Consider the following 43,883-nt stretch of genomic DNA (forward strand, 5'->3'; position numbering starts at 1 on the left):
TTAGCGATTGGTGTTTCTCCTTCGGCTACGTAAACTCGTCGCAAAATAGGTTTGATATCATGTCCGGCTAAAGACTTATCATTTAGACCGCAGTTCTTGCTGGGAGCAGGGGGAAAGAGGCTTTTGGGATTTTTGCACAGATGCGGTAATCATAAGTGATTAACCGGACTTGATATCATTCATCTTCAAAGTTGCCTGAGCAATAAAAACAACATCAGCTAAATACATTTAATAATTTAGGGGATGAAAATGAGAAATTTCTTAACGAGTCAAAATAATTTGATTGCTGGTTACAGGCAAGCTGATATATCTACAAAAATAACTAATAAATAATCTTTCAGCCTGTACTTAAGTATTACAAATCCGTGTTTTAATTCAGTTATTGTCAAAAGCTTGAAATGTATAAAATGAATGTATAAGTTTGAGTTTGTTACAAAATTAGCTTAATTCTTTTGGTTAATTCCTCAAAGAGGTTTGAATTGCAAAAATGATTTTGACTACATTTTGTATCGAAGTTAATCAACTCATTCACAAAATCAAACAATACCAAGTTTATATGTCAAAAAGCTGGATTTTCGCTATCAGGATTTTTATATGGATCACTACAATCAGGTAGACAAAAACAAATTCCTCTACCACCGCCATCGATACCTGGGTGAATTGACACCCCAGAACCTTGTATTCAATGCTAATCTTCAGGAATTTTCTCAAAGCGTTTGTTACATCTTCAATCTACACAGTGCAGAAGAACTTTCTTCACAGGAGTGCTACGAGGAGATTGAGTTGCTCTGGCAGCAGTTAGCACAGAGCTATAAGGCACTAGGAATTGAGAAAAATGCAACTTCATAATTCGCTATTGAGAACTGTTGTATATCTGTTGGAAGTAGTAGGAAGTAGTAGCGTGTCAAGGCTAAAATACTACATTAGCTTTCCTCTTGTGGGATGGGCGTCTCGCCCGTCCAGTGCGGGCTTTCCGGCCCACACCACAAGAAAATTTATTGCAACAATTTAGTCTTGACAGGCTACTACGAAAATTGTTAGCAAGAATGCAGTTAAAGCTTTGCTGTCAACTTAGTGCTGGAAAATGAAACTTGTATGATCGTTGTTAAAGTTCCTCTTTCGCAATATTATGAGCGAATTACAGACCCAATTAGCAACCGATATCTGGATAGCAGCAACTTGGGATGAATATATCCAAATAATTGAAAATCCTGCCTACGAAGAAGCCAAGGGCTACTACCACAATGGACAAATGAGGATTGAAATGCCACCACTAGGCCATGACCACGCCTGCGACAATACAATTATTGCCTTTGCTGTTAACCTTTTTTGCACAATTAAAGGCATCCCTGCCAAAGGCTTAACTAATTGTACATATCGGAAAACAGGCTTTAAGGAAGCTCAACCTGATGTGTCTTACTATATTGGTGAAAATGCTGATGTCATTCCCTACGGCACTTCTATTATCAACCTAGATATATATCCACCACCAGATTTAGTTATTGAAGTGGCTAATACCTCACTTGCTGACGATCAAGGTGAAAAACGACTTTTATACGAAGATTTAGAAGTGAAAGAATATTGGATTTTAAATGTCCAGAATGTCCAAGTTATGGCTTTTGCTATTGAAAACCAAGGTAGTAGGCGGATTACAGAATCTCAGGTATTACCAGGATTAGCAATTTCTTTATTAAACGATGCATTACGGCGAACTCGTCAAATAAATCAAAGTCAAGTTGGTGCTTGGTTATTAACCCAATTTCAGCAATAATTACAAACTGATTTGTGAGAATTGCCAGCCGTAGATTCCCAGCTTCTCAAAAAAGTCGGGGATCTTGTTTCTCACAAATAGTTCAGGATTGCACTAATATGCTGTGGCTAAAGTCACCCTTTTAGGTGAAGACATACAGAAATACGAATGCCTAGTATGAAGGAAGATTAAGCAACTATGAAGCGAATTATGCGTCTGGTTGTTATTTGACTCATAAAAATTTAATCCCAAAGCTTTACCAATTCCGTATTACCCACTTTTTATCTAACTAAAGGCTACTCTTATATAGTAAAATTTACAGGCTTCTATAATATGGCTACGCACATAGAAATTCCAGTTATTGGCAAAGTTAAGTATCCATTGCGCTGGCTGATTGGGCTGATGGCGGGGAGTGCTTTGATTGTGGGTACTGTGACAACTTACACTTTGGTAAATCAAGGGACAAATAAAGAAGATATTGCTCAATTAACTGTGCCAGTAGCAGCACAAAACGTTACGTTGCGGATTACAGCTAGTGGCAAAGTTGTGCCAGTTCAGAGCGTAAATATTAGTCCGAAGAATCCTGGAGTGCTGTCGCAATTATACGTGGAACAAGGCGATCGCATTCAACAAGGGCAAATTCTCGCCCGCATGGATAGTGCCAGTATTGAAGCTCAAAGGAGCCAGTACCGTGCTAACTTAGCCCAAAGTCAAGCACAGCTAGCCGAAGCCCTTGCTGGTAGTCGTCCTCAAGAAATCGCTCAAGCTAGGGCGCGATTAGCACAATCTCAAGCTCAATTAGCTGCAGCTAAGGCTGGTAATCGTCCCCAAGAGATTGCTCAATCTCAATCCCAAGTAGATGCAGCTCAAGCAAGGGTGAATTACACCAGCGAACAGGTAAAGCGTTACCAATATCTATATAAAGAAGGAGCAGAGAAAAAACAATTACTCGATCAAGCCATCAGCGACGACAAAAGTGCTAGAGCCAATTTAGAAGAAGCTAAAAAACGATTTTCCTTAGTTCAAAGTGGTACTCGGAATGAGGAAATCGACCAACGCCAAGCCGCTGTTAACGAAGCACGGGCAGCATTGGTACTGTTAGAAGATGGCACCCGTTCTGAAGAAATTGTCCAGCGTCAAGCCGCTGTTGCATCTGCTGAGGCTCAGTTAAAGGGTGTACAAGTGCAGTTGGAAGATACTATTATTCGCGCTCCTTTGTCGGGAATTGTTACCCAAAAGTATGCCGAACCGGGCGCGTTTGTCACACCCACAACTTCTGCTTCTACTAGTGCATCGGCAACTTCTAGTTCAATTGTCGCCGTAGCACGCGGTTTAGAAATATTAGCTCAAGTTCCCGAAGCCGATCTTGGCAGAATAAAACAGGGACAGCAGGTGGAAATTGTCGCCGATGCCTATCCCGATCGAGTTTTTAAAGGTCATGTGCGTCTGATTGCTCCTGAAGCAGTGGTGGAACAAGGTGTGACATCCTTCCAAGTGCGGATTGCTCTCGATACTGGCATAGATAAACTGCGTTCTGGCTTAAATGTGGATCTGACTTTTTTAGGCGATCGCGTTAATAATGCCTTGGTATTACCAACGGTGTCAATTGTTACCGAAAAGGGTAAAACTGGCGTACTCGTACCAGATGCAAAGAATAAACCCCAGTTCCGCGAAGTTACAGTTGGGGCACAAATTCAAGACCAAACTCAGATTTTAGGGGGAGTTAAAGAAGGCGATCGCATTTTTGTTAATCCACCCAAAGACTACAAAATCGAAAAGGTCAAAGAACAAAATAATTCGTAATTCGTAATGCGTAAGTCCTATAAGATATGAATTTTCTCGAAAGCATGAATATGGCGGGGAAAACCCTGCTGTCAAATAAACTGCGTAGCGCCCTCACGATGTTGGGTATAGTTATTGGCAACGCTTCGGTGATTGCCATGATTGGTATTGGCGAAGGTGGACAAAAGTATGTGAATAAACAGTTGGAGTCATTAGGGCCAAATGTGCTATTTGTGATTCCAGGTAATCGAGAAACTCAGCGCATCTCCTTTGAAGTGCCAAAAACTCTGGTGTTGCAAGATGCGGATGCGATCGCTTCTCAAGTCCCAACAGTAATAGGAGTTGCACCAGAGTTAAACAGAAGACAGGTAGTTACATACCGCAACAGAAACACCGATGTCAATATCATTGGCACAACTCCCAGTTTCCTATCTGTGCGAGATTTTGAAACTGCTAAAGGCAGATTTTTCTCTGAAGTAGACATTAAGCGCAGTAACCAAGTGGTAGTACTGGGTGGAGATTTGGCAGAAAAACTATTCGGTAATAGTAACCCTGTAGGACAGCAATTGCGAATTGGAAATACCAGCTTTCAAGTGATTGGGACGTTAACAGCCAAAGGTTCCAGTGTGGGAGCAGATTATGATGATGCTGCCTTAATACCAATCACCACATCAGCAAACCGACTTGTGGGCAAGAATTCTCCTTATGGTATTGCTTTAGATTATCTCGTTGCTGCTGCTCGTGATTCAGATAGCGTGGATGCAGCAGAGTTTCAAATTACTAATTTGCTGCGTCTACGACACAAAATTAATGGCGAAGATGACTTTACTCTTCGCACCCAGAAAGATGCTTTGCAAACTGTCGGTCAAATTACAGGTGCATTGACAATTATGCTAGCTGCGATCGCAGGTATATCCTTGTTTGTCGGCGGCATTGGCATTATGAATATTATGCTAGTCTCCGTCACCGAACGTACCCAAGAAATCGGATTGCGAAAAGCGATCGGCGCAACTGAACAAGATATTTTGCTACAGTTCATCATTGAAGCAGTAATAGTTTCCGCAGCTGGCGGCTTAGTCGGGACTGCGATTGGCATCAGTGGCATCCTATTAGTTGGAGCCTTGACTCCTTTAGAAGCGAGTCTTTCTCCTGTAGCGATTACTATGGCAGTTGGTGTCTCTGGAGGAATTGGTTTATTCTTTGGCGTTGTTCCTGCACGTCGCGCTGCTAAACTCGACCCCATTGTAGCTTTGAGAAGTGCCTAGTGCCGCAAGGCGGAAGTCAAAAGTCAAAAGTCAAAAGTCAAAATAAATACAGCGTAAGCGTTTTATCGATTTGGAATGGGTGGTTTATTTACTCGTTGAAATTCAACAGCGCCTCAGCTAAATCTTCTAATTGAGCGATCAATAAAGGCTTCGATACGCGATCGCTGCAATCCATTGAAGTAATTTTGCTGAAAAACGGGAAGACTATGGTTACTCCCTAATGGGAAATTTCTATAAAAATCCTGAACAGCAAAATGCTCAAAAAATCTCTACTTAACTGTTTAATTTTACCTTTTTCTCTAGTGCCCTGGCTCTGTGTCGGAACGCTTTTTGATTCCCAAGCCAATGCTTTACCAGGGCAAAGTACAGAAGAGGTAGGCACTTGGATTAAAGCACATCCGACACTCCGCCCCAGGAGAGGGGAGCAATTATTTGTGCAAAAGACTGATACTGCTGCCCAACGATTTACTTTTCAAGCGTCGGTATTGCCTCCTGGTAGGGTAGAATTTTCCAAAGACCGTGGCACAATTCGGACTGAGCGCATTACTATGTATGATGCTATTAACGGCATGACATTTGCGCGTCTCCAAGAATCCTTGCGGGTGATTTATGGCTTAGAGATTTATCAAGATTACGATCGCGCCCAAGTCGTGTATCAATATCCCAACCAGGAGGTAGTTAACTCAGCGCGTCTGGCTAAAACTCCAATTCGGGAAGCCTTAAAGGGAGAATTACGAGTAGGCGATCGCTATGTATATTGGGTGGAAGTTGCCCAACCCAAGACTGGCAAAGCTTTTACCGGTCAAATGACTGTTTTGCTCAAAACTGACCTGGACAAGCTAGAAAATGAACTGCAAATTCGTTAATGGGTGACAAGAGGAGGCAGCAGGCAGGAGGCAGAAGGCAGAAGTTCTTTAATTTTGAATTATTGAATGCGTGAATTTTGAATTGATTTCTCCCTCATCTCTTCCCCAACTCCATAGTCGCTAAGGTTTGCCATATACCCGAAAAGATACTTTCAGCTGCTAAGGAAATTCGTAGTAAATCTTCTTTGAGTAGTGGTGGCCAATCAACTCCGGCTTTACGCCCTGCGCCAAATAGCTGTTGCGCCTTAATGCTTAACTGATAAAGGGCCAAAGCCAGTTCTCGATCTAGGCTCTTTGCATCTTTGAGGGCTTCAAACACCACTTTCAATGCTAACAAAATCGAAGTGATCTGACCGGGTATTGGCGGTTTGCCCTGTTTCATACGCATTAACAGCGCATCTGCGTTTTCCTCGGTTGTGATTGTCTGATCTATGAGGAGTTTCCTAGCTGTTTCGTAATTCATGTAGTCAGTTTAGCGCACATTTTGCTTCAGCAGTAATACTTAATTAAAAAGTCATAAAACGGCTTTATAGTTATTTATAGCAATCTCTTATGATTTGTGAAATTATAGGTGTGGGGAAAACGATCGGGAATTGGCGATGCTCTAGGTTAAGCAGATAGACTGAATATAATATCTTTGAAAGAATACACCTTACTAGGAATTAAAAGTACAATGATCTCACCAAATTTACTAGAACTTGAGCGCTCTATCCTTGCCTTGTCTGTGGAAGAACAACTTTGGTTGTTAGAAAGTATTGCTCGACAAATCCGAGAAAATGAGTATACAAAAGATAAATCATCTGATGCTAACAATCCAGAAGAACAACTGCAAGTACCTGCTATTGAGCCAAAAATTCAAATAGGAATTGCTGCTATAAATGATGAGTTTGCATTTTCGGAAATACTCTAATATATAGGAATAAAAATTATGAAATTGCCAGACTTAAAAAGTTAAATATACAAGTTATCAGTGAGCGATCGCAGTCTCTAAATTAATCATTTACATCGCAAAAGCAGTTGTATTCAGTAATAAAGACAACTTTTTGCGTAATCTAAATTACTAAAATATTTTTGTTTGCACGGAGATGTGGTGATCGCAAAATCAGATTATTAACCAAAATTCCCATAGTTAAAATTATGGAGATGTCCCTATTTTCTTTTAATTTTGTTTCATTTATCTTTACGATTCAACCCCGTTATGGTATATCACTGTGGTAAATACGCTCTGATGATGTTGCTGATTATCAGTCAATAGGGACAATCTCGCAAAAGAAATTTTAACGGTGCTTATTACATTGTTTGAAGTTATGTAGCCTTTTGATTACGGCCTATCAACCACTGCGGTAGACTATGCGTTGATTATGATTCTTTCGCAGAGAAGAACACTCGAAAGGAGCCGTTTTTTCAATGTCTCATACCGTAAAAATCTACGATACCTGCATTGGCTGCACCCAATGCGTCCGCGCTTGCCCTACTGATGTACTTGAGATGGTTCCTTGGGATGGCTGTAAAGCTGCTCAAATTGCCTCTTCACCCCGTACAGAAGACTGCGTGGGCTGTAAGCGTTGCGAAACCGCTTGTCCCACCGACTTTTTGAGCATCCGGGTTTACCTGGGCGCTGAAACAACTCGCAGTATGGGTCTAGCTTACTAAAAGGCTGAGTGCTGATCGGAGTGCTGAGTACTGAGTGCTGAGATAAAAAGAAGTAAATTAGAAATACAATTTTTTGATTCTTCACTCGGAACTCGGAACTCGGCATTCAAGACTTTTAAATGTCTCAATAGCAAGCACCTTTAGCAAGTATTTTTTGAGCGGATACAATATCTAAGTATCTAAATCTTAGAAGCCGTATTTGTACTGTCAGGTCAAAAGCCTAAAATCCATAACAATACCTAGTAGTCTGTCAAGAAATAATTGACGAATAAATTTTCTGTAGAGACGGCGATTTATCGCGTCTCTCCAACCGTCAAAATGGGTTTGATAGACCACTAGTGGTAGAGGGAGTAAAATACTCCCTTTTTTCTTTGCAAAATGTCCACTTTATGGTATCCACTATACTGGATTTAATCATCCTGAAAAAAAGTGGTGTGAAGAATGTGCGGAATTGTTGGATATATAGGCACTCAAGCGGCGACAGACATTTTACTGGCTGGGCTGGAGAAACTAGAATACAGGGGTTACGATTCGGCTGGAATCGCCACTGTTTGGGAAGGTGAGGTAAATTGTGTGCGGGCAAAGGGTAAACTCCATAACCTGCGTTCTAAACTCGAACAAATAGAAACTCCTGCCCCAATTGGTATTGGTCATACACGCTGGGCAACTCATGGTAAACCAGAAGAGTACAACGCCCATCCCCATTTGGATACAGCAAAGCGAGTGGCTGTGGTGCAAAATGGCATTATCGAAAACTACCGCGAGTTACGCGAGGAACTCAAAGCCAAAGGACACGAATTTCGTTCTGAAACCGATACCGAAGTTATTTCTCATTTAATAGCCGAATTTTTAAAGAATTTTCCTCCTTCATCTTCCTTATCTCCCTTACTAGATGCAATTCGCCAAGCCGTTAATCACCTAAAAGGGGCGTTTGCGATCGCAGTTATTTCTGCTGATTTCCCCGATGAATTGATTGTTGTCCGCCAACAAGCACCTTTAGTAATTGGTTTTGGTCAAGGAGAGTTATTTTGCGCCTCTGACACACCTGCGATCGTTGCTTACACCCGTGCGGTGCTACCTCTGGAAAATGGCGAAATTGCCCGCCTCACACCTTTGGGCGTTGAGATTTACAATTTCGCTGGCGACAGGCTGAAAAAACAACCCCGCCTGCTCAACTTCAATCCTGCAATGGTAGAAAAGCAGGGATTCAAACACTTCATGCTCAAAGAAATCCATGAGCAACCAGGAGTAGTAAGAGCTAGTTTAGACGCTTACTTTAATCCAGCCAAATCTACCGAATCGCCAATCAATCTTGGTTTACCTGCGGATTTATACACTGATTTAGAACAAATTCAGATCCTCGCCTGTGGTACAAGTTGGCACGCAGCATTAATCGGAAAATATTTACTCGAACAACTAGCAGGAATTTCAACTCAGGTACATTATGCTTCTGAGTATCGCTATGCACCATCACCCGTGACAGCTAACACTTTGATCGTTGGTGTTACTCAATCAGGTGAAACAGCCGATACCCTAGCGGCTTTGACAATGGAAAAAGAACGTCGCCAAGGGAAAGAACCCAAATACCAAGCGCGACTACTGGGTATTACCAATCGCCCTGAAAGCAGCCTCGGTCATTTAGTACCGCATATTATCAGTACCCTAGCGGGAATTGAAATTGGGGTAGCAGCGACGAAAACTTTTACCGCCCAACTGATGGCATTTTATGCTTTGGCATTAGATTTAGCAGCTCGTCGTCAGACAGTTTCAAAAGATACATTAGATCAAATTATTAATGGGTTGCGGCAGATTCCCAAAGAAATTGAAGCAACTTTAGAAAGTCAGGAACGTTTAACCGAACAGCTAGCCCACGAATTCGCTGAAACTCAAGATTTCATTTTTGTGGGAAGAGGAATTAACTTTCCCATTGCTTTAGAAGGGGCGTTGAAATTAAAAGAAATCAGCTATATTCACGCCGAAGGGTATCCGGCTGGAGAGATGAAACATGGCCCGATCGCACTTTTAGATGCAAAAGTACCAGTAGTTGCGATCGCAATACCTGGTAGTGTTTACGAAAAAGTTATTTCTAATGCTCAAGAAGCCAAAGCCAGAGATTCTCGGTTAATTGGCGTTACTCCCGTCAACGATGGCGAAGCTGCGGAAATCTTTAACGATCTTCTTCCCGTCTCTCATGTAGAAGAATTACTTTCTCCGATTCTGACAGTAGTTCCTTTGCAATTATTGGCTTATCATATTGCCGCCCGTCGCGGTTTGGATGTCGATCAGCCAAGAAATTTGGCCAAGTCTGTAACGGTGGAATAGTCTATTAATAGAGGTAGTAGTGTGTATAACAAATAAAAAAGTTATACAATACATAAAAAAGTTGTACAATTTATCCTGTAGGTGCGTATGTGAGTATCTACAGGAGTTTTTATGGCTAGTGCTGATTCATAATAATTTTGCCTTTAAAGGCTTGGCTTGGCTTCGCGCTCAGTACCAGCATTACTTAGTGAGTAAAGGGCTATTGCAAATTTTTCCTGCTGGTAAGTTTAAATTTGACGAATATGGTTTTTCAAAGCTTATATTTGATTTTTATGGTCAAGAGTCTTTAGAAGCCCTCAATCCAAAGTTAACCCAACATCAAGGTAAATATTTCTCCCATTGTTTACTTGGATGTGACTTAAATCCAGCAATTGACCGGATCACCCATATCTTGATGATAAAATATTTAGCAAATTCTATAGAAGTATTTTTTCTGTAGAAAAGTTTACATATACTTTTAAATATATTAATATAAAGCAATAAAAAGTTAATAAAAATTATCATACTTGCTTGTCGTTTTAAAGTAATCTCACACTAATCACTAAGGTAGTCTAAGTAATAATTTAGTTGCCTCAAATATCGTGTATTTGCTTAAAGATAGGGTGGGAAAGATGATTATTGATTGCAGCTTACCTACGCAGATTTATCCAGAGTCACCTTTAAACCTAACAAAGCAAAGAAAGCTTTTAACATCTCAATTACCATACATAGATTTAATTTTTAACCTGATTGGTGAGACAGTACCTCTCGACCACGGCTATGAGCTATTTTCTGCGATCGCTCATTTTGAACCCGAACTTCATAAATTAGATACAGTTGGAATTCATACCATTGCAGGTATTCCCAAGAAAGGCGTAATTGAGCTAACTAAAAATTCTAGGCTTCGGATTCGGCTACCGATGGATCAAGTGCGTTTGGTTTATCCGTTAGCAGGTAAGCCCCTGAGAATTGGCAAGCATACAATTCGTTTGGGGATTCCTGAAATTCATTTGCTTGAGCCTGCTGAGAAACTGCGATCGCGTATAGTAATTATCCAGAGCTATCAAGAACCGGAGTCGTTTTTAACAGCAGCACAGCGTCAGTTAAAACAACTGGGTATCCAGGGGAAAGCCTTTATTACCAAAAATACTGATGGTAGCCCAAAACGTAGAACTATCAAAATCAAGCGCTTTACGGTTGTGGGTTTTGGGTTAGAAATCATTAATCTCAGCAATGAAGATTCGCTAACATTGCTGAGATATGGCATTGGGGGAAAGCGCAAGATGGGCTGTAGCGTTTTTGTGCCAGTGAAAAGAAAGGGAAACGCAAGTTAAAGCTGGTTTTGACTATTACCCAATATAAGTTTGAGAGTATTTACCAGAAATAAATAAGATGTCCATAGTAGCTAGTGTTGTCAACCCCAAAATCCAGTTAAATTTGGGCGATCCAAGCATAACTTGGATACATCGTGCTGGCATAGCAGGACTCTGGATGACGCTCAAGCAACTAGAAAAACTATACCCAATACCTGCGGAACGACCTGGTAATTTAACTTGGTTCCTGACTCCTCGCAGTATCAGCCTGGAATGGCAAGGGCAGGATTTCGTAGTTTTAGACTGGCTGCTAAAGCAATCTTTTCAGATTAATGAAGAAGGTCTAATTTCGCTGACAGGCTTAAATACGCATTCAATCAATATTGAAACCCAAATTAATATTCACCTGGGAATAACAGGAACGTTTCTCCAACATAACCAGGTTTTTAAATTTGACGGCGGTAAATCCTGGTCATTAATAATTGATGGTATAGAAATCGATGTCGAGTATAAGAAAGCAGTTTCCTATGCTCATCAACATTTTGCTAAACAACTCTGTGATAAACAAGGTCAATTATTAGGACAATCAATTGGTGTAGCAGGGTGGCTATATCCGGGATCTGTAGTTCGTCATGTCGCTTTTACAAAAGAAACTAGGTTTGAAGAGAAACCACAATTGGCTTTTGCTCTTTTATATGCTCTTGTTGCTTGCCACTATTTTGTTTTGCGATCGCATAACAAACCGGAACATACACAATATGCCCTAGTTATACCTGAAGTGGTTGACTTAGAAATTTATGCCCAGGAGTACTGGAATTTGGGAAACTTAGATTACAAGGATTTCAATGTATCTAGCTTAGGAGATGCTGCATTAAGATACCTTACTTACGAAACAATTATAGAATTGGCTATACCCGATCAAGTAAAACGATGCCAAGTAATATTATTTGGAACGGTAGTTTGGTCAAAGCAGCAAAAAACTCGCATATAAATAGCAGTGGTAGAAGCGACTGGAATAATAAATTTTATCTATAAGCTTAGTCGGATTTATTTTCCAGAGTACCAAATTATTGAGTATAAAAATAAAAATTTTATCATTAGCAATCTGTTTAGGGGAACAATTGCCGATAACTTAGTAAAGGGCTTTACTTGGTGGGCTAATTTATATACAATCTTTCAAAATAAAAGTTTATTTAAATTTATTACTAATGATGGAGCATATAAGATGATTCAAAACTCTGAATGGAATCTAGAAAGTCAAAAACTTTTTATTAAAGCTTGTCATGAGGCATTGAAGAAAATATACGCTAAAATTTATGGACGAACAAATGAAGGTCAATATGCTCAAATTGAGCGAGAAAATATACGTATTTTATCGCAACTAGGACGTTGTACAAATGCTGAAAATTTTCGGAAATTTATTGCGGAGTTTTGGGGAAGAGCAGGTCAACTTTCCATTTTAGAAAAACACTGGGAAGAATTACTACCATTAACTTCTGGGATAATGGATTGGAAAGTTGCCAGAGATTTAACTTTTATTGCTCTTGCTAGTTATCCAAAAAGCAATATGGTTGAAAAAGAAATATTGGAAATCTCTAATTCTAATAGTGAATAATTACACTTTTTTATTTAATAAAACACAAAACATGAATTTAATAGGCAATTTTAAATGTTCCATTTATTCGGTAATATCTTGACCAGCTATGGAACCGCAGCTAATAATCGTGGGGAAAATGAAGGTAATATAACTCCCTTACAAAAATTGAATTGGAAAGGTGAAGTTCATACTACAGTTTCATCTGAGGCGATTCGTTGGGCATTACGGTACTACTGGCAAAATGTTGGCTATCCGGTGAATCGACGTTGGGATGAGAACGCTCAACCAGTAGCAGATTATGTTTTGCAAGACCCCAACTTTGATGATATTCGCTTTATTGATGATGATATTTTGGGATTTATGCAGGCTGAAGCAGCAAAAGTGGAAGCGTCAGATGAGTCTGGAGGCGATGCCGAGGAAGCATCTCAAGATGAGAACAAAAAAAGTTCTAAAGGTAAGGATAAGCAAACTTCTCCACGTAAGGGCAAGCAAAAGCCTAAAGGAAAAATAACTGCTAGGCGAGGTGTATTAGAAGTTACTCGTGCAGTATCAATGATACCCTTTATGGGAAACATTACCTTTAATGCTGTTAGTGGAGTAAAAGGACGAAATTCTCTTTATGCCACAGAGATTCATGCTACTCGTTATCAATATGGTTTTGCATTGACACCCGATAGCCTCAAAGATAAATCTCGCATCCATGCTGTTCTAGATGGTTTGATTTCGATTGGTGAAGTGGCGGGAAATCATGCCCGTTTTTTGTATGATTTCTCCCCTGAAAGTATTGTACTGCGATGGACACATGATTTTTCCCCTCGTTTTCTATATTGCTTTGAGCAAGACGAACTGGGAAATTTGTCAGTATCCAACTTAGTGCGACAGGTAGAGGTAGGAGATATTGATCCCAAAGAATTATGGATTGGAGGCTTAATTTCTCAGGGTTTAGAAGATTTGGGAGCAAATGTGTTTCCTGGAGTGAAGTCGGCAGTCAAAGCATTAAAACAGGTCATTGCTGAAGATTTGCAGTTGTCACCGGGGGGCAATTAACATGACAACAATTGCTTTGAAAGTTGAAGTACCTATTGCTTGTTTTCGTCAATCCCGTGCTAGAGAATACGCTGAAACGTATCCAGTACCTCCACCTTCTACGGTGTACGGGATGTTACTTTCTCTGATTGGTGAGACAGATCGTTATAAGCATTGTGGAACTCAATTAGCGATCGCCCTCTTGTCTAAACCAAAAAAATCTATTGTAATTCGGACTTTTCGCAGGTTTAAAACGAAAGATATCCACCACCCTAAGAATGCTAAACCTGATTACCAAGAGTTGCTAACGAACATTGAGTTTGTAGTTTGGGTAAAAACAGACAAAGCAAATCCTACTTTACCAGAACGTTTGCAGCAGGCATTTGCGAACCCAGCTTCTATCAATCGATTTGGTGGGCTGTGTTTAGGTGAAAGTCGGGATCTAATCAATACTGTTACCCTTTTACCTGAGAAGTATCATGGTGAGTCGCTGTGGTGGTTAGTTACACATGAAGATGGTTCGCTAACCCTACCCTACTGGGTTGACCATGTTGGGTCTAAGAAAACGCGCTGGCAGTGTTATGAGCTTCAAGAGTCCCAAGTATGGCAACCACCGGATTTATCATGGACTACAATTCAAACTAGTTAAAAAAGGAGAATATTTAGATTTTGACAAGGATATCTGCTTGTTGAGCCGACATAAAGAGGTAAAAAGTTGGTATTCTTTACTGAATTAGCAATTCAGCCTTTTCATTATGATTAAGGATGTTTGCAATTCCTCAGAAAGTTCCAACAATAAGCCTTCTAGGTGTTGTTAAGCTAGCCTAGCCCATTAAATTTTGCAAATTTAGTGCCTCCTAATGACAGGTGCTTGTAAGATTATCTAGAAGACTTGATGGATTAAGATGTTTAGCCATTGCTGTTCTTTAACATTAGATGTCGTCAGACGTTGAGCAGCTGTCTGCAAAACTTTGCTGCGACGCATCCAATAGCGTTCTTTAACATTAGATGTCGTCAGACGTTGAGCAGCCCATCTGCGAGATGAGCTAGAGCAAGACTGGGAAGTTCTTTAACATTAGATGTCGTCAGACGTTGAGCAGTTTCCTTGGTGGGAGCGGGAGTGGATTGGCTGGATGTTCTTTAACATTAGATGTCGTCAGACGTTGAGCAGAAATGGTGGTTGGAGCGATCGCTCATCTTATGCAAGTTCTTTAACATTAGATGTCGTCAGACGTTGAGCAGCAGAACTGGCAAGACGCTCTACCAAAGCCCAGAAAGGTTCTTTAACATTAGATGTCGTCAGACGTTGAGCAGGGGGCCGCGATTGAACGTTACGCTAAGGAGCGAGAAGTTCTTTAACATTAGATGTCGTCAGACGTTGAGCAGGGCACACACCTTGTTTTCATTCAGCTTCCCCTTTTGTGTTGCGTTCTTTAACATTAGATGTTGTCACACGTTGAGCAGTCGTCGGCTGCTCAATTGGTGCAGGAGGCAATGGCGGTTCTTTAACATTAGATGTCGTCAGACGTTGAGCAGCTCTCTAATCTGCGAACTGCGCTGCGATTAACAGAATTGTTCTTTAACATTAGTATAGATGTCGTCACACGTTGAGCAGAAAAATGCGACAAGATTTGAGAACACCATACCAAGTTCTTTAACATTAGATGTCGTCAGGCGTTAAGCAAGATTTTGCTGCTCGTTGCCATAGGTTATACTTCAAAAACAATTTTTGTGTGGATTTGTTCCCATTGCTCAATCTGCTTCTGTAGTTGCAATTTGCGATCGCCCTCAACTGCACCAAGACCAGTAAACAAACCCTGACCATTCAACTGATCGCTGTAAATAGCAATCAATTCAGCCAGTGCTTTTTTATAGCTTCCATCTCCTCCTCAGTGAAGGAATTTATATCTAGGCAAATCAGTCGTCTGCCAATTCTCTCTACAAGCTCTGACCTGCTTATATCAAAATTGGAGGCGATCGCATCTAATCCTTCAATACCAGTGGGAGTAAGGGCTAGGTTGACCCTTTTCTTCACCTCGTCGTACATCTCTGGTACGTCTTTTTGTCCTTTCTGCCCTTTCTTTCCCATTAGTACCCAGCTATTACACACCTCCTAAATCATAGTCAACAGCAAGGAATACAGCTAGATTCTATAAATTGCTCAAAGATGTTTAGTTATTGTGTAATACCTGAATTATTGATAATATAGGCATTGTGTAATACCTAAAATTTTGATGATAGAGGACAAAAATCCTCATAATTTTGTTTGCTGTAGAGAGAAAGGTGTGGAAGGCGATCGCCACAAACTTGAAACACTTTGGAATTTACAAAAATATTCTTTTCAGGTTTTAACATGAGAAAGAATCTATGCTTGGCTTTTTTCCAGCCCCTTATCCAGATGAAATTTTATACAGCATCTTGGCTCGTTACCACATTAGGAGTGGTAACACAAGTCCAAAAATAACTCTAAGGGAGCTATTTAATTCTCAAGATGTAATAGCTACTGTTGACTTACCTTCTAACCTTAATTCGTTGATTGAGAATCTACAATTTATCTCGAATTATCAAGTAGAAGATTTGATATATAAATATACCCTCTATCCTTTCTACAGTGTTTTCCTACCACCAAAAAGAGCCAGCCAAGTGATGGACTCTATGAAAGCAGATTTCGGAGGAGATATTCATACCAGAACCGGAATTATGGCGAGTTCGTTGAAGATGCAAAGGTATCTGCGATTTTGCCCAAAATGTTTGGAAGAAGATTTGCAAAATTATGGGGAGTCCTACTGGCATAGGCTACACCAAACACCAGGGGTTCTGGTTTGCTCAGTTCATGGTATGACTTTGCAAGATAGTACAATTCCTATGCAAGGTTTTAATAGGCATGAATACTATGCTGCAAGCCTAGAAAACTGTCCTGTTATACCGATACAAGAGACTTACAGTCAAGAGACTTTAAAGAAGTTGCGACTGCTGGCTCAAGATATTTCATGGTTGATAAATAGTAATCTTTTCTCTAGAGAACTAGAGTGGTTTCAAAGAAAATATATAGCTTTATTGATTGAAAAAAATTTTGCAACAGCAACCGGGCGAGTAAACCAGAAAAGACTACTAGATAATTTCTTGTTCTTTTATGGTGCTGAAGTGCTTGAGGCAGTTAACTCAATGGTGAATTACGAAAATGAGCAAAACTGGCTATTCAGCATTGTTAGGAAGCATAGAAAGTCATTTCATCCCATCAGACATCTACTCGTAATTAGATTCCTGACGAATTCTATCGAGGAATTTTTCAATACAGATTACCAGTATAAACCTTTTAGTGAAGGGCCTTGGCTGTGTCTAAATGCTGCGGTAGACCATTATCTTAAGCCAGTAATAACTAATCTTGTTGTCACTCACTGTTTGGATAATAAAAAGCCGTTAGGTACTTTTTCTTGTTCCTGTGGGATGGTTTATTGCAGAACTGGCCCTGATGAAACTGATGAAGATAAGCGGCGGATTGGCAAAGTCTTGACATACGGTCAATTCTGGGAGCAGAAGCTAAAAGAACTGGTAGAAATCCAAAAGTTAGGTCTACGAGAGACAGCAAGACAACTCAAGGTCGATTCCAGAACAGTAAAACGTTATACTGCCATACTTAAGCTAAAAACTTTTTGGAAATCTTCACAGAAAAATCAGCTAGTAGACTCACAGGAAGTTTTAGACTTTAATCTAAATTTAGCCAGTGATGACAAAATCAAATACAGGGAAGTTTGGAAAGCTTTACAACAGCAGTACCCGGAAGCGTCAAAAACTACTTTGAGGAGATTAGGCAAGAGAACCTATATTTGGCTATACAGAAACGACAAAGAGTGGCTCAACAAAAATTCGCCTTCTTTAAAAGTACCTCTCCCTTGCGTCGGTAAAGTTGACTGGGCAGAAAGGGACAAGCAAGTTCTCGAAAAGGTAAAAACTGCTGTGCGAACATTTCTGAGTGCAGAAAAACCCGCGAGAGTCACTATTTGCAGGATAGGGAAAAGTATTGGCTTACTGGCACTACTCGAAAAACATTTGGCAGAAATGCCACTGACTAAGGTTTATTTAGAATCAGCCACAGAAACTGTAGAGGATTTTCAGATTCGGCGTATTAAGTGGGCAATTAAGCGGCTTGATGATTGCGGAGAAGAGATTCAGCCTTGGAAGGTAATTAGACTGGCTGCGCTACGAGAAAATTGCTCTGAGAGAGTACAAGCGGCTCTAAAAACTGAGCTTTATAAGCAACCGGATTAACCCTGTTCTGTCACTTTGGGAAAAGCCAATGCCTGAAAGCCTTTGAGAGCTTTACTTTTCAGTTCTTGGCTATAAATTTTAGTTTCTGTTAGAAAATAAAAGCTCAAAACCTTATTACATCAAAATTTCGGAGTTTCGCTCCGATGAGTGTTTTCCGCAAGTGACATAAGAGGGTTAAGTTAATAACACTTCCTTGATAATAGTTTTGTTGATCAAAAGCTCCAAACAAGAAAGAGACGTGTTAAATTCACGTCTCTAAATGATAGGAAGAACACTGGGTTCTAAGCTACATCCGCGACCAGTAAGCCGTTGACAGCAATAATCAAGAGCAGCGCTGAATCAGAAGTGTCACAGCAATGTCTTTTATCGCTATTACAGGGTTGCGCTATCCATTTGCCTTCAAGATTCTGGTAAAAAGTCCCCAGAAGTTGGGAACCGTTCCAAACTCGATAAAGTTCTCCCAAATCATCTGGCACTGAGTCAATTTCAATTTCTGGCGCTACTGCGTCAGCTAAGTGGTCAACATATTCTTCAAACTCTGCTTGAGCCGAGGCTTGGTTGTCAAACTCATCTTGTACAATCATCTGAGTAACCTCATTGATGGGGTTTAACAAAAGGCGATCGCAATCTTTGGACGGAGGGCGATCGCTTTTTTGATTTCATCAATATATTAGTTATTTTAGTAGCTAAAAAGCAAGAAAAATATCTAAAGCTTTAATTAGTCACTTCAAGAGTGCTAAGGAAGTCACTTAGAGAAATATCCAATGCTGCACAAATAGCCTCTAATACTTTAATAGAGACACTTTCGGACTCACCATACTCTAGTTTTTTGATGTTTTGATGGGAGCATTCCCCTCCTGTGGCTGCAATTTCATCAGCTAGTTTCTGTCGCGATTTTTTACCGCGCAATCGCTTTAGAAGCTCACCTCTTTCCTTATTCCAAGCAACGAATACAACATCTGCAACATAAATATACATTTTCGTTTCTTTTTTACCCTTATCACTCATATAATAGCTACAGCAGTAAACAAACAGTATAATTTTGGGCTACTACAGTTTACAAACTATGAGGAGATAAGACGAAAACGAGCCTTCAAAAGAGGCTCTGACGCTCGTAACGTCGCTACCGCTAACGCACGAGAATTGGTTTAATTTCTCCAGTCTCCTACCATTACCATCGGCAAAAACTTAAAACTTGCCCATTTTGGGTTGCTGTCTATAAAAAAGATGAATTGCTGAAACGGTGCGATCACAAGGTCGAGGTTTTGATTCCCGGCATGAAGGATTACTGGCATTTAAGGAAGTTTATGTGCTAGAAGTGTTGAAAAAGACTTCAGAGTAAATCTTTTTTAAAGTGATAAGATAATGCTAAAAATCGAGCGCAAAAATATAAAATTAAGTAGTTTATTCTAGCTTTAGATTTAATTCTGAAAATCACGATTTCCTTTTCTTTACAGGTAGCTTAACTTGAGGTTACAGTAATTAAGTTGTTATATAACAGGATAAATGTCAACTAAGAATAAAACATACAAACCTAAAGTACTAGATTTATTTTGTGGCGCTGGTGGAATGAGTTTAGGATTTCAAAACGCTGGTTGTGAAATCTTGGGAGGTATTGATAAAAATGTATATGCTATCAAAACTCATCATAGAAATTTTCCTAACTGTAGATTCAAATTTAATGCAATAGAAGTTGAGTCTATTTCTGATTTTCGTAAACTTAAAATAGCTCCTGGAGAAGTTGATATTTTAATTGGTGGTCCACCATGTCAAGTCTTTTCAGTAGTTGGTATTGGTAAAATGAAATCTTTAAAAAAAGATATTCAAAAAGATTCTCGAAATTTTATGTATAAACATTTTGTTAATTTTATTAATTACTATAAACCTCCTTTTTTTGTAATGGAAAACGTAGATAATTTAGCAAAAAAAACAATATTTTGTGAAATTATTAGAGAGTTAGAATCAGGGCTAGCAGAGCATAAATCCACATATCCAGGGTATAAAATTTTCTATGAAGTTTTGAGTGCTTCAGATTATGGTGTTCCTCAGTGTAGAAAGAGACTTTTTATAGTAGGTGTACGTCAGGATTTAACATTATCATTTCATTTCTCTATGTTAAAAAAATCACCCCTTGTATCTGTGGAAGAAGCTATTAGTGATTTAATACCATTACATCCTTTATCCAGATATACGCCTCTCATATCTTTATATATAAGATATTTATCTTTAAAGGGTAAAATTGTTGGTTTAGCAGGCGAAAAGCAAAAGGATTGTAGAAAGCCTTACCTTTATTCTCCTCAATCAGAATATCAAAAAAAAATGAGGAAAAGTCTAACTACAGAAGAAGAATTAGAGGGAGTTTGGAACCATATCTGTCGTTCTCACAATCCTGTGGATTTAGTTTGTTTTGCAATGATCCCTCCTGGAGGAAAGTACACAGATTTACCTGAATCTATGAGACGTTATCGTTGGGACATTTTTGATGATAAGTATAAACGTTTACCTTGGGATAAAGCTTCTTGGACTTTGACTGCTCATATGCAGAAGGATTGTCTTGCTTACATTCATCCAAAGCAAAACCGTACAATTTCTGTTAGAGAAGCTGCTAGATTACAAAGCTTTCCAGATCATTTCGTTTTTGATGCCCCTATGACCAGAATGTTTGAATTAGTTGGAAATTCGGTTCCTCCTATTCTTGCAGAAGCGATAGCAAAACCTATTATTAAGCAAATCAAGGCTTATAAGGCAAGCCTTTAACTAAGTAATTAGAAGCTGTTATGATTAGCACATATAGAAAGGTTTCTACTGTTTATATCGTCAAGGTAAATTTTCTAATAACAACTGCCTATCAAGTAAAGTATTCCTGTGTTCACAAGAAGTTTCAGAAATAAACTGGCAAGCATAACAAGCAGAGCCATTAACTCTATCTTCCCCAAATTCTTCTTCAATACAAATTGGGTCATTAGAGCAAGCATCTACATTGCGTAGGGCAGACTTAAGAATACGTTCAAAGTGAGGCACTAAACCGATTAGTCCTCCCAATGTACCATCACCGCCTGACTGGGCTGTATAAAGTAGTAAACCACCTACGGTCTTATTATTTTCTGTGTAGGTGTACACTCGTTCCCTAATAGCTGCTGACGAATAACCAGAGTCTACTGATAGTGCTGTAATTAAACGATGACTTAGCGTATGCCACCAGACAAAGACGGGGTGTAAATAACTCCTCTGGTTTCCGGGCATAGCCTTGATTTTTTGGTAGCCATTAGTTGAATTATAAGCTGACAACCAACGACTATAAGCCGAACCTTTCAAAGCGAAATGTTCTGAAATGCCTTTTGGTTCTTCCGTAGATATCAAATCTAAAAAAATACCTTCACCAAATAACTCAACACCTGGATGCCAAGCGATACTTTCATCAGGTGGTCTATACTCAACAGGTACAACTTTAGGCTGTGGATCATCCTTATCTGTGCTAATCGGTCGTGTATAACCAACCTGTACCATTACCACCCGCAAGCGACTAAGGGGTGTAACCCGTAAAATTCGTCCTGAATCTAACGTGAATGTCTCCACATTTTCGTGGTAAACTTCAAACTGGTTTGGACCACCTGGTTTATCTGAACGATGCGATGGAGCGCCATAACAAGCAGCGTTACTCAGACTTTTAAACTCTTCTTGTTTCAGGTTTTCTTCAGTTGCATTGTGTTGTCTTGTTTGTTCATTAAGAATATCATTGACAGCATCAAGGATTTCTCGTTCACTGTATCGCTTAATAGTTTCAGCAGATGTTGGGTCTAAAAGTCGTCTTTCCACCAGTCTATCCAACATCTGGACAATTTGAGATTTGGATTCTATATTAATAGGCAAAGCAGCAAGAATAGCTCGACTTTGTAGTAAGCGATGTAGGGCGGTATCCAGTGGTGGAATTGTTAGGGCAGTTCGGAGTTCAGACACCCTTAAATTAGCAGCACCACGCTGAATAATTTTGGCTCGTTTCTCACATCCTGCTGGATCTTCTCTTCGTTCTGGAAATCTACCACTACATTGAAATTCTCTAGAGTAAGCTTTCCCAAAATTTTCTGCCCCGCCACAATTGGGACAGATAATCTGTATATTTCTGATCGCACCTCCGCCCCCTTCCCATGTGTAAAAGTCTGCTCCCTGACATTCGCGTTTATGTTTTATCAATGAGCGCCACGGAACTTCATTCAGATGTCCATGAGAACAAGCTAGAACAAATCTGACTGCCTCCTCACGAGATTTATCCCAAGCCTTATAAGAATTTTGTAGTTGTCCACAACTTGGGCAACCAACTTTTTCCTCTCTTCTATGTTGATAGAGAATCCCATGTTTTGTACATAAAGACCAAATGGGAAAATGGTAAGTTTGGTAAACTGGAATACTTTCAGGTTTTCCTAAATCAGCATTGGAGGGAATATAGAAAATTTTATTGCCATTGAGTAATGTTTGGGAGAGCCTCAAGTCTGTAATTTCATAATCTTCAGGTCTACGCCCATTATGAAATAACTTGGATTGGCTTGGTGCTGCGATCACCACCGGACCATCTGGTGTTTCTAGAATACTACCTGGTCCAAAGGTGGTGATGTATTGTGAAGGACGCAATGATTGACCTTTACCTGCCATAGTTTAACTTCCCTGATTGGCTTGATTTTGCTGATTCATTGAAATAGAGCCAAAGCGCGTCATGGATTCGACTTCGCGCAAGGACTGGGGAGAGTTGCGAAAGACAAATGTAAAACCTTGTTGTTGATGTTGCTCATCTCCTAACACAACAGACTTTGTAGGAGGCTTGTTAATCGCGTACTCTACATATTCCAAATTGTTTTCTTGTTGTGCAATAGTTTCCCATCGGTCTAATCCTCTTTGCACCTCGCCATTAACTTGGTCTTCTGGTGGACGACGAGTTTCTAGCTGAATTTGCGATCGCCTTTTAATAACTTCGGTGATACATCCCAACTCATTTGAGTCACGAGCATTTCCAATGTGGCTAGCATCCGCTGCCCATTGAGATACAACATTTACTCCCTGAATTGTTCTAGCTTGTCGCAGTAATGCCACTGCTACTGGTCCCATCCCCCGTTCTCTGGCTCTAGAGGCAAAGGGAGTCACCGTAATCGGCTCCACATAACGGTAAATCGCTCTATGATAGCCAGTGAAAAATTCATAATGATCTAAGTCTCTGGGACGACTGGCTCTAAAGAAAGTAATCACCAGCCCTCCAGTTGAACGACCTACACGACCTGTAGCTTGGATATAAGATGAAGTAGTTTTTGGCTGACCATTAACCACCATTAAACCCAAGCGGTCAATGTCAACACCAGTTCCGAACATGGAGGTACTCAAAACAGCATCTCTAGCATCTGGTAATGGCAGTGACAGGCTGCTAAGTAAACCAGGTAATTCAGTAGAATCCATGCGACTGGAAAGTTCAATCGCTTCTTCTAGTTCCCGTCCGGTCACTTCCATAATGTCTGCATTGTGCCGCAGTCGTTCAGGAATGTCTTGACGATAAAGTGTGACAGCACCCGCCAATTCCCGAATCGCATTAAAATAGCCTACCAACGTCCAAAATGGATCGCAGTCACTATCGCTATATCCTGCCTGTTTCAGCTGCTCAATGCTCTGAAACATTGATGAATAAATGCGAACAATGGGAGTTTGAGCGCCTTTACCTGGAGCGCAAACAGCTACATAAAGGCGACCACTAGGATGCTTGCCATTAGCATCTATCTCTAATGGATGAACATTCCTTGGTGTTCGAGCAAAAAAACTGTTGTCCGCTGATAAAGCAGGAGGCGGGAATTGAAAAACAGAGCGGTTAAACAGACATTGTACTTGCGATTGGGACTGTCGCACTGTTGCAGTGGAAGCAATGTATTTAGGGCTGACAAGTTGACCCTGATACATCCGTTCACATAGAGTATCAACTGCTGTTTCGTAAAGCCCAACCATGCTACCAAGTGGACCTTCTATTAAATGAAGTTCATCTTGAAGAATTAGGTCAGGTGGCAGCAGTGGATTTACAGCTTTATTATGGCTTTTAGGATCGCTAGCACCTGCATTATCACGATAAAAACCAGACCTGCTATTGTAATGATTGATGTTTCCAAAGAGCGCACTTGCTCTTGGCTCAAAGGCTAAACGGGCAAATTTATCAACTGTGGCTACTAGCAGTGAAGGAATACGGGAATAAAGTTGATCGTCAACTGTATAGGCTGAAATTGGAATTCTTGAAGAAAAGTTTGTGTAGGCTTTAAAGGCTTCAAGAAGCTCTTCCCAGACCAACTTACCAGCGGTGCTAGTTTGTTTATCACACTTTTGATTAAATGCAAGAGGGACTTTTTCATTCCAGATTTTTTGGGTGTTAAGGTCACAATCTGGATTGGCGCAATAAATTTCAAAATTTTCTATGTTTTCTGAACTTTTGCGAGTTCCTATATGAATTCTCTTAAAGTATCCAGGTCTGCTAATTCTAAAGGGGACTAAATCTATAGAGTTTAACTGAGGCTGAATTCTATCTCTCCACCATCCCTCCAACTTCCCTACTGAAAGTTTTGATCCTTTTTTTATGTTCAGACTTAGGGAAAGGGTTATGTAATTACTAGAATTGAGGATAGAAGCAGAAGAAAAAATCGGTTCGGATTCAAGTTCTTCCCAATTTTCTGTTTGGTGAGAAATTGATGGGTTAGCAACTGCTCCCCGCATAACTAAATGAATTGTGTGTGTTTTTCCTCCAAGTAATCCGTCTCTTGGTATGGCTAGGATTGACCCACAACATGGGCAGTTAAGAATCTGAGCTGGGTCGCCTTCTACTCCTGTTTCGCCTTTCAATGCTGAAATAGCACCTAACAAAGGGGGACTGTTGGGAATGTATATATCTTTCAAGCGATTAGGGGTTACGCTACCACCTACCCACAGTCCTACTGAGAAGCGAGTTGTTCCCCAAATATGATGGTCGCTTCGCTGACAATCCTTCGGTCGCCATCCCACTGGAGAACCCATTCCTAAGTTTTCAACTCGTAGCACTTCGGAAGCAACGATTAACCCTAAAGCGCGACGAAATTGTTGAATTGTTAATAGTCTCAGGGTATACCTAGAAATTACACTAACGCCCTGTCCAGTTGGCTCTTTAGAAGAATCTTTACCAGGTCGTAATCTTCTCAATCCCAGTGTAAAAGCAGCTAGACCCAAATATGCCTCAGTTTTACCACCACCTGTTGGGAAAGCTAGTAAGTCACAGGTTTGGCGATCTTGATGTAAAGGGTTAGCGATCGCCGGGATATTCATTAGAATAAATGCTAGCTGGAAAGGTCTCCAGGTAAAATCATGCCCTGCCCTTCTCCAAGATGCCTGAAGATTAATCGCTTTATTTGCAAAACAAAAAGCCAATCTTACTTCTTCATTTTGAATAATTAATTCAATAGCTTCTTGTATTCGCTGCTGAGTTATGCAACAGTTTTCCAGATGTCGATTAGCGGCTCGATGATATCTAGGCTCTAATTGACTGACCGTAGTTTGTTGTTGATGAATCCAAGCTGCATAACCGTCAACTAGAGGCTGTAATGCTGCACGCATTACGGTTGAATTCCATGCTTGTGCCAGAGTAGCAGTATTTAGGTCTGGAGTCTGTTCTATTTCAGATTCCCAATCAATTGCAGGGGATTCAACTGGGTAGCAAGGTACATATTCTGTTCTACAGTCTGGCAGACTAAACTTCTGCCATTGCTGTTTTCCACATTTAAACTGTACAGGAAAACCATCAATCCATTGCAGTAAATTTTCTTCTTTACAGGGGCGCTCAGTGTCTATTTCTTTCCAAATGGCTGCACACAAGTGACCCCGCGCATAGGCAAGATATTCTCGGTATATCAATTCTAATGACTCGTCTTCTTCCTGAAGACTTCCGAGTTCAGGAGTCTCATCAGAAGGCTGAAAACTATCAAAAGGCAAAAGCTTTGCATTTTCTCCAGTCACAACCCGAATTTGAGGTTGAAAAATTAGGTCGCCAGTCTCAAAGCGTCTCTTTCCCGACTCACTCAGTGGGTCAATTAAAGAAGTCTCATTAACTAGGTAAATTGATACTTTGTAGGTGTTATCAGAGCGAGAAACACTCCGAATTGTGATTTTAACTGCGTCAATTTCGGGGATCGTTAAGTTGTTTGTGATAGAAATCGGTTCAGGGGTGATATAAAAATTGGGAATTCGCTTAAAGACCTGATTTCCTTGGGAATTCCTCTCAGAACGATATCGCGCCCAAGTTGCACAAATTTCTATTGTTGGTTCAATCCCTTCCGTAGCACTAACAATAAAAGAAATACCTAAAGAACGAGGTTGTGATTTTGGATCTAAGACAGGTGCAGCAGCAGCTATAGGACTATCTTGATCTGATTCATCCTCGCCATAGTCGTCCATTCCAGTCCCTAATATTTCTGCTTCCCCTTCAATCTCTTTAGCATCTTCATCGCTGGCATCCCTGGGAATGAGGACACCAGTGATAAATTCATTGCGTGGATCTTGCTGGCTGGGCAGTACCTCATAACAAGACTCTCTGGGGCCAAGAACTTCCTGTCTGAGATTGAGTAGCAATTCTGTTCGGACTGTCACAATTCACCTTACCATATAAAATACACAACAACTTAACAATCAATGGCTATCATTTTGGGAAGAGGCATTCAATAATGCTTGAAGATAAATTATGTGCTTTTTACTAAACCGAATATTTACATCTTCTCCACAAAGTTGGATATGCAATACAGGATTTGATTTCTCAACTTTTTCCTCTATCTGCTCTAAAATATCCTCTGCTCCTATTGAACCTTGCTTAAATTTGGCACAGCAATTAGCACATAAACATAGTACATTGCCCCGATCATCAATCCACCTAGCACGAGTTTGGGAAACTAAGTATAATCCTTCAAAATAAGGTTGACTATTGCGTTTTGGAAAAGTATAGTCGCAAATTTGACATTTCCCCTTATACTCCTCCTTTAAAAAGATTCGCACTTCATTATTCTTAGACTCCCACTTTTTTGTTGGAACTTTCTTGAAGCGTTCCTGAACTGGTGGTTCGTTCTCTTGATTACTAATAATATTCGCTTCTGCTCCTTTAAGATATCGCTCTGGATTACTGGGGTTAGCAGTTAGTAACTCATTATCTCTGTCTAATTCAATAGAGCCTAATTGTGTAAATGTTTGTATAAGTTCCTTCCTAAAATTAATCGACTCTACAGATTGTGCATTTCCTTCATTTTCTGAATCTTCTTCAGTAGAATGCCATCACCTGCTCTCCAAAGTGCTTCTTGTTTATTAAGAAAGGCATAGAAACTAGCAACCCAGCCATCAGATTGCTGTTCTATAAAAAGCTCATTGAATTTACGAGCAAAATCCTCTGGTTCTATTTCTTGAACATCCAATTCTTCTGTAATATATTTGTGAATATCGGGAGTTCGTCCTTGAGTAATTTCATCAGAAAGCCATGTGTAAGTGCTACCATAAAGCTGTTGTAATTGAGTTTCTGAAAGTAGTTGGCGGAAATCTTTACTGCGGGCTAACTTTGCTTGTCTAGCTGGAACATATTGACCGTCACGGATAGTAGGAAGAAGAGCTTTTTCTCTGAAAGCCTGACGTACCTCTTCAAACACTGGACTGAAAATAGGATTCTTCTCAAAATCGGATTTACGTATTGGAAGTACATTCAAAGTATTGACTGTTAATAACCCCATATCACGAATTAGTGGAAGCACTTCTGCTACTAATGCAGCAGTATGATCAATTAGTGATTGATTAAAAATGTTATCCCGTCTGATATTATCGCGGGCTGGCGTGGTGTGATATGGACCTTGTACAAGAAATTGGAGATTGGTTTCTATTTCTGTTGGCAGAAAAACGACTAAGGGTGAACTACCTACAGAAATTATCTGTTCTTTACCTGTCTGCTTATCTTTGCCCAAAAGAAATGCTATTTCAATTTTAAGGTTTGAGTGACCTTCAACTGGTTTATCAAAGACAAGCCATTCTTGCCGGTCTTTACCGATAAGTATAACTTTCCTACAGTTAGGCGCAATAGGCTGCATTTCCCGCCGATAAGTTATTGTTGAACCGTCTTCTACATTCCATGATATTTCTTCAATGTTGCACAGAAATAGTAATATAGAAGATTTAAGTGAATCAAGTTTATTTAAAATTCGGTGAAATGTATTTTTTGGTAACTCAGATTTATGATTAAACGGAAAAATAAAAACTGTTTCTCCTGGTAAAAGTTCACGAGGATTGATTGAACAAGGATAGATGTACTCCTCTATTTTGAAATGTTCGCTACCTGAATAAATTTCTGGAGACGAAGTAAAAGCATAAACTGATTTGAAACCAATACCAAACTTACCAATTTGTTTCTCATCTTCCTGCTTAGTTCCTTCAAGTATATTGCAAATACCACGAACATCAGCTTCATCGAATGACTTTCCAAAGTGGCTTACCTCTAAATGGTCAGAGTAAAGCCGAAACGTAATACTTTTAGGAAGCTTAAAATTTGGATCATTTTGATTTTGGCGCGAAAGTGCATCTTCAGTATTTTGCAATAGCTCATAGATAAAGTGAGTTTGGTCGTTGTAGAGTTTTTTAGCTAAAAATTCTCCAATTTTTTCAAATTTTCTACCATAGTCAATGACATTGTGCTGTTTAATCTCACTATAGTTACTAGGCATATTATTTATCTTTTATTATTAAAATTCCTACGGCAACTCGCTGACTAATAATGTCTACTTCACTGCGATTTTCTAAATCAGAACGTTTGCTTTCGTAATCTCGTTGAATACGCGATCGCTCCGATTCTTTCATCCGAATAATGCGCTCATCTTTTACCTGATTTAGTTCAGTTTCCAAGCGCTGAAGGCGATTTTGGTAATAAGCATCAAGATTAGCCAGTTTGCGATTTAATAGCGTATTGTTTCTCTCTCGCAACTCGTTGAGTTCTTTTAAACGGTGCTGGTGTACAGTTTCATCTAGCTGTTGAATGCTTGAATCGATTAAAGACGGTAGAAGGCTGACATATTCTGCTGGCTGTACAGCGTGGCTCAACAAGCGCACCAGTGCTTCTGAAACTTCAGGTGCAAGACAGGAATTATCAAGGTTCCATGCTTTTCCTACTAGCCGCACTTCTGGGCGCACAGCAACCGTTTCCCAGAGGTCACAAACAAAAAGGTACTGTCCAAGTGGCATTGTATTGTCATGGATAGCGACTTGCGTAACAAGTGGCTCATCTATGCTTGCCAAATGAGCGATCGCCACCCGCGCTAAAGGATGAATAGGCGTGATAAATGGAATATCCCTCTGTTCGAGAGCTATTTTCTGGTCAAATGTGAGTAGCCAATGTAGCTCACTACCTTCCAGCCAACGTGTGAAAGTAACCGTGGAACGGTCTGACTGTTTGAGGGATCGCACTTTTTTAAGCAGTTCCCCTCGCCCATCTTTGTTCAGACGTAGCCGATGGAGTCCCGAATGCCGACTATCAACAGTAATTTGTCCTTCCAATGTCGGCTGTTCCACAAACATTTCAATCAGCTGGCGTAAATCATCAGCAGAAACAAATTTGTCTTGAGCAACTACAGAATTAATATCCGAAGTAAAGCCCTCATCAAGCCCCAAGAATGAACCACCTTCTACTTCCAGCCGATGCTGTTCTTCTGCTAGGCGGAGTGCATTATCTGCCATTTGCTGTGCTTTCTGTTCAGCTTGTTCGGGGCTGAGTTTGGGGTCAAGTGCCACACGAGTTAAATCTTGTACAACATCTCCCAGCACTTCCTCCAAATCCCCAATTGTGTCTTGAAAGATCCCCAATCGTTCAAAGCAACGGAAGAAAATGCGTTCTTCAACAGTGCCTGGTGTGACAAAATTAAATATGAGTACTTTATCGCTTTGCTGACCAAAACGGTCAATTCGTCCAATGCGTTGTTCTATCCGCATAGGATTCCAGGGTATATCGTAATTTACCAAGCGATCGCAAAATTCATAATCTAGTCCTTCACAACCTACCTCAGAAGATAAAAGGATATCGAGTGCATCTGGATGTTTGCGGGGTAAGCGAAAGCGCTCTCGTAGATGTTCTCTGATTGCATCTTCCACCTCTCCAGTAATTACTTCTACTCTGTAACCAGCACCTTGCAGTTGTTTTTGCAGATAAGCCAAGGTATGCAAAAAGAACGAGAAAACCAATACTTTGCCAGAACACTCACCCAGTAGTGTTTCCTCAATTATTCTCAATAACTGATCCAATTTTGGATCATTCGGTGGTAAAGCAGCAGCTAGTCTACGCAGATGCTTTGCTTTCTCTAGTAGATAGGGAAGAAGTTTAGTATCCTCATTTTCTGTTTCAATATCGTCACTAATATCAGAAAGTTTAATTTTGCCTGTCTGGATAAATTTATTAAGTGTAGGCACAAGAGCTGGTAGACAACTCGCCGCCTGACGCTCTAAAGTATCCGTAATCAGGCGTATCACTTGTTCTTCATAGTCTAAGGAAAGCATTTCTCTACGGAATTCAATCAATGCCTGATAAAATTCTTCCTGTTCTGGTGTAAATGGTACAGAAATGGTGTGTGGTTCACGAATCGTAAATCTCCCGATATCCCGCCTACGAGTACGATTCATTACATGAGCCAGTGAATGCACCTCTTCTAAATCCCGCAGACAATTAATTCGATCTGCATCAGTCAGTGTTGCGCGATCCTGAAACTTTTGATACCAGTCCATAAATCGAGGATCTTGGCTTAGTACCTGCTTACCCCAAGTTGTTGTTGCGGCATCTCGCAATGCTTGGAGTGATGACGTTTGCCAATTACTTTGGGGGAGGCGACTGCGAATATGTCGAATGGCTTGATTGAGATGCTGATTAGGTTGCACCATCTCGTTAAAAACTGTCTCATCAAGAAACAGGTCTGGACGTAGCAGATTGAGTAACGTGTAGAGGTTACGATTGCCAAGATGCAGCGGGGTAGCGGAGAGAAATATTACAGCTTCGCTAATGTCGCAAAGAAATTTCACTACTTCATGAGAACTAGTCCCTGGATTTCTAAGATGGTGTGCCTCATCAACGATAACCAAGCTAAAGCGGGGTGATGGGTTAAGTGTCGTTAATCCAGGACTGGAGCGATGCCCCTTGATTCCCTTGTGATATTTATCAATTCTCAGGAGTTCCAGGTGGACTATGGCACGAGAATAATGCGGAGGCCAAACTCCATCTAAATCAGCCTCTCGCAGGCAGTAAGAAAGAGTTTCTGAAGTCAGTGGTCGAAAATCTTCATCAAAACGGCGCATTTCCGCTCGCCATTTAGAAACGAGGGCTTTGGGGCAAACAATCAGAATGTTGTCTAACTGTTGGCGGGTTTGGAGTTCCCTTAGTATTAAACCAGCCTCAATAGTTTTCCCGACACCAACTTCATCGGCAATTAGTAACCGAGGCTGGTCAGCACGAAGGAAACGCAGTAAAGGTTTGAATTGGAAGGGGATAAACTTGATGCGTGCTGAGTGCAGGGCGTAGAGATTATCGATTTGTGGATGAGAAAGTCTCGTTGCTGTCAATCTGGCACGAAAGCTCTGTACATCCAGCCATTGCCCTGCTTTTAATGTTTCCAATAATCCAGTGGTTTTTGAAGTAGCTCCTGCGTCAACCAACTGCTCTTCATGCTATTCCAGAATTTGAGTGGGAGAATGGAAGATGCGGTAACGAGATCGTCCCCCTGCTGGTGGAAGAATCTCAATTACTGGCCCGGATCTTGATGGGTCAGCACGCAGGCATACAAGTTGTCCCAAATTGAAAAATGGTTGCACCTAATTTATATCTACCTTTATATAGAACAAAAGCAAACTTTTGAATTCAATAGTGATCACTTGTACTTTAGTATTCCCACTCACAGAGATATAAATCACAGCCAACCGTATCAAAATTACTAGTTTGTTGACAAAAAAAGATACTTTCGCTTGTACCATCTCTAGCTTCCTACTATCTTTGCAAACTGCCACAAACATTGCCTGTGGCGATTAAATCTTATTTCCAAGTTTGTAGCGTTTCTTTGAGATACACGATCGCCCCCGATACCATATCTCAAAAGCGCTTCGCTATATGCTGGATTTCTGCATTCAAACGGAAGCTTGGGGTAAAAGGAATCTACCTCAGTGGTTGCAATACTTCTTGAATTCCTTTTTGGCTTGGTTCGGCTATCTGACAATACTGCAATGAAGAATTATTGTGTAAAAAGTGGGCTACGTGAGGAGAGAAGAGGAGATGCGATCGCCCGATTAAGCGATCGTGATTCTGATTTGCGTATATTACACACTATGCAAAGAATAATTTTGTGCCTCTACAAATGCTGCGATCGCAGCTTTGTGTGAACTACATGGCTATTATTTACAGTTTTACAAAGGTTTTGAGTATTGCCAGCAGTTAAATGACTGCAAATATACTTACGTTTTATTTCGCCGCGTTACTTTTTTAACTAAAGCAAATTCGATAACAGTATTATTCTAATCCAGTATTAAAGAGAAAAAGCTCATGAGATAAAGTGAGCAGCAATACTAGGGATGGTATGTTGACAAATTCAGGTTTTATCTCCCCATAGCTGACTTAACAGGAACTTTTCATTAGTAACAGCCGTATACTCATTTACGGGGGCAGTAAATTTACTGTCTGCAACTTCTTCCTGCTTGTTGGGATTTTAAAGATTTAATCTGAATTGCGGATGATAAACTCTCAGCTAGACACAACCCTTGAGTATTATAAGACTGCAATTGACAGGCTAAAAGCAGCTGGTACGTCTATAGATACTGAGCAGGTTCTGGAAGTGTTAAATGCTAGGAATGCTGTGCAGGTGGCTTTAAAGGATGTAACATTCATTTCTACCAGCAGGTTAAAGCAGCTTCTAGAGTTAGATGCAGAACTCAGGAAACAGGCAGGACAGATTAACAAAGTTATCAAAGCTGAACAATTTGCTCTCTGGCGAGAAAGTATACATCTCCCTGCTGAAGCTTGGTGGTGGAAATTAGAAAATCTTGCCCCTCCCCACAAGTGGAATAGTTTGGATTGGTTGTGGAAAGGTCTGGTAGTTGCTGGTTGGACTGCTAACCTCAGTTTACTGATTAATATTGCTACTCGCTTTTTCAGTGGGGGAGCAGGATTATTGGGAGCTTCTGCGGTTATTTTGCCAAGTATTCTGGCATTGCTACAGGCAAGTAGTGAACTAACTAAAGCTGGTAAAGAAGGATTTGACAAATTACTCGTAAAACTAAATATTCCCCAACACTTACAAGAAGAAGCCAAGTTGGGATCAACTTTGTTAATGACAATATTTTTACTTGGTTTTTGGTTGGCTCTACCGTCAATTGCTGAGTTATATAACCGTAATGGGCTAAATAATTACCAACAGGGAAAATTAGGAGCAGCAGAACAAGACTACCTCAAAGCAATTTCTTTAGATGCCGATAATGCGGATGCTCATTACAATCTCGGCAATCTTTACGAAGATTTACAAGACTTTGAGAAAGCCCGGAAGCATTATCAAATCGCAGTGGGAAGTGATGTTCCTGATGCTTACAATAATCTAGCTCGCTTATATATCCAGGATAAAAAATATTCCCAGGCGAGAGCTTTGCTACAAAACGGACTGGTGAAAGCTAATGAGCAGAATAGCTCACCCGAAGTCAGATATAGCCTGTTTAAAAATTTAGGATGGGTGAGGTTTGAGCAAGGCAGATATGAAGAAGCACAACAAACCCTACAAGCAGCAATTGGGATTGCGAATAACCCAGAAGTAGCAAAGTATATCGGGAATACTGGTGCGGCACACTGTATCTTAGCTCAGGTAATGGAGCGGCAAAAACAACCAACCGCATTGGAGCAATGGCAGAAGTGTTGTGAACAAGGTTCTACTCTCAATGCTGATGAGGACGCATGGTTACATCTAGCTCAACAAAAGTTAAAGAAGGCGGGAAGAGTATGCAAAAAGGCCGGAAACTGATTAGGTTAGTTGGGATCTTACTCAGCCTACCTTTTATAGCAGTAGTAACACCTGGGTTTACTCAACAGAATAGTCTAAATTTTATCTCCGAGGTTAAGGGGGATGTCAAAATTAAGTACTCTGGACGGAAGAACTATCAAAAAGCATATAGCGGTGAAATACTAAATTCCTCTGATTCTTTGCAATTGGGACGAGGTGCTTCTACGAAAATTTTATGTAATAACTTATCAACTTGGAATGTCAGCTCTCCAGGGGAATTTTCAGTTTCTAGTGGTTGTCCATCCACTGAAAAACCCATTCTCATTAGAAATGGTAGTAACCGCGTTCGGACTCGCGCTCCAAATGATCCAACAATTCCTTACATCATTAGTCCGCGTGATACAGCGATTTTGACTGACAAACTAACTCTGCGTTGGAATGCTGTCAAGGATGCAACCAGCTATCAGGTAAAGTTACGCGGGCCAGGAGTTAATTGGACAACTCAGGTGAAGCAGCCAGAGGTTGTTTATTCTGGTAACGAAACTCTGCAACCAGGCTCTCGTTATCGGGTAATTGTGACTGCTGATAATGGAGTATCTTCTGAGAGTGAAGCACCTGCTGGATTTACTTTACTGAGTGAAGAGGATGCTAAACGGGTAAAGGCTGAAATTACACAATTGCAAAAGCAACCGCTAACGGATGAGTCCAAAACTCTGGCTTTGGCATATCTGTACCAAAGTATGAATTTAAATGCTGCGGCAATTGATTTATTAGCAGGATTAGTTAAGCAAGGAAGTAGAACCACATCAGTTTATCAGCTTTTAGGCAGTCTCTACCAGCAGGTAGGTTTACATCGATTAGGTAAGGAACAGTATTTCACTGCACTGAAGTTAGCTAAGGCAGAAAAAAATTTGGAAGCGCAAGCAATAATCCAAACCAGCTTAGGGGAAATTGATATAGTCCTTGACAACTTGCAGCAGGCATTTGAGTCTTTGCAAGCGGCTCAAAGTGTCTATCGGAACTTGGGAGATGAGCAACAAGTACAGCAACTACAGCAGAAATTAGATGACCTTACAAGAAGGCTACCTTCATGAATAACCTGCGAACTAGACAAGTAATAACCCTGACGACTTTGTTAGCAACAGCTGGGTTATGGGTGTTAATGCCAAAGCCCACAATTGGGCAATCAACCCCTCCTGTTTCAACTGCTCAGTCTGCCCAATTGGCAGAAGCAGAACGACTCAATCAACAAATGATTCGACTTTATAACGAAGGTAAATATAGTGAAGCAATTCCCTTAGCAGAGCGTGCGTTGGCTATTAGTAAGCAAATACTAGGCGAAGAGCATCCCGATGTGGCACAAAGCTTGAATAATCTAGCACTCCTATACGAGAGCCAGGGACGCTACGCAAATGCCGAACCCCTGTATCGCCAAGCTTTAGAAATGAGAAAACGCTTGCTGGGCGAAGAGCATCCCGATGTGGCAGTTAGCTTGAATAATCTAGCATTCCTATACGAGAGCCAGGGACGCTACGCAGATGCCGAACCCCTGTATCGCCAAGCTTTAGAAATGAGAAAACGCTTGCTGGGCGAAGAGCATCCCGATGTGGCAGTTAGCTTGAATAATCTAGCATTCCTATACGAGAGCCAGGGACGCTACGCAGATGCCGAACCCCTGTATCGCCAAGCTTTAGAAATGAGAAAACGCTTGCTGGGCGAAGAGCATCCCGATGTGGCAGTTAGCTTGAATAATCTAGCATTCCTATACGAGAGCCAGGGACGCTACGCAGATGCCGAACCCCTGTATCGCCAAGCTTTAGAAATGAGAAAACGCTTGCTGGGCGAAGAGCATCCCGATGTGGCAGTTAGCTTGAATAATCTAGCATTCCTATACGAGAGCCAGGGACGCTACGCAGATGCCGAACCCCTGTATCGCCAAGCTTTAGAAATGAGAAAACGCTTGCTGGGCGAAGAGCATCCCGATGTGGCAGTTAGCTTGAATAATCTAGCATTCCTATACGAGAGCCAGGGACGCTACGCAGATGCCGAACCCCTGTATCGCCAAGCTTTAGAAATGAGAAAACGCTTGCTGGGCGAAGAGCATCCCGATGTGGCAGTTAGCTTGAATAATCTAGCATTCCTATACGAGAGCCAGGGACGCTACGCAGATGCCGAACCCCTGTATCGCCAAGCTTTAGAAATGAGAAAACGCTTGCTGGGCGAAGAGCATCCCGATGTGGCAGTTAGCTTGAATAATCTAGCATTCCTATACGAGAGCCAGGGACGCTACGCAGATGCCGAACCCCTGTATCGCCAAGCTTTAGAAATGAGAAAACGCTTGCTGGGCGAAGAGCATCCCGATGTGGCAGTTAGCTTGAATAATCTAGCATTCCTATACGAGAGCCAGGGACGCTACGCAGATGCCGAACCCCTGTATCGCCAAGCTTTAGAAATGAGAAAACGCTTGCTGGGCGAAGAGCATCCCGATGTGGCAGTTAGCTTGAATAATCTAGCATTCCTATACGAGAGCCAGGGACGCTACGCAGATGCCGAACCCCTGTATCGCCAAGCTTTAGAAATGAGAAAACGCTTGCTGGGCGAAGAGCATCCCGATGTGGCAGTTAGCTTGAATAATCTAGCATTCCTATACGAGAGCCAGGGACGCTACGCAGATGCCGAACCCCTGTATCGCCAAGCTTTAGAAATGAGAAAACGCTTGCTGGGCGAAGAGCATCCCGATGTGGCAGTTAGCTTGAATAATCTAGCATTCCTATACGAGAGCCAGGGACGCTACGCAGATGCCGAACCCCTGTATCGCCAAGCTTTAGAAATGAGAAAACGCTTGCTGGGCGAAGAGCATCCCGATGTGGCAGTTAGCTTGAATAATCTAGCATTCCTATACGAGAGCCAGGGACGCTACGCAGATGCCGAACCCCTGTATCGCCAAGCTTTAGAAATGAGAAAACGCTTGCTGGGCGAAGAGCATCCCGATGTGGCAGTTAGCTTGAATAATCTAGCATTCCTATACGAGAGCCAGGGACGCTACGCAGATGCCGAACCCCTGTATCGTCAAGCTTTAGAAATGAGAAAACGCTTGCTGGGCGAAGAGCATCCCGATGTGGCAGTTAGCTTGAATAATCTAGCATTCCTATACGAGAGCCAGGGACGCTACGCAGATGCCGAACCCCTGTATCGTCAAGCTTTAGAAATGAGAAAACGCTTGCTGGGCGAAGAGCATCCATCTGTAGCAACTAGCTTGAATAATCTAGCAGCACTATACTGGGGGCAAGGTGACATAAACCACGCTCTTGAGTTTTTCACACAAGGGCTAAAAGTTGAGGAACACAACCTGACTCTCAACCTAGCTGTGGGTTTCGAGCGACAGAAACGTGATTACGTCAATACTATCTCTGCTACCACAGATAGTAGCATTTCCCTACATCTAAATTCTGCCACTAAGAACCCCGCGCCTACTACTTTAGCTCTGAATACGGTCTTACAGCGTAAAGGACGCATTTTAGATGTCCTCACCAATAGCCAGCAAATTCTGCGTCAACGCCTTGACCCAGAAAGCCAATCTCTATTAAAGAATTTAACAAATACCCAAAGTCAACTTGCCCATCTATTTTATAACCGACCAGAGACACTTCCACTTGATCAGTATCGGACTCAAGTTACACAGCTTGAAACCCAGATAAAACAACTAGAAGACCAACTGAGCCGCCGCAGTGAAAAATTTCGTACTCAGTCCCAACCTATCACCCTTGAAACTATTCAAAAATTAATTCCTGGTGATGCAGCTTTGGTGGAACTAGTCCAATATCAACCTTTTAATCCCAAAGCAGCATCTGACAACAGGTTTGGGAAACCTCGTTACGCGGTATACATCCTCCTGGCAAAAGGAGAACCAAAAGGTATTGACTTAGGCGATGCTGAAACAATTCAAAAAACCCTAGAATTATTCCGCGATAATTTGCGAGATGCAGGCACTGATATCACCCAAGTTAAACAATCGGCTCGTGACTTAGATAAAATTCTTATGCAGCGAGTACGTAAACTGTTGGGTAATACTCGCAAAATTCTACTCTCTCCAGACAGCGCTCTCAACCTCATTCCCTTTGAAGCACTAGTAGATGAAAATAATCGCTATCTAGTTGAAAACTATTCTTTCACTTACCTCACCTCTGGACGAGATTTGCTAAGACTACAAAACCATTCTCCCAGCCAACAGCCACCAGTCCTCATTGCTGACCCTAATTTCAATCGTCCTGGTGAAGTAGTTGCACGTCAACCTAATGCTAATAGTATTGATAATAGTATTGATGTAAAAAATACCCGCTCTATTGACCTGTCGCAGAGAACATTTTCTCCTCTAGAAGGTACTGCTAAAGAAGCCGAAGCGATTTCGATTCTCTTAAAAGTCAAGCCTTTAACAGGTGCTAAAGCTACAGAAGGTGCAGTCAAACAAGTTAAAAGCCCCAGGATTCTGCATATCGCCACGCATGGTTTTTTTGAAAATGCCCCAGCAAACAAAGAGAAAACCACACTTGATGATAATCCTTTACTCCTATCAGGATTAGTTTTTGCTGGCTTAAAACCGCGTCAAAGTGGCGGCGAAGATGGCATTCTCACTGCGCTGGAAACAACTGCACTAAATCTAGTCGGTACAAAACTAGTTGTACTATCTGCCTGCGATACAGGTTTGGGAAACATTTCTGCGGGAGAAGGCATTTATGGTTTGCGTCGCGCTTTGGTAATTGCTGGCTCTGAAAGTCAAATGATTAGTTTGTGGAAAGTAGATGATGATGCTACCAAAGAGTTGATGGTTGCTTACTACAAAAAATTGCTAGACAATCAGGGGCGCAGTGAAGCACTACGCCAAACTCAATTAGAGATGTTAAAGGGTGAAAAGTATCAGCATCCCTACTACTGGGCTGCGTTTATACCTTCTGGTGATTGGACACCGTTGAATAAGTGAATTGGCTTTGAGCGTCAGGCGATCGCTCTATATTACCAACTTAATATGAAATAGAGTGCGATCGCATCCCTCGCAAACTCAAGCTGTTGATTCAGCTTTGTACTTGAAATGCGATCGCCACTAAACTAAACCTTGGAGCAAATATTCCCAAATCCTTACAGGGAAGTCTTTTGCGAAATTGTACAACTTTTTTATTTGTTTTTGGATCGTAGCATTATGAAATTGTAGAACTTTATTTTTTCAAAACTTCTCAGTACCTAACGATATAATAGTGCTTGTAGCCGCGCAAATTGTACAACTTTTTTAGTTGTTTACAAAAGAATCCAATGCTTCATCTAACTACTGGCTAACCCAAGAATTCCCTCCAGTTTATCTAAAACTGTACTGACAGGCATATTGCTCAACATCTGGTTCAACTGCGTAATATCCTGTTTGCAAGAAAGTTTTGATTTTTTGTGCGATCGCTTCTAGTGTTTCTTGGCTTGGTTGTTTCTTAAGCAGACAAAAAAGAACACAAGGGATGCCTAAGCAATCTGGCAGTTAACTCAAAGGTAAATTTTTTTTCGATAACTCTTCATTACCCTGGCGACTGTTTTTTTATAAAAATCTATTTTTGTTCAAAATCTACCAATATAATCCAGTTTCAGATCCACCGTCCTCAGTAGTTTTTATACAATGGCTACGATGGGCTACGCCTAAGCTACAGGAGTATGTTTGGTGGAGATAGTTATCCCCCTAAGTAGCTTTTGATAACTTGCCAATACTCTACAGCGATTCGTCAGAACCTCGCAGCATAACCCCAGATTTCAAAAACTCTTACAGCTCAGCTTGCTTGTCTACTAGGGGGACGACACCCTACATGAGCAGATCAAACAACCATTTAGCTGCTATTTAACTGCCGCATCTAATTATTAATGGCTATCAAGACATGAAGAATACATGAAGAATACATAAAGATAAGTACCGACATTATACTGAGCGGCAAATAATGTGAAGAGTATGCAAAGATATGTCTTTAAATGTGGACATCTCAGTAAATCTTCAGATATGGTTATCAAAGTGTTATTTAGATGTTCCCTATTTTTAAGCTACACACCCGCGGGCGATAGCCCACAACAACTGCATAAAAATTCTTTCCCTATCGAAAGTGAATTATTCTCTATATTTACGACAGTAGGGCTACGCTTTGATGAGAAATATGAAGTGTGGGTTTTAGGCATTCAAGCTTGATTTTTCGACACTTTGTCAGTGATGGCTGGGTTGATCTGCGGATCAAGAATGATAGAAAAAGTGTGAAACCATCTGTTTTTCTAAATACACGCTCATAAATATGTACAATGCTTAAGACTTAGATAGTCGTAAATAGCATTATTAACGGGTACACAAATAACGAATGAAAAAGGAAATAGGGAATTAGATAAAGAATTTAACTTTGAACCTCCTGCCTTTTTCAAGTCAGTTAGATAAGTCTTACTTACAAGCTTATCAATAGGGTAAATCTTCGAGAAAATTGCTAGCCCCCAAGGGTGACATAAAAGGTATGTCGAAAGCGTTAACTCTCGGCAATTTCTGTGTGTCCTTAAATAACATTAACAAAAAGTTAATAGCTGAAGTTACTCAAAAAATCGATTCAGGAAGATAAAAGTTATGGTGAATATCATTGGAACCAACGGTAAGGATACTCTACTGGGTAGTGAAGGCGCAGATACAATTAACGCTAAAGTAGGTGATGATATCATCAATGGCAAAAATGGCAACGACCTTTTAAGCGGTGATGCCGGAAATGATACCCTCATTGGTGGTGCAGGGAATGATACTCTCCTTGGTGATACGGATAACGACTCCCTCCGTGGTGGTACAGATAACGACTCCCTCCGTGGTGGTACTGGTAATAACCTGGTAGGGGGTGATGAGGGAAACGATACCCTTGATGCTGCCTATTCTTCTGGAAATAATATCCTCAGTGGAGATGCTGGGAATGACTACCTCGATATTAGCTATTCTGTTGGCAACAATACGGTTTCAGGCAAAGATGGCGATGATTCTTTTTACGCAGATGAAGTCCAGGGTAGAAACACTCTAAATGGAGGCGCTGGTAATGACACTTTCTATTTGTCCGCCTCAAAAACTGCCCCTTCTTCCTTAACTACTCAAAGCGTAAATGGAGAAACAGGTGAAGATTACTTGTCTGTATATTACACCAGGGCTACTAAAGGAATCACAACGACATTCGATGCTGCTACTAACACTGGCTCCATTAGGGCTGGCACAAATCAGATTAACTACAACAATATCGAACAATTAGAAATTAGAGGTACAACCTACGCTGACTTTATTGTCGGGAGCAATGGCAACGATTTACTCTTCGGAGGCAGTAGTGGCAATGATTTAAATTATGGCAATGATACGATTTTTGGTGGTGAAGGTAACGATTGCTTAAATGTTGATTATTCAACAAGCGATAACATCCTTAACGGTGGTGTTGGTAACGATCAATTCAGTGCTACCTCTTCAACAGGCGATAACATCCTCAATGGAGAAGATGGCAATGATAATCTCTCTGCGTCTAAAACGGATGGCAATAACACCCTCAACGGTGGTGCTGGTGACGATCAATTAAATGCTAACTATTCAACAGGCGATAATATCCTCAATGGAGGAGATGGCAATGATTCTCTTAGTGCCTCTCGCGACTATGACTATTCCGCCTCTTTTACCTCCGGCAATAACACTCTCAATGGTGGTGCTGGTGACGATAAATTGAGTGTTAACTATTCAACGGGCGATAACATCCTCAATGGAGAAGATGGCAATGATTCTTTCTTTGCCTCTGGCTACTACGACGACAAAAAAGCCCAAGGCACGTTTGGTAATAACATTTTCAATGGAGGGAATGGTAATGATTCCTTCTCTTTCGTTTTATATACTTCCCCACCTTCCTTAGCGACTCAAACAGTAGATGGAGGGACAGGTAACGATTTGTTGAGCGTTTCGTATGTCTATCCTAGTGGGGGAATCACAACAACATTCAATGCTGCTACTAACACTGGCTCGATTAGGGCGGGCACGGATCTGATTAACTACAAGAATATCGAAGGATTACATATCTCAGGTACAGTCTACAATGACTTGATTGTGGGAAGTAATGGCAACGATACCCTTTCGCTCTACGGGAGTAGTAGTGGCAATGATACTATCGATGGCGGAAAAGGTGATGATTTATTGGAAGCCTATTATTACAGTAATTCTAGCGGGGGTGAGGGAATCACTTCAACATTCAATGCTGTTACTAACACTGGCTCTATTACATCAGGCACAAATCAGGTTAGCTACAAGAATATTGAACGATTAAATATCTCAGGTACAGCCTACAATGATTTGATTGTGGGGGGCAATGGCAATGATACACTCACCGGATGCGATCGCGGCAAAGATACCATCGATGGAGGCAAAGGTGACGATTTGTTGTCCTTCTATAACTATTCTATCGGCCAGGGAATCACTTCGACATTCAATGCTGCTACTAACACTGGTTCGATTACAGCAGGCCCGAATCAGGTTAGCTACAAGAATATCGAACAATTAAATATCTCAGGTACAAACTACGATGATTTGATTGTGGGGAGCAATGGCAACGATACCCTCGCTGGGGGACAAGGAAATAACACGATTCTCGGCGGTGCAGGTAAGGATTACTTGAGTGCTGACTATTCAAATGGTAATAATTCGCTCTCTGGTGGTGATGATAATGATTCTCTTAACGTCTCTGGCTCCTACGACGACTACCGAGGCGATTTTTATCTTGATGCTATCTCTGGTAAGAACACCCTCAATGGTGGCGCTGGTGACGATAACTTAGTTACTAACTACTCATCAGGCAATAACCTACTGAATGGGGGCGATGGCAATGATACTCTGACAGCCGCTGGTTCAGCCTCCTTATATTCTTTATATGGAGCTTATACTGTCTCTGGGAATAGCACGCTCAATGGTGGTGCTAATGACGATCGCTTGATTGTTGACTATTCATCAGGCAATAATCTACTGGATGGAGGCGATGGTAATGATACTCTCACAGCCTCTGGTGCGTCTGGTAAAAACACCTTCCAAGGTGGCAAAGGTAATGATAACCTTTATGGAGGAGCTGGTACTGATACCTTTGTTTTCAATAGTTTCAATGAAGGCGTTGATAGTATTTATAACTTCAACGCGATTAATGAACTGATTCAGGTATCAGCTGCTGGTTTTGGTGGTGCGTTATCATCAGGTTTACTCTCAGCTAGCTCTTTTACCCTTGGAACATCTGCAACAACGAGCAATCAGCGATTTATTTATAACAACACTACAGGTGCACTATATTTTGACCAAGATGGCAGTGCGGGTGGATTTACTCAGGTACAATTTGCACAACTATCTGGTGGAGTGTCACTAAGCCAAAACAACTTTCTAGTTGTTTAATCCTCTACGCCACAGTCAAATAGAAATCTTCAGAATGCGAGGTGCTTAATATAGCACCTTGGATTCGATTCATTAATGGAATTATTAAACCACGCGGTAGAATAATTACTCCAATCAGTGCAAATAGCGAGGCGATGTAATGTGCTTGGTTCCCCGCCAAGAGCAAGCAATTGACCATCTGTTCTAAGAGCGATCGCTTATATAGCGTTTCTCACTGGCGTGCAGTACAGTTTTGACCTCTCTCCTTATAGGCTACGGTGTACACACAAGTCGAAAAAACTTCATCCACCAAAAATTTGCGGTGAAGCAGCGCTCTTGGTAGGGTTTCCAACGCCAGATGCTCCACTTGGGGAGACCCCATCGCCCTTGGCGTCTCCCCTTGGGAGAAGACCGCACTGGCTCCTTTGCAGGCGACTGCTGTTAGCGCAGCGTTAGCGACGCAGGAGCGTCACCCGAACGCGAGTGCGTCTCCGATAGGAGAAGGGTGCGTGACGCTGGCGTGACAAAGCTAAATTGTTGCAATCATGGCGATGCCTGCGGTTCTTGCTAGCCAACGCATTTGTTATTTTGGCGAACTCATTTGTTATTTTGGCGAACTCATTTGTTATTTTGGCG

34 protein-coding genes and 1 CRISPR repeat array are annotated in these 43,883 nt (G+C 41.1%); of the genes, 22 read left to right on the forward strand and 12 right to left on the reverse strand.

The features are described 5' to 3' along the window. Nucleotides 1-594 precede the first annotated feature (594 nt). The 5 genes from HWQ58_RS08025 (at nt 595) to HWQ58_RS08045 (ending at nt 5,663) form a co-directional block, all read left to right on the forward strand. Nucleotides 595-849, forward strand: coding sequence for a hypothetical protein (locus tag HWQ58_RS08025; protein WP_292860077.1), 255 nt, complete (start codon nt 595-597; stop codon nt 847-849). Between the two features lie 280 nt (nt 850-1,129). Then, nucleotides 1,130-1,771: a Uma2 family endonuclease gene (locus HWQ58_RS08030; RefSeq protein ID WP_292860080.1), complete on the forward strand. Its 642-nt coding sequence runs from the start codon at nt 1,130-1,132 to the stop codon at nt 1,769-1,771. A 312-nt stretch (nt 1,772-2,083) separates the two neighbouring features. After that, nucleotides 2,084-3,553, forward strand: a complete 1,470-nt coding sequence (locus HWQ58_RS08035; RefSeq protein WP_292860083.1) for an efflux RND transporter periplasmic adaptor subunit — start codon at nt 2,084-2,086, stop codon at nt 3,551-3,553. 26 nt (nt 3,554-3,579) lie between these two features. Continuing rightward, nucleotides 3,580-4,797, forward strand: a complete 1,218-nt coding sequence (locus HWQ58_RS08040) for an ABC transporter permease (protein WP_292860086.1) — start codon at nt 3,580-3,582, stop codon at nt 4,795-4,797. Nucleotides 4,798-5,051: 254 nt separating this feature from the next. Further along, a complete protein-coding gene (locus HWQ58_RS08045; protein ID WP_292860089.1) occupies nt 5,052-5,663 on the forward strand; it encodes a hypothetical protein in 612 nt (203 codons plus the stop codon). A gap of 94 nt (nt 5,664-5,757) precedes the next feature. Here HWQ58_RS08045 and HWQ58_RS08050 read toward each other — a convergent pair whose 3' ends face one another. Beyond that, entirely contained in the window at nt 5,758-6,126 is a 369-nt protein-coding gene (locus HWQ58_RS08050) for a Dethiobiotin synthetase (RefSeq protein WP_292860092.1), read from the reverse strand. A 210-nt stretch (nt 6,127-6,336) separates the two neighbouring features. On the opposite strand from HWQ58_RS08050, the gene HWQ58_RS08055 reads away from it, so the two are divergent. The 9 genes from HWQ58_RS08055 (at nt 6,337) to cas5 (ending at nt 14,202) form a co-directional block, all read left to right on the forward strand. After that, a complete protein-coding gene (locus tag HWQ58_RS08055; RefSeq protein WP_292860095.1) occupies nt 6,337-6,573 on the forward strand; it encodes a hypothetical protein in 237 nt (78 codons plus the stop codon). A 497-nt stretch (nt 6,574-7,070) separates the two neighbouring features. Further along, on the forward strand, nt 7,071-7,316 hold the full coding sequence (gene psaC / locus HWQ58_RS08060) for a photosystem I iron-sulfur center protein PsaC (protein WP_012411495.1): 246 nt from the start codon (nt 7,071-7,073) through the stop codon (nt 7,314-7,316). A 441-nt stretch (nt 7,317-7,757) separates the two neighbouring features. Continuing rightward, entirely contained in the window at nt 7,758-9,638 is a 1,881-nt protein-coding gene (glmS, locus tag HWQ58_RS08065) for a glutamine--fructose-6-phosphate transaminase (isomerizing) (RefSeq protein WP_292860098.1), read from the forward strand. A 187-nt stretch (nt 9,639-9,825) separates the two neighbouring features. Beyond that, entirely contained in the window at nt 9,826-10,077 is a 252-nt protein-coding gene (locus tag HWQ58_RS08070) for a hypothetical protein (RefSeq protein WP_292860101.1), read from the forward strand. Between the two features lie 172 nt (nt 10,078-10,249). After that, a complete protein-coding gene (gene cas6 / locus HWQ58_RS08075; RefSeq protein WP_292860145.1) occupies nt 10,250-10,951 on the forward strand; it encodes a type I-MYXAN CRISPR-associated protein Cas6/Cmx6 in 702 nt (233 codons plus the stop codon). 58 nt (nt 10,952-11,009) lie between these two features. Continuing rightward, nucleotides 11,010-11,921, forward strand: coding sequence for a type I-MYXAN CRISPR-associated Cas8a1/Cmx1 (gene cas8a1 / locus HWQ58_RS08080; protein ID WP_292860148.1), 912 nt, complete (start codon nt 11,010-11,012; stop codon nt 11,919-11,921). A gap of 6 nt (nt 11,922-11,927) precedes the next feature. After that, the gene (cas8a1, locus tag HWQ58_RS08085) at nt 11,928-12,545 is read left to right on the forward strand and encodes a CRISPR-associated protein Cas8a1/Csx13 (RefSeq protein WP_292860151.1); all 618 of its coding nucleotides are present in this window, start codon (nt 11,928-11,930) and stop codon (nt 12,543-12,545) included. 54 nt (nt 12,546-12,599) lie between these two features. Next, entirely contained in the window at nt 12,600-13,574 is a 975-nt protein-coding gene (locus HWQ58_RS08090) for a DevR family CRISPR-associated autoregulator (protein ID WP_292860154.1), read from the forward strand. A gap of 1 nt (nt 13,575) precedes the next feature. Then, nucleotides 13,576-14,202, forward strand: coding sequence for a type I-MYXAN CRISPR-associated protein Cas5/Cmx5/DevS (gene cas5, locus HWQ58_RS08095; RefSeq protein WP_292860157.1), 627 nt, complete (start codon nt 13,576-13,578; stop codon nt 14,200-14,202). A 272-nt stretch (nt 14,203-14,474) separates the two neighbouring features. Beyond that, nucleotides 14,475-15,238: direct repeats of the CRISPR family, unit length 36 nt; unit sequence GTTCTTTAACATTAGATGTCGTCAGACGTTGAGCAG. 24 nt (nt 15,239-15,262) lie between these two features. On the opposite strand, the gene HWQ58_RS08100 is transcribed toward cas5, so the two are convergent. Further along, nucleotides 15,263-15,406: a hypothetical protein gene (locus HWQ58_RS08100; RefSeq protein ID WP_292860160.1), complete on the reverse strand. Its 144-nt coding sequence runs from the start codon at nt 15,404-15,406 to the stop codon at nt 15,263-15,265. Next, a complete protein-coding gene (locus tag HWQ58_RS08105) occupies nt 15,403-15,642 on the reverse strand; it encodes a hypothetical protein (protein WP_292736648.1) in 240 nt (79 codons plus the stop codon). The genes HWQ58_RS08100 and HWQ58_RS08105 overlap by 4 nt, the downstream gene beginning before the upstream one ends. A gap of 145 nt (nt 15,643-15,787) precedes the next feature. Between HWQ58_RS08105 and HWQ58_RS08110 the strand changes: the two genes are divergently transcribed. Together HWQ58_RS08110 and HWQ58_RS08115 are read left to right on the forward strand one after the other, a co-directional pair. Further along, complete coding sequence (locus HWQ58_RS08110; protein ID WP_292860163.1) at nt 15,788-15,910, forward strand: hypothetical protein; 123 nt, start codon at nt 15,788-15,790, stop codon at nt 15,908-15,910. Nucleotides 15,911-15,920: 10 nt separating this feature from the next. Continuing rightward, complete coding sequence (locus HWQ58_RS08115) at nt 15,921-17,822, forward strand: TnsD family transposase (protein ID WP_292860166.1); 1,902 nt, start codon at nt 15,921-15,923, stop codon at nt 17,820-17,822. 281 nt (nt 17,823-18,103) lie between these two features. Here the strand turns inward: HWQ58_RS08115 and HWQ58_RS08120 are convergent, their stop codons facing one another. From HWQ58_RS08120 to HWQ58_RS08130, 3 genes are all read right to left on the reverse strand, one after another. Next, nucleotides 18,104-18,406: a hypothetical protein gene (locus HWQ58_RS08120; RefSeq protein WP_292860169.1), complete on the reverse strand. Its 303-nt coding sequence runs from the start codon at nt 18,404-18,406 to the stop codon at nt 18,104-18,106. 130 nt (nt 18,407-18,536) lie between these two features. Continuing rightward, nucleotides 18,537-18,830 carry a helix-turn-helix transcriptional regulator gene (locus HWQ58_RS08125; RefSeq protein WP_292860172.1) on the reverse strand — a complete coding sequence of 98 codons (294 nt, stop codon included), beginning with the start codon at nt 18,828-18,830 and terminating at the stop codon, nt 18,537-18,539. A 140-nt stretch (nt 18,831-18,970) separates the two neighbouring features. Beyond that, complete coding sequence (locus tag HWQ58_RS08130; RefSeq protein WP_292860175.1) at nt 18,971-19,117, reverse strand: hypothetical protein; 147 nt, start codon at nt 19,115-19,117, stop codon at nt 18,971-18,973. A 211-nt stretch (nt 19,118-19,328) separates the two neighbouring features. On the opposite strand from HWQ58_RS08130, the gene HWQ58_RS08135 reads away from it, so the two are divergent. Further along, nucleotides 19,329-20,579, forward strand: coding sequence for a DNA cytosine methyltransferase (locus HWQ58_RS08135; RefSeq protein WP_292860178.1), 1,251 nt, complete (start codon nt 19,329-19,331; stop codon nt 20,577-20,579). A 60-nt stretch (nt 20,580-20,639) separates the two neighbouring features. Here the strand turns inward: HWQ58_RS08135 and HWQ58_RS08140 are convergent, their stop codons facing one another. From HWQ58_RS08140 to HWQ58_RS08160, 5 genes are all read right to left on the reverse strand, one after another. After that, a complete protein-coding gene (locus HWQ58_RS08140) occupies nt 20,640-22,469 on the reverse strand; it encodes a DUF1998 domain-containing protein (RefSeq protein ID WP_292860181.1) in 1,830 nt (609 codons plus the stop codon). A gap of 3 nt (nt 22,470-22,472) precedes the next feature. Further along, nucleotides 22,473-26,450: a DISARM system helicase DrmA gene (gene drmA / locus HWQ58_RS08145; RefSeq protein WP_292860184.1), complete on the reverse strand. Its 3,978-nt coding sequence runs from the start codon at nt 26,448-26,450 to the stop codon at nt 22,473-22,475. A gap of 39 nt (nt 26,451-26,489) precedes the next feature. After that, entirely contained in the window at nt 26,490-26,849 is a 360-nt protein-coding gene (locus tag HWQ58_RS08150; RefSeq protein WP_292860187.1) for a hypothetical protein, read from the reverse strand. A 221-nt stretch (nt 26,850-27,070) separates the two neighbouring features. Continuing rightward, complete coding sequence (locus tag HWQ58_RS08155; protein ID WP_292860190.1) at nt 27,071-28,549, reverse strand: hypothetical protein; 1,479 nt, start codon at nt 28,547-28,549, stop codon at nt 27,071-27,073. Nucleotide 28,550: 1 nt separating this feature from the next. Next, a complete protein-coding gene (locus HWQ58_RS08160) occupies nt 28,551-31,514 on the reverse strand; it encodes an SNF2-related protein (protein WP_292860193.1) in 2,964 nt (987 codons plus the stop codon). Nucleotides 31,515-32,075: 561 nt separating this feature from the next. Between HWQ58_RS08160 and HWQ58_RS08165 the strand changes: the two genes are divergently transcribed. From HWQ58_RS08165 to HWQ58_RS08190, 5 genes are all read left to right on the forward strand, one after another. Continuing rightward, a complete protein-coding gene (locus HWQ58_RS08165) occupies nt 32,076-32,231 on the forward strand; it encodes a hypothetical protein (RefSeq protein ID WP_292860196.1) in 156 nt (51 codons plus the stop codon). Nucleotides 32,232-32,578: 347 nt separating this feature from the next. After that, nucleotides 32,579-33,853, forward strand: a complete 1,275-nt coding sequence (locus tag HWQ58_RS08170) for a tetratricopeptide repeat protein (RefSeq protein ID WP_292860199.1) — start codon at nt 32,579-32,581, stop codon at nt 33,851-33,853. Beyond that, complete coding sequence (locus HWQ58_RS08175) at nt 33,832-34,926, forward strand: fibronectin type III domain-containing protein (protein WP_292860202.1); 1,095 nt, start codon at nt 33,832-33,834, stop codon at nt 34,924-34,926. The genes HWQ58_RS08170 and HWQ58_RS08175 overlap by 22 nt, the downstream gene beginning before the upstream one ends. Further along, nucleotides 34,923-38,810: a tetratricopeptide repeat protein gene (locus tag HWQ58_RS38380; protein WP_366837571.1), complete on the forward strand. Its 3,888-nt coding sequence runs from the start codon at nt 34,923-34,925 to the stop codon at nt 38,808-38,810. The genes HWQ58_RS08175 and HWQ58_RS38380 overlap by 4 nt, the downstream gene beginning before the upstream one ends. A gap of 1,647 nt (nt 38,811-40,457) precedes the next feature. Further along, on the forward strand, nt 40,458-43,268 hold the full coding sequence (locus HWQ58_RS08190) for a calcium-binding protein (protein WP_292860205.1): 2,811 nt from the start codon (nt 40,458-40,460) through the stop codon (nt 43,266-43,268). Between the two features lie 431 nt (nt 43,269-43,699). Here the strand turns inward: HWQ58_RS08190 and HWQ58_RS08195 are convergent. Then, nucleotides 43,700-43,883: hypothetical protein (locus HWQ58_RS08195; RefSeq protein ID WP_292860208.1), on the reverse strand; the 184-nt coding region annotated here is incomplete at its 5' end.

The sequence above is a fragment of the Nostoc sp. LPT genome, assembly GCF_017115165.1.
GTDB lineage: Bacteria > Cyanobacteriota > Cyanobacteriia > Cyanobacteriales > Nostocaceae > Nostoc.

Bases quoted from the DNA above. Each gene is read 5' to 3' on its own strand.
- HWQ58_RS38380 (WP_366837571.1), top strand. From the start codon at position 34,923: ATGAATAACCTGCGAACTAGACAAGTAATAACCCTGACGACTTTGTTA.
- HWQ58_RS08190 (WP_292860205.1), top strand. From the start codon at position 40,458: ATGGTGAATATCATTGGAACCAACGGTAAGGATACTCTACTGGGTAGT.
- HWQ58_RS08175 (WP_292860202.1), top strand. From the start codon at position 33,832: ATGCAAAAAGGCCGGAAACTGATTAGGTTAGTTGGGATCTTACTCAGC.
- HWQ58_RS08030 (WP_292860080.1), top strand. From the start codon at position 1,130: ATGAGCGAATTACAGACCCAATTAGCAACCGATATCTGGATAGCAGCA.
- HWQ58_RS08040 (WP_292860086.1), top strand. From the start codon at position 3,580: ATGAATTTTCTCGAAAGCATGAATATGGCGGGGAAAACCCTGCTGTCA.
- cas8a1 (WP_292860148.1), top strand. From the start codon at position 11,010: ATGTCCATAGTAGCTAGTGTTGTCAACCCCAAAATCCAGTTAAATTTG.
- HWQ58_RS08155 (WP_292860190.1), bottom strand. From the start codon at position 28,549: ATGCCTAGTAACTATAGTGAGATTAAACAGCACAATGTCATTGACTAT.
- HWQ58_RS08055 (WP_292860095.1), top strand. From the start codon at position 6,337: ATGATCTCACCAAATTTACTAGAACTTGAGCGCTCTATCCTTGCCTTG.
- HWQ58_RS08170 (WP_292860199.1), top strand. From the start codon at position 32,579: ATGATAAACTCTCAGCTAGACACAACCCTTGAGTATTATAAGACTGCA.
- HWQ58_RS08050 (WP_292860092.1), bottom strand. From the start codon at position 6,126: ATGAATTACGAAACAGCTAGGAAACTCCTCATAGATCAGACAATCACA.
- HWQ58_RS08105 (WP_292736648.1), bottom strand. From the start codon at position 15,642: ATGGGAAAGAAAGGGCAGAAAGGACAAAAAGACGTACCAGAGATGTAC.
- HWQ58_RS08165 (WP_292860196.1), top strand. From the start codon at position 32,076: ATGAAGAATTATTGTGTAAAAAGTGGGCTACGTGAGGAGAGAAGAGGA.
- HWQ58_RS08035 (WP_292860083.1), top strand. From the start codon at position 2,084: ATGGCTACGCACATAGAAATTCCAGTTATTGGCAAAGTTAAGTATCCA.
- HWQ58_RS08140 (WP_292860181.1), bottom strand. From the start codon at position 22,469: ATGGCAGGTAAAGGTCAATCATTGCGTCCTTCACAATACATCACCACC.
- glmS (WP_292860098.1), top strand. From the start codon at position 7,758: ATGTGCGGAATTGTTGGATATATAGGCACTCAAGCGGCGACAGACATT.
- psaC (WP_012411495.1), top strand. From the start codon at position 7,071: ATGTCTCATACCGTAAAAATCTACGATACCTGCATTGGCTGCACCCAA.
- HWQ58_RS08110 (WP_292860163.1), top strand. From the start codon at position 15,788: ATGATAGAGGACAAAAATCCTCATAATTTTGTTTGCTGTAGAGAGAAA.
- HWQ58_RS08115 (WP_292860166.1), top strand. From the start codon at position 15,921: ATGCTTGGCTTTTTTCCAGCCCCTTATCCAGATGAAATTTTATACAGC.
- HWQ58_RS08090 (WP_292860154.1), top strand. From the start codon at position 12,600: ATGTTCCATTTATTCGGTAATATCTTGACCAGCTATGGAACCGCAGCT.
- HWQ58_RS08135 (WP_292860178.1), top strand. From the start codon at position 19,329: ATGTCAACTAAGAATAAAACATACAAACCTAAAGTACTAGATTTATTT.
- HWQ58_RS08125 (WP_292860172.1), bottom strand. From the start codon at position 18,830: ATGAGTGATAAGGGTAAAAAAGAAACGAAAATGTATATTTATGTTGCA.
- cas5 (WP_292860157.1), top strand. From the start codon at position 13,576: ATGACAACAATTGCTTTGAAAGTTGAAGTACCTATTGCTTGTTTTCGT.
- HWQ58_RS08120 (WP_292860169.1), bottom strand. From the start codon at position 18,406: ATGATTGTACAAGATGAGTTTGACAACCAAGCCTCGGCTCAAGCAGAG.
- HWQ58_RS08130 (WP_292860175.1), bottom strand. From the start codon at position 19,117: ATGCCAGTAATCCTTCATGCCGGGAATCAAAACCTCGACCTTGTGATC.
- HWQ58_RS08045 (WP_292860089.1), top strand. From the start codon at position 5,052: ATGCTCAAAAAATCTCTACTTAACTGTTTAATTTTACCTTTTTCTCTA.
- HWQ58_RS08025 (WP_292860077.1), top strand. From the start codon at position 595: ATGGATCACTACAATCAGGTAGACAAAAACAAATTCCTCTACCACCGC.
- cas6 (WP_292860145.1), top strand. From the start codon at position 10,250: ATGATTATTGATTGCAGCTTACCTACGCAGATTTATCCAGAGTCACCT.